54 protein-coding genes (1 of these 54 running past the window's edge) are annotated in these 56,606 nt (G+C 71.7%); 27 read left to right on the top strand and 27 right to left on the bottom strand.

Annotated features, from left to right (window positions below; genetic code table 11):
- Positions 1–874 carry the 3' portion of a 30S ribosomal protein S1 gene (gene rpsA, locus ACFVYA_RS17175; protein WP_387045978.1) on the top strand. The gene continues 626 nt to the left of window position 1, outside the view, so the window shows 874 of its 1,500 coding nt (coding positions 627–1,500); the start codon falls outside the window, past its left edge; the stop codon is at positions 872–874.
- 71 nt (positions 875–945) lie between these two features.
- Here the strand turns inward: rpsA and ACFVYA_RS17170 are convergent, their stop codons facing one another.
- A complete protein-coding gene (locus ACFVYA_RS17170; protein WP_387046037.1) occupies positions 946–1,560 on the bottom strand; it encodes a TetR/AcrR family transcriptional regulator in 615 nt (204 codons plus the stop codon).
- Positions 1,561–1,735: 175 nt separating this feature from the next.
- On the opposite strand from ACFVYA_RS17170, the gene ACFVYA_RS17165 reads away from it, so the two are divergent.
- Positions 1,736–2,182 carry an OsmC family protein gene (locus tag ACFVYA_RS17165; RefSeq protein WP_387045976.1) on the top strand — a complete coding sequence of 149 codons (447 nt, stop codon included), beginning with the start codon at positions 1,736–1,738 and terminating at the stop codon, positions 2,180–2,182.
- A gap of 38 nt (positions 2,183–2,220) precedes the next feature.
- Here the strand turns inward: ACFVYA_RS17165 and ACFVYA_RS17160 are convergent, their stop codons facing one another.
- Both ACFVYA_RS17160 and ACFVYA_RS17155 read right to left on the bottom strand, forming a co-directional pair.
- Complete coding sequence (locus tag ACFVYA_RS17160) at positions 2,221–2,469, bottom strand: hypothetical protein (protein ID WP_387045974.1); 249 nt, start codon at positions 2,467–2,469, stop codon at positions 2,221–2,223.
- Positions 2,470–2,592: 123 nt separating this feature from the next.
- Complete coding sequence (locus ACFVYA_RS17155; RefSeq protein WP_387046035.1) at positions 2,593–2,835, bottom strand: hypothetical protein; 243 nt, start codon at positions 2,833–2,835, stop codon at positions 2,593–2,595.
- A 154-nt stretch (positions 2,836–2,989) separates the two neighbouring features.
- Between ACFVYA_RS17155 and coaE the strand changes: the two genes are divergently transcribed.
- The gene (gene coaE / locus ACFVYA_RS17150) at positions 2,990–4,174 is read left to right on the top strand and encodes a dephospho-CoA kinase (protein ID WP_387045972.1); all 1,185 of its coding nucleotides are present in this window, start codon (positions 2,990–2,992) and stop codon (positions 4,172–4,174) included.
- A 214-nt stretch (positions 4,175–4,388) separates the two neighbouring features.
- Here coaE and ACFVYA_RS17145 read toward each other — a convergent pair whose 3' ends face one another.
- Positions 4,389–4,907, bottom strand: coding sequence for a DUF402 domain-containing protein (locus ACFVYA_RS17145; RefSeq protein ID WP_285993360.1), 519 nt, complete (start codon positions 4,905–4,907; stop codon positions 4,389–4,391).
- 105 nt (positions 4,908–5,012) lie between these two features.
- Here ACFVYA_RS17145 and ACFVYA_RS17140 point away from each other — a divergent pair, with 105 nt between their 5' ends.
- From ACFVYA_RS17140 to ACFVYA_RS17130, 3 genes are all read left to right on the top strand, one after another.
- Positions 5,013–6,620 carry a DUF5685 family protein gene (locus ACFVYA_RS17140; RefSeq protein ID WP_387045969.1) on the top strand — a complete coding sequence of 536 codons (1,608 nt, stop codon included), beginning with the start codon at positions 5,013–5,015 and terminating at the stop codon, positions 6,618–6,620.
- Between the two features lie 105 nt (positions 6,621–6,725).
- Entirely contained in the window at positions 6,726–8,882 is a 2,157-nt protein-coding gene (gene uvrB, locus ACFVYA_RS17135) for an excinuclease ABC subunit UvrB (protein ID WP_285993358.1), read from the top strand.
- Positions 8,883–9,100: 218 nt separating this feature from the next.
- Positions 9,101–9,448, top strand: a complete 348-nt coding sequence (locus ACFVYA_RS17130) for an MmcQ/YjbR family DNA-binding protein (protein WP_387045967.1) — start codon at positions 9,101–9,103, stop codon at positions 9,446–9,448.
- A 1-nt stretch (position 9,449) separates the two neighbouring features.
- On the opposite strand, the gene ACFVYA_RS17125 is transcribed toward ACFVYA_RS17130, so the two are convergent.
- A complete protein-coding gene (locus ACFVYA_RS17125) occupies positions 9,450–9,839 on the bottom strand; it encodes a VOC family protein (RefSeq protein ID WP_387045965.1) in 390 nt (129 codons plus the stop codon).
- A 59-nt stretch (positions 9,840–9,898) separates the two neighbouring features.
- Positions 9,899–11,284, bottom strand: coding sequence for a S28 family serine protease (locus tag ACFVYA_RS17120; RefSeq protein ID WP_387045963.1), 1,386 nt, complete (start codon positions 11,282–11,284; stop codon positions 9,899–9,901).
- A gap of 224 nt (positions 11,285–11,508) precedes the next feature.
- Between ACFVYA_RS17120 and ACFVYA_RS17115 the strand changes: the two genes are divergently transcribed.
- Positions 11,509–12,012: an SRPBCC family protein gene (locus tag ACFVYA_RS17115; RefSeq protein WP_285993354.1), complete on the top strand. Its 504-nt coding sequence runs from the start codon at positions 11,509–11,511 to the stop codon at positions 12,010–12,012.
- Here the strand turns inward: ACFVYA_RS17115 and ACFVYA_RS17110 are convergent.
- Genes ACFVYA_RS17110 through ACFVYA_RS17095 form a run of 4 tightly spaced genes read right to left on the bottom strand, consistent with a single transcriptional unit; the run spans position 12,009 to position 17,070 of the window.
- On the bottom strand, positions 12,009–12,749 hold the full coding sequence (locus tag ACFVYA_RS17110; RefSeq protein WP_387045959.1) for an enoyl-CoA hydratase/isomerase family protein: 741 nt from the start codon (positions 12,747–12,749) through the stop codon (positions 12,009–12,011). The genes ACFVYA_RS17115 and ACFVYA_RS17110 overlap by 4 nt on opposite strands.
- 32 nt (positions 12,750–12,781) lie before the next feature.
- Positions 12,782–13,252 carry a hypothetical protein gene (locus tag ACFVYA_RS17105; RefSeq protein WP_285993352.1) on the bottom strand — a complete coding sequence of 157 codons (471 nt, stop codon included), beginning with the start codon at positions 13,250–13,252 and terminating at the stop codon, positions 12,782–12,784.
- A 27-nt stretch (positions 13,253–13,279) separates the two neighbouring features.
- Entirely contained in the window at positions 13,280–14,203 is a 924-nt protein-coding gene (locus ACFVYA_RS17100; RefSeq protein ID WP_387045957.1) for an ABC transporter permease, read from the bottom strand.
- Positions 14,200–17,070, bottom strand: coding sequence for an alpha/beta fold hydrolase (locus ACFVYA_RS17095; protein WP_387045955.1), 2,871 nt, complete (start codon positions 17,068–17,070; stop codon positions 14,200–14,202). Before ACFVYA_RS17095 ends, ACFVYA_RS17100 begins: the two co-directional genes overlap by 4 nt.
- 305 nt (positions 17,071–17,375) lie before the next feature.
- Between ACFVYA_RS17095 and ACFVYA_RS17090 the strand changes: the two genes are divergently transcribed.
- The 3 genes from ACFVYA_RS17090 to ACFVYA_RS17080 are packed head-to-tail and all read left to right on the top strand — an operon-like array spanning position 17,376 to position 20,968.
- A complete protein-coding gene (locus ACFVYA_RS17090) occupies positions 17,376–18,338 on the top strand; it encodes a TerC family protein (protein WP_387045953.1) in 963 nt (320 codons plus the stop codon).
- 51 nt (positions 18,339–18,389) lie between these two features.
- Positions 18,390–20,336: a S9 family peptidase gene (locus ACFVYA_RS17085; protein ID WP_387045951.1), complete on the top strand. Its 1,947-nt coding sequence runs from the start codon at positions 18,390–18,392 to the stop codon at positions 20,334–20,336.
- On the top strand, positions 20,318–20,968 hold the full coding sequence (locus ACFVYA_RS17080; RefSeq protein WP_387045948.1) for an HAD family hydrolase: 651 nt from the start codon (positions 20,318–20,320) through the stop codon (positions 20,966–20,968). Before ACFVYA_RS17085 ends, ACFVYA_RS17080 begins: the two co-directional genes overlap by 19 nt.
- On the opposite strand, the gene ACFVYA_RS17075 is transcribed toward ACFVYA_RS17080, so the two are convergent.
- From ACFVYA_RS17075 to ACFVYA_RS17060, 4 genes are all read right to left on the bottom strand, one after another.
- A complete protein-coding gene (locus ACFVYA_RS17075) occupies positions 20,950–21,606 on the bottom strand; it encodes an RES family NAD+ phosphorylase (RefSeq protein WP_004558748.1) in 657 nt (218 codons plus the stop codon). The genes ACFVYA_RS17080 and ACFVYA_RS17075 overlap by 19 nt on opposite strands.
- 51 nt (positions 21,607–21,657) lie before the next feature.
- Positions 21,658–22,239, bottom strand: a complete 582-nt coding sequence (locus tag ACFVYA_RS17070; protein WP_285993346.1) for a DNA-binding protein — start codon at positions 22,237–22,239, stop codon at positions 21,658–21,660.
- Between the two features lie 731 nt (positions 22,240–22,970).
- Complete coding sequence (locus ACFVYA_RS17065) at positions 22,971–23,948, bottom strand: LacI family DNA-binding transcriptional regulator (protein ID WP_387045945.1); 978 nt, start codon at positions 23,946–23,948, stop codon at positions 22,971–22,973.
- A gap of 106 nt (positions 23,949–24,054) precedes the next feature.
- A complete protein-coding gene (locus tag ACFVYA_RS17060) occupies positions 24,055–25,131 on the bottom strand; it encodes a helix-turn-helix domain-containing protein (protein WP_387045944.1) in 1,077 nt (358 codons plus the stop codon).
- 176 nt (positions 25,132–25,307) lie between these two features.
- On the opposite strand from ACFVYA_RS17060, the gene ACFVYA_RS17055 reads away from it, so the two are divergent.
- Together ACFVYA_RS17055 and ACFVYA_RS17050 are read left to right on the top strand one after the other, a co-directional pair.
- Positions 25,308–25,781 carry an MmpS family transport accessory protein gene (locus ACFVYA_RS17055; RefSeq protein WP_387045942.1) on the top strand — a complete coding sequence of 158 codons (474 nt, stop codon included), beginning with the start codon at positions 25,308–25,310 and terminating at the stop codon, positions 25,779–25,781.
- Positions 25,782–25,798: 17 nt separating this feature from the next.
- The gene (locus ACFVYA_RS17050; protein ID WP_387045940.1) at positions 25,799–26,542 is read left to right on the top strand and encodes an ABC transporter permease; all 744 of its coding nucleotides are present in this window, start codon (positions 25,799–25,801) and stop codon (positions 26,540–26,542) included.
- Here ACFVYA_RS17050 and ACFVYA_RS17045 read toward each other — a convergent pair.
- The 3 genes from ACFVYA_RS17045 to ACFVYA_RS17035 are packed head-to-tail and all read right to left on the bottom strand — an operon-like array spanning position 26,526 to position 29,547.
- The gene (locus ACFVYA_RS17045) at positions 26,526–27,212 is read right to left on the bottom strand and encodes a histidine phosphatase family protein (protein WP_387045939.1); all 687 of its coding nucleotides are present in this window, start codon (positions 27,210–27,212) and stop codon (positions 26,526–26,528) included. The genes ACFVYA_RS17050 and ACFVYA_RS17045 overlap by 17 nt on opposite strands.
- Before the next feature lie 10 nt (positions 27,213–27,222).
- Entirely contained in the window at positions 27,223–29,106 is a 1,884-nt protein-coding gene (locus tag ACFVYA_RS17040) for a Na+/H+ antiporter (protein ID WP_387045937.1), read from the bottom strand.
- A gap of 33 nt (positions 29,107–29,139) precedes the next feature.
- A complete protein-coding gene (locus ACFVYA_RS17035) occupies positions 29,140–29,547 on the bottom strand; it encodes a nuclear transport factor 2 family protein (RefSeq protein ID WP_387045934.1) in 408 nt (135 codons plus the stop codon).
- Positions 29,548–29,620: 73 nt separating this feature from the next.
- On the opposite strand from ACFVYA_RS17035, the gene ACFVYA_RS17030 reads away from it, so the two are divergent.
- Positions 29,621–31,006 (top strand): carboxylesterase/lipase family protein, encoded by a 1,386-nt coding sequence (locus ACFVYA_RS17030; RefSeq protein WP_387045932.1) that lies wholly within the window; start codon positions 29,621–29,623, stop codon positions 31,004–31,006.
- Positions 31,007–31,051: 45 nt separating this feature from the next.
- On the opposite strand, the gene ACFVYA_RS17025 is transcribed toward ACFVYA_RS17030, so the two are convergent.
- The 4 genes from ACFVYA_RS17025 to rnhA form a co-directional block, all read right to left on the bottom strand.
- Positions 31,052–34,129: a carbohydrate-binding protein gene (locus tag ACFVYA_RS17025; protein WP_387045930.1), complete on the bottom strand. Its 3,078-nt coding sequence runs from the start codon at positions 34,127–34,129 to the stop codon at positions 31,052–31,054.
- A gap of 117 nt (positions 34,130–34,246) precedes the next feature.
- Positions 34,247–35,479: a hypothetical protein gene (locus tag ACFVYA_RS17020; protein ID WP_387045928.1), complete on the bottom strand. Its 1,233-nt coding sequence runs from the start codon at positions 35,477–35,479 to the stop codon at positions 34,247–34,249.
- Positions 35,480–35,522: 43 nt separating this feature from the next.
- Complete coding sequence (locus ACFVYA_RS17015; protein ID WP_387045925.1) at positions 35,523–35,903, bottom strand: YchJ family protein; 381 nt, start codon at positions 35,901–35,903, stop codon at positions 35,523–35,525.
- 32 nt (positions 35,904–35,935) lie between these two features.
- Positions 35,936–36,397: a ribonuclease HI gene (gene rnhA / locus ACFVYA_RS17010; protein ID WP_285993334.1), complete on the bottom strand. Its 462-nt coding sequence runs from the start codon at positions 36,395–36,397 to the stop codon at positions 35,936–35,938.
- Between the two features lie 74 nt (positions 36,398–36,471).
- Here rnhA and ACFVYA_RS17005 point away from each other — a divergent pair, with 74 nt between their 5' ends.
- From ACFVYA_RS17005 to ACFVYA_RS16990, 4 genes are all read left to right on the top strand, one after another.
- Positions 36,472–37,176, top strand: coding sequence for a Crp/Fnr family transcriptional regulator (locus ACFVYA_RS17005; RefSeq protein WP_285993333.1), 705 nt, complete (start codon positions 36,472–36,474; stop codon positions 37,174–37,176).
- 111 nt (positions 37,177–37,287) lie between these two features.
- Positions 37,288–37,455: a hypothetical protein gene (locus ACFVYA_RS17000; RefSeq protein WP_285993332.1), complete on the top strand. Its 168-nt coding sequence runs from the start codon at positions 37,288–37,290 to the stop codon at positions 37,453–37,455.
- Between the two features lie 168 nt (positions 37,456–37,623).
- On the top strand, positions 37,624–38,613 hold the full coding sequence (locus tag ACFVYA_RS16995; protein ID WP_285993331.1) for a hypothetical protein: 990 nt from the start codon (positions 37,624–37,626) through the stop codon (positions 38,611–38,613).
- Between the two features lie 83 nt (positions 38,614–38,696).
- Entirely contained in the window at positions 38,697–39,479 is a 783-nt protein-coding gene (locus tag ACFVYA_RS16990) for a DUF1684 domain-containing protein (protein WP_285993330.1), read from the top strand.
- A 24-nt stretch (positions 39,480–39,503) separates the two neighbouring features.
- On the opposite strand, the gene ACFVYA_RS16985 is transcribed toward ACFVYA_RS16990, so the two are convergent.
- From ACFVYA_RS16985 to ACFVYA_RS16975, 3 genes are all read right to left on the bottom strand, one after another.
- The gene (locus tag ACFVYA_RS16985) at positions 39,504–39,989 is read right to left on the bottom strand and encodes a hypothetical protein (protein WP_387045923.1); all 486 of its coding nucleotides are present in this window, start codon (positions 39,987–39,989) and stop codon (positions 39,504–39,506) included.
- A 133-nt stretch (positions 39,990–40,122) separates the two neighbouring features.
- Entirely contained in the window at positions 40,123–41,055 is a 933-nt protein-coding gene (locus ACFVYA_RS16980; RefSeq protein WP_387045921.1) for a hypothetical protein, read from the bottom strand.
- A gap of 211 nt (positions 41,056–41,266) precedes the next feature.
- Positions 41,267–41,944, bottom strand: a complete 678-nt coding sequence (locus tag ACFVYA_RS16975; protein WP_387045919.1) for an MBL fold metallo-hydrolase — start codon at positions 41,942–41,944, stop codon at positions 41,267–41,269.
- Positions 41,945–42,054: 110 nt separating this feature from the next.
- Here ACFVYA_RS16975 and ACFVYA_RS16970 point away from each other — a divergent pair, with 110 nt between their 5' ends.
- Positions 42,055–43,260 carry an acyltransferase family protein gene (locus ACFVYA_RS16970; protein WP_387045917.1) on the top strand — a complete coding sequence of 402 codons (1,206 nt, stop codon included), beginning with the start codon at positions 42,055–42,057 and terminating at the stop codon, positions 43,258–43,260.
- A 108-nt stretch (positions 43,261–43,368) separates the two neighbouring features.
- On the top strand, positions 43,369–46,230 hold the full coding sequence (gene uvrA, locus ACFVYA_RS16965; RefSeq protein WP_285993325.1) for an excinuclease ABC subunit UvrA: 2,862 nt from the start codon (positions 43,369–43,371) through the stop codon (positions 46,228–46,230).
- 3 nt (positions 46,231–46,233) lie between these two features.
- Here uvrA and ACFVYA_RS16960 read toward each other — a convergent pair whose 3' ends face one another.
- Complete coding sequence (locus ACFVYA_RS16960; protein ID WP_387045915.1) at positions 46,234–46,809, bottom strand: fibronectin type III domain-containing protein; 576 nt, start codon at positions 46,807–46,809, stop codon at positions 46,234–46,236.
- Between the two features lie 226 nt (positions 46,810–47,035).
- Here ACFVYA_RS16960 and ACFVYA_RS16955 point away from each other — a divergent pair, with 226 nt between their 5' ends.
- From ACFVYA_RS16955 to ACFVYA_RS16940, 4 genes are all read left to right on the top strand, one after another.
- Complete coding sequence (locus ACFVYA_RS16955; protein WP_387045913.1) at positions 47,036–47,539, top strand: hypothetical protein; 504 nt, start codon at positions 47,036–47,038, stop codon at positions 47,537–47,539.
- Positions 47,540–47,684: 145 nt separating this feature from the next.
- On the top strand, positions 47,685–48,236 hold the full coding sequence (locus tag ACFVYA_RS16950) for a sigma-70 family RNA polymerase sigma factor (protein WP_026469270.1): 552 nt from the start codon (positions 47,685–47,687) through the stop codon (positions 48,234–48,236).
- Positions 48,233–48,949 (top strand): zf-HC2 domain-containing protein, encoded by a 717-nt coding sequence (locus ACFVYA_RS16945; protein ID WP_285993322.1) that lies wholly within the window; start codon positions 48,233–48,235, stop codon positions 48,947–48,949. Before ACFVYA_RS16950 ends, ACFVYA_RS16945 begins: the two co-directional genes overlap by 4 nt.
- Before the next feature lie 5 nt (positions 48,950–48,954).
- The gene (locus ACFVYA_RS16940) at positions 48,955–49,398 is read left to right on the top strand and encodes an SRPBCC family protein (RefSeq protein ID WP_387045912.1); all 444 of its coding nucleotides are present in this window, start codon (positions 48,955–48,957) and stop codon (positions 49,396–49,398) included.
- A gap of 137 nt (positions 49,399–49,535) precedes the next feature.
- On the opposite strand, the gene ACFVYA_RS16935 is transcribed toward ACFVYA_RS16940, so the two are convergent.
- Complete coding sequence (locus ACFVYA_RS16935; RefSeq protein ID WP_387045910.1) at positions 49,536–50,966, bottom strand: MFS transporter; 1,431 nt, start codon at positions 50,964–50,966, stop codon at positions 49,536–49,538.
- 104 nt (positions 50,967–51,070) lie between these two features.
- On the opposite strand from ACFVYA_RS16935, the gene ACFVYA_RS16930 reads away from it, so the two are divergent.
- Complete coding sequence (locus tag ACFVYA_RS16930; protein WP_387045907.1) at positions 51,071–51,472, top strand: winged helix-turn-helix transcriptional regulator; 402 nt, start codon at positions 51,071–51,073, stop codon at positions 51,470–51,472.
- 99 nt (positions 51,473–51,571) lie between these two features.
- On the opposite strand, the gene ACFVYA_RS16925 is transcribed toward ACFVYA_RS16930, so the two are convergent.
- On the bottom strand, positions 51,572–52,921 hold the full coding sequence (locus ACFVYA_RS16925) for a cation:dicarboxylate symporter family transporter (protein WP_285993318.1): 1,350 nt from the start codon (positions 52,919–52,921) through the stop codon (positions 51,572–51,574).
- A 157-nt stretch (positions 52,922–53,078) separates the two neighbouring features.
- Between ACFVYA_RS16925 and ACFVYA_RS16920 the strand changes: the two genes are divergently transcribed.
- The 3 genes from ACFVYA_RS16920 to ACFVYA_RS16910 all read left to right on the top strand — a co-directional run.
- Positions 53,079–54,653, top strand: coding sequence for an ATP-binding protein (locus tag ACFVYA_RS16920; RefSeq protein WP_387046033.1), 1,575 nt, complete (start codon positions 53,079–53,081; stop codon positions 54,651–54,653).
- Entirely contained in the window at positions 54,650–55,318 is a 669-nt protein-coding gene (locus tag ACFVYA_RS16915; protein WP_387045905.1) for a response regulator, read from the top strand. Before ACFVYA_RS16920 ends, ACFVYA_RS16915 begins: the two co-directional genes overlap by 4 nt.
- Before the next feature lie 94 nt (positions 55,319–55,412).
- Positions 55,413–56,606, top strand: a 1,194-nt coding sequence (locus tag ACFVYA_RS16910; protein WP_387045904.1) for a M64 family metallopeptidase, incomplete at its 3' end; no start/stop codon positions are given.

The following is a 56,606-nucleotide window of genomic DNA, read 5'->3' as shown; positions in this document are numbered from 1 at the left end:
CCTCAACGCGCTCGCCAAGGGCCAGGTCCGCAAGGGCGTCGTGTCGTCCATCGTCAACTTCGGTGCCTTCGTGGACCTGGGTGGCGTCGACGGCCTGGTGCACGTCTCCGAGCTGTCCTGGAAGCACATCGACCACCCGTCCGAGGTCGTCGAGGTCGGCCAGGAGGTCACGGTCGAGGTCCTGGACGTCGACATGGACCGCGAGCGCGTCTCGCTGTCGCTGAAGGCGACCCAGGAAGACCCGTGGCGCCAGTTCGCCCGCACCCACGCGATCGGCCAGATCGTGCCGGGCAAGGTCACCAAGCTGGTTCCGTTCGGTGCGTTCGTGCGCGTCGAAGAGGGCATCGAGGGTCTGGTCCACATCTCGGAGCTGGCCGAGCGCCACGTCGAGATCCCGGAGCAGGTCGTCCAGGTCAACGGCGACGTCATGGTCAAGGTCATCGACATCGACCTGGAGCGCCGCCGCATCTCGCTGTCGCTGAAGCAGGCGAACGAGGGTGTCACGCCGGACACCGAGTTCGACCCGACCCAGTACGGCATGGCCGCCGAGTACGACGCCGAGGGCAACTACATCTACCCCGAAGGCTTCGACCCGGACACCCAGGAGTGGCAGGAAGGCTTCGACAAGCAGCGTGAGGAGTGGGAGCGCCAGTACGCCGAGGCGCACACTCGTTACGAGGCCCACATGAAGCAGGTCGTGAAGGCCGTCGAGCAGGACGCGGAAGCGGCTGCCGACGCGGCGACCGGCATCGAGGGTGGCGCGGAAAGCTACACCTCGGGCTCGGCCCCGGCCGACACGAAGAGCAGCGGTGGCACCCTCGCCTCCGACGAGCAGCTCGCGGCGCTCCGCGAGAAGCTCTCCGGCGGTGCGTGAGCACTAGCTCTCCGAGCTGAACGACAGAGCCCCCGGTCCTTCGCGGACCGGGGGCTCTGTCGTGGTCCGGGTCAGCGGTTGCGCAGGCCGAGGCCGGTCATCATGGCGGTGACGCCGTTGCGGTACATCTGTTCGTTCGCCTCTTCGGTCGGCGGGATGAACCAGTCCGGCAGCGGCCGCCGCGAGGCCATCAGCAGTTCCGCGCCGACCAGGCCGTGGATGGCCGTCCACAGCTGGTAGGCCACCGAGCGGGCGTCCACGCCCGGCGGGCAGACCCGCTGGACCCGGCCGATGAACAGGGTGAACGTCGTCCGCAGCACCGCCGACCGCAGCGCCGGATCCGGGTCGAACCCGGGCACCGGGCGCTCGAACATCAACGCGTAGCGGGTCGGGCTCTCGCGGGCGAAGTTCCGGTACTGCAGCGCCAGGTGCAGCAGGTCCGCGACGCCGTCCTGGCTCGACGGCGGCAGTCCTTCCAGCAGCTCCCGCAGCGAGTCGAAAGTGCGCTCGTACAGGGCGTCGAGCAGGCCGGCGCGGCCGCCGAAGCGGGCGTAGACCGAGAGCGTCGACGCGCCGGCCGCCTCGGCCACGCCGCGGACGGTCAGGCCGGGGACCCCGCGGTCCACGAGCACGGACAGTGCCGCGTCGAGGTAGCGCTCGCGGCCGCCCTGGTCGGCCGGGCGCATCGGCAAGTGCCTGGTAGCCACGGCGCACCCCCTTCGCGGCAGCCGGGCGCAGGCGGCGTCCGGGTGACCCATCCGCTGCAGAAGATACGATATCCGCCGCGTCTTGGGAATGCGCCGGATGTCCGGATCGGCGGCGTCCCGCCCCGTGGGCGCCACCCGAGAGGACTGCAGGCGGATGGACCACCCCGAGCCCGGCACCGTCGTCGTCACCGCCAGTGGCGACGGCACCTACACACAGCAGGTCGCCACGGCCACCCACACGCTGCTCGTCGACGAACCGGTCGCCGTCGGCGGCGCCGACGCGGGCCCGAACCCGTACGAGCTGCTGCTCGCGTCGCTGGGTTCGTGCACGGCGATCACGCTGCGGATGTACGCCGACCGCAAGGGCATCCCGCTGACCCGGGCGACCGTCCGGCTGCGGCACGACCGCATCCACGCCGAAGACTGCGCGCGGTGCGAAACCGAGCGCGGCTTGCTCAGCCGGATCACCCGCGAGATCGAACTCGAAGGCGACCTCGACGACGATCAGCGCGCCAGGCTCATGCTGATCGCCGACAAGTGCCCGGTGCACCGCACGCTGTCGTCGGAGATCGCGGTCGAGACACGCGAAACCGGCCGCTAACCGCTTTTCGGGGGGCGAAGCTCCCGGCTTGTCCCAGCTCAGGCGGCGCGCACGGTCACCGCGACCGAGCGGGCCGGGCTGACGGACGGCACCCAGATGCGCTCGAGCGCCGCGGCGCGGGCCTTGCGGCGGAGGCCGGCGAAGCTGTGCTTGGCCGGGACCAGCAGCGTGCTCAGCCAGGTTCGCCGGTAGTCCGCCAGTGCCTCGGCCACCGGGCGATGAACCACGCAGTGCACCAGCTCCGGCGTGCCGAGCCGGTGCCTCCCGACGTGCTTGCTGTGCGCCATCGTTCCTCCGCGTGGGCGACGCTGTCGCGCGCACCGTACGCACTGGCGCGGTTCGAGGTGGGTAAGCAACACGGCGTGTCCGGATATCGGTTGAGTCACGCGTCACGATCGGCTTGCGGATCGTCAGTTTTTCAGGCATGGCGCCGAGGTGGTGAACGGCACCCACGCGTACTGCACGACGTACAGCCGCTGCCCCGGGGCGGGCTGGTACGCCACTTGCGCCCGGCGGACGCCGGACAGGCACGGCCCCGGCGGCGCGGCCGCGCTCGCCGCCGGTGCGGGCGCCGCTGCCGCGGCCTCCGGCACGGCCACGGCGAGCCAGCCCGCGCAGAGCACGGCCGCGGCCTGCCTGCTGATCTTCGTCATCCTCACGAGTCCCCCTCGATGACGCACCCTCGCCGGTGATGTCGACCGAACCAGCTGAGTGTTACGACATTTTCCCACTTGTCACACAGATGGCGCAGATCCGACCGGACGTGTCCAGGGAGGGTGCGACTGCCGCGTGACTAGGGTGATCGGCATGTTGCGTGTGGGGTTGACGGGTGGGATCGGGGCCGGGAAGTCGACCGTGGCGAACCGGCTCGCCGAACACGGCGCGGTGCTGGTCGACTCCGACCGGATCGCCCGTGAGGTGGTCGAACCCGGTACCGAAGGGCTCGCCCGGCTGGTCGCGGAGTTCGGTCCGGAGATCCTGGCCGCGGACGGCTCGCTCGACCGGCCCGTGCTGGCGGCGAAGGCCTTCGCCGACGACGAGTCGCGTCGCCGGCTGAACGCGATCGTGCATCCCCTGGTCGGCGTCCGGACCGGGGAGCTGATGGCGGCCGCGAAGCCGGACGCGATCGTCGTCCACGACATCCCGCTGCTGGTCGAGAACGGCCTCGCGGCGGCCTACCACCTGGTCGTGGTCGTCGACGCGCCGGTCGAGGTGCGGGTGCGGCGGCTGGTGTCGGCCCGCGGGATGGCCGAGGAGGACGCCCGGGCGCGGATCCGGGCGCAGGCGAGCACCGAGCAGCGCCGGGCCGTCGCGGACGTCTGGCTGGACAACGGCGGCGCCGAAGACGCCGTGCTCGCCGAGGTCGACGCGCTGTGGGCGGACCGGCTGGTGCCGTTCGAGGCCAACGTGCGGCTGCGCCGGCCGCGGCCGCCGATGTCGCCGAAGATCGCCGAATACGACCTCGGCTGGCCGGCTCAGGCCGAGCGGGTCCTGGCCCGCGTCCGCGCCGCGGCGGGGGAGCTGGCCCGCCGCGCGGACCACATCGGGTCGACGGCCGTGCCCGGCCTGCCCGCCAAGGACGTCCTCGACCTGCAGCTGACGGTGTCCACTTTGGATGACGCCGACACGCTGGGCGGGCTGCTGGCCGACGCCGGGTTCCCGCGGCTGGAGGGCGACTGGGGCGACGACGCCCAGGACGGAACCGGGACGTGGCCCAAGCGCCTGCACGTGGGCGCCGACCCGCGGCGCCCGGTGAACCTGCACGTCCGGTCGGTGGAGACGCCCGCGTGGCGGCTCGCGCTGCTCTTCCGCGACTTCCTGCGGGCGAACCCGGAAGAGCGCGACGACTACCGCGACGTGAAACTGCGGCTCGCCGAGGCGCACGCCGCCGACGGCACGGTCGAGGCTTACGCCGACGAGAAGCAGGAGTGGGTCAACGGCGCGTTCGCCCGCGCGGAGAAGTGGGCGGCCGCCACCGGCTGGGCGCCTTAGGTCCGCGTGTCCTTGAGCTGCGGCCAGATCTCGGCCCAGCTCACAGCACGCCGAACATCCCGGCGGTGTAGTAGTACCGCCCGTTCGCGACGAGGAAGGCCAGGCCGTAGAGGACGCCGAGCGCCGGCCTGGCCGGGGGCCGTGGCCACGGCGTCCATCGTGCTTCTGTTTCTCGTCGGCACTGGTCGCCCGCCCGGCTCCGGCGCCCCCGAGGTCAGGGGTGGCGCCGCCAGGTCAGCGCGATGTCGAGGGTGGCCAGCCAGGCGGCGAGGTCGTAGCCGTGCGCGGCCAGCCCCTCGACGGCGGTGTAGGTGGTCTTCAGCGCGAACTCGGCCTCTTCGGCGGTGACCAGGCCCGCTTCGAGGGCCTCGAGGAGCTCGTCGGTGTCGATCACCCGGAGGGAGAGCTTGTCCTTCAGCACGATGTCGACGTAGAGGTCGGTGGCGACCCAGCGCGGGCCGTCCCGGTGGACGCGGACGACGTCCAGGTAGAAGTCCTGATCGCGTTCGTGGCCGGGCGAGAACCAGAAGTCGGTGAAGCGGAGGCCGAGCCCGGGCACCAGCCACGACTCGAGGTAGTGGAACTGGGCGCGGCCCGGGGTCGGCCGGGCGAGGTACAGGCCGAACGGCTCCACGCGGAACTCCTCGACCTCCCGCAGGATGCCCTTCGGGTCGATGTTCGCGCGCGCGGCGGGGTCGAAGACCTCGACCTTCGGGGGGTGCAGTGCGGCCATGTGGGTCATCCTGCCGGGCCGGTCACGAAACGCGAACTGCCACCCCGGGCATCACGCGTTCGGGCTAAAGTGCGCCGAGCGTCCGGGAAAGAGGGGGAACTGGGGATGTTCGGGATCATCAGGCCGTGCCGGCACCGGCTGGCCGAAGGCCTGCACGCGGATTGGCTGGCCCACCTGTGCGGTCTGTGCCTCACGCTGCGCGACGAACACGGCCAGTTCGCCCGCGTGGTCACCAACTACGACGGGCTGATCATCTCGGTGCTGGTCGAGGCGCAGACGCCGCGCGCGGACGGCCGGCGCGAAGCGGGCCCGTGCCCGCTGCGCGGCATGCGGACGGCCTCGGTGGCCCGCGGCGAGGGCGCCCGGCTGGCGGCGGCGGTGTCCCTGGTCCTGGCGGCGGCCAAGGTCGGCGACCACGTCGAGGACGGCGACGGAGCGTTTGGAAGGCGCCCGGTGGCGGCGGCCGCGCGCCGGGTCGCGGCCCGCTGGACCGCGCAGGGGCGCCGTACGGGCGGCCAGGTGGGGTTCGACACGACGGTGCTGACGGAGGCGGTCGAGGGCCAGGGCTCGCTGGAGTCGTCGGTCCGGCTCGGTGACTCGCCGCTGCTGGCGACGGAACCGGCCGAGCGGGCAACGGCGGCGGCGTTCGCCCGAACGGCGGAGCTGGCGGGCAAGCCGGGCAACGCCGCCGCGCTGGCCGAGGCGGGCCGGTTGTTCGGCCGGGTGGCGCACTTGCTGGACGCGGTGGAGGACTACGCGGCCGACGCGGCGGCGGGGGCGTGGAACCCGTTGCTGGCCACGGGAACGGGCCCGGAGGAGGCCAGGCGGCTCTGCGATGACGCGGTGCTGGGGGTGGAGCTGGCATTGCGCGAGGCGGAGTTCGCCGAGCCGGCCCTGGTGCACGCGCTGCTGGTCCACGAGCTGCGCCAAGCTGTGCGGCGGGCCTTCGGCCACGGCTTGTCCCACGCCCACGCCCACGGCTCGGCCCCTGACCACGCCGGCGGCTTTGCCACTGGCCACGGCTGGTCCCACGGCCACGGCTCGGGGGAGGGCGCGCCTTCCGGCCACGGATCGGCCCCTGGTCGCGGCTCGGCTCCCGGCTCCTGGCCGGGCGAACCGGTGGGGCAACAGCCGCCGCCCGGGTGGATCGGGCCGGGGCCGACGCCGCCGCAACACCCGCACCAGGCGCCGCCGGGCTGGATCGGGCCCGGGCCGTCGCCGCAGCAGCATCCGCACCAGGCGCCGCCCGGCTGGGGTGGTTCCCCGCGGCCGCACGGTTTCCCGCCGCCAGGTCCGGTCCCGCCGCCGGGCGCTCCCGGTCCGAACGGCCCCGGCGGCCGCGGCCCGGGTGGTCCCGGCGGCCCCGGTGGACCCGGTGGCCCAGGCGGACCTGGTGGACCGGGCGGCCCAGGTGGTCCCGGCGGCCCCAAGGACCCCGGAAACCCTGGAGACCCCGGAGACTCCGGCAAATCCGAGCCTTACGACGGCAAGGGCGGCGGCCTCTGGTACCCGAAGTTCGCCGTCCCGCCCAAGAAGCGCAACCTCTTCCTCGGCTGCGCCCTCACCCCCTACATGTGCTGCACCTGCCAGTTCTGCTGCCGCGATCCCTATCCCGGCCCGTGGAGCGGGAAACCGGTGAGCACGTGCGACGGGTGCGACTGCGGCTGTGACGGTTGTTGCGAATGTTGCGGCTGTTGCGACTGCAGCTGCTGAGAGACACCCTCCGCACCGGCGGCGATGTCACGTCGGTCACGGTGTTCCGAGTGCGCTGACCAGGCCCGACGGAAATTGTCGGTGGGTCGGCCTACTCTGGTCCCCGTGGCTTTCGCAACCGAACACCCCGTGCTCGCCCAGTCCGACTTCCGGCCCGTCTCGGAGATCCCGCGGACCGGCGGCCGGTTCGAGGTGGTCAGTGACTACCAGCCCGCCGGTGACCAGCCGGCGGCCATCGACGAGCTCGAACGCCGGATCAAGGCGGGCGAGAAGGACGTCGTGCTCCTCGGCGCCACCGGCACCGGCAAGTCGGCGACGACGGCGTGGCTGATCGAGCGCGTCCAGCGGCCGACGCTGGTGATGGCGCCCAACAAGACCCTGGCCGCGCAGCTGGCGAACGAGCTGCGCGAGCTGTTCCCGAACAACGCGGTCGAGTACTTCGTCAGCTACTACGACTACTACCAGCCCGAGGCGTACATCGCGCAGACGGACACCTACATCGAGAAGGACTCGTCGATCAACGACGACGTCGAGCGGCTGCGCCACTCGGCGACGATGAACCTGCTGTCGCGCCGGGACGTCATCGTGGTCGCCAGTGTCTCCTGCATCTACGGCCTGGGCACGCCGCAGTCGTACCTGGACCGGTCCTCGAAGCTCGCGGTCGGCATGCAGCTCGACCGGGACGTCTTCCTGCGGGCGCTGGTCGACGTCCAGTACACGCGCAACGACATCGCCTTCGCGCGCGGCACGTTCCGCGCGCGCGGTGACACCGTCGAGATCATCCCGGCCTACGAGGAGCTCGCGATCCGCGTCGAGTTCTTCGGCGACGAGGTCGAGAAGCTGTACTACCTGCACCCGCTGACCGGCGACATCGTCAAGGAGGTCGACGAGGTCCGCATCTTCCCGGCGACGCACTACGTCGCCGGCCCGGAGCGGATGGAAAAGGCGATCCAGGGAATCGAAAAGGAGCTCGAGGAGCGGCTCGCCGAGCTGGAGCGGCAAGGCAAGCTCCTGGAGGCGCAGCGGCTGCGGATGCGCACGGCCTACGACATCGAGATGATGCGGCAGGTCGGGTTCTGCTCCGGCATCGAGAACTACTCGCGCCACATCGACGGCCGCGGCCCGGGCACGGCGCCGGCGACGCTGATCGACTACTTCCCGGACGACTTCCTGCTGGTGATCGACGAGTCGCACCAGACCGTCCCGCAGATCGGCGGCATGTACGAAGGCGACATGTCCCGGAAGCGGAACCTGGTCGAGTACGGCTTCCGGCTGCCGAGCGCGGTCGACAACCGGCCGCTGACCTGGGAGGAGTTCTCCGACCGGATCGGCCAGACGGTGTACCTGTCGGCGACGCCGGGGCCCTACGAGATGGGCCAGGCGGGCGGCGAGTTCGTCGAGCAGGTGATCCGGCCGACCGGCCTGGTCGACCCGAAGGTCGTCGTGAAGCCGACCGAGGGCCAGATCGACGACCTGGTGCACGAGATCCGGGAGCGGGCGGACAAGGACGAGCGGGTCCTGGTCACCACGCTGACCAAGAAGATGTCCGAGGACCTGACCGACTACCTGCTGGAGCTCGGCATCCGGGTGCGCTACCTGCACTCGGAGGTCGACACGCTGCGGCGCGTCGAGTTGCTGCGGCAGCTGCGGGCGGGCGACTTCGACGTGCTGGTCGGCATCAACCTGCTGCGCGAGGGTCTCGACCTGCCGGAGGTGTCGCTGGTGGCGATCCTCGACGCGGACAAGGAGGGCTTCCTCCGGAGCGGGACGTCGCTGATCCAGACGATCGGCCGCGCGGCGCGGAACGTGTCGGGCGAGGTCCACATGTACGCGGACAAGATCACCGACTCGATGAAGCACGCGATCGACGAGACGGACCGCCGCCGCGAGAAGCAGGTCGCCTACAACAAGGAGCGTGGCGTCGACCCCCAGCCGCTGCGGAAGAAGATCGCGGACATCCTCGACCGGGTGTACAGCGAGGCCGAGGACACCGAGCAGGTCTCGGTGGGCGGCTCGGGCCGCAACTCCTCGCGCGGCAAGAAGCCCGAGCAGGGCGACCGGGTGCGCAGCTCGGGGATGCTGGTCGACAAGAACGTTTCGGCGATGCCGCGCGCCCAGCTGGCGGATCTGATCCAGCAGATGACCGACCAGATGATGCAGGCGGCGCGAGACCTCCAGTTCGAGCTGGCGGCGCGGTTGCGCGACGAGATCTCGGACTTGAAGAAGGAGCTGAGGGGCATGGACGCGGCCGGCATCAAGTAGCGCTGCGAGGCGCTCCGGTTGCGTCGTGACCAGCTCAGGAAGCGAGAGAACGCCGTAGAGCGGCTGAAGCGGATGCGGCGGGTGCTGGAAGAGGAGATCTGGCCGTTGATACCGCAGGAGGAACTCGGGAAACCCGATCCCGAGGGATGAGTGGGAAGACTGCTGTGCACCGGCGAGGACTTCCCGCAGACCGACCTCGAACTGGTGGAGCTCCAGCCGTGAACCTCGAAGCCGTCGTCGCCTACTGCCTCGCCAAGCCCGGCGCCGAAGAGACCTACCCCTTCGGCGACCACGTCCTCGTCGCGAAAGTCGGCGGCAAGGGCTTCGCCTTCATCGGCCAGGACCCGCCCGGCAGCGTCGCCGTCAAGTGCGGGGCCACCCGGGAAGAGGCCGCCGGGCTCCGGGCTCGCTACCCGGGTGCCGTCAGCGTCATGGACTACCTCGGCCGCTACGGCTGGAACCGCGTCGAACTCGGCGCCGGGGTTCCGGACGCCGAGCTCGAAGAACTCGTCGATGCTTCCTACGACCGGGTCGTCCGGCGGTTGCCCAAGGCCGAGCGGCCCTGAGTCACTCCGGCGCGGGCGCACTCTCGTCCGGCTGCAGCATGCCGAAGACGTTGCCCTCGGTGTCCTTGCAGTACGCCAGCCAGCCCACGCCGGGAACCGGGTTCTTGGGCAGGGCCAGCGTTCCGCCCGCCCGGTTGACGTCGCCCAGTGCCTCGTCCAGGTTCGCCACGCCGATCGTGTTGACGAACCCGTGGACCGGGGCCGATGCCTCGGGTGCCGGACCCTGGCGGGGGAGGAGACCGCCGTCGATTCCGTCGCCTTCGCCGGTCGAGATCATCCAGTAGGGGACATCGCCCCAGCGCTCGAACTTCCAGCCGAACACCGCCGTGTAGAACGCCACCGCGCGTTCGGGGTCGCCCGCGTGGATTTCGAAGTGGACGGGACGAGGCATGCGCGCCTCCTCAGGCCGGGCCGTCAGGTGTGGTGAGAGTACGCCCGGCCTGAGAAAAGTTACAGCCGCGCCCGAGGCGTCAGGTCCGCGTCGAAGTCCGGGAAGGCCGCCGGAGCCGAGCGAAGAGCCAACGACGAAACCGGTGGCAGCCCGGCCCAGCGGCGGACCGTCGCCGTGGCCGCCGCCGCGTCGGCCGGGGCCAGCTGGGCGATCTTCGACCCGTGGTTGCCGCCCTGCACGTAGTACCGGTACGAATCGCGGCTGCCGAAGCCCAGCTCGAACGGCTCGGCGCCCCACGGGTCGTTCGAGCCGTACACGAACAGCAGGCGGGTGCCGCGGGACTTCACCCAGAAGTCGATGTCGGGCATCGCCGGGTAGTCGAAGCGCGGCAGGCGGATCGACGCCGGTACGAACGTCTTCGGCTGGTCGGCGCCGGGGTAGCGCAGCAGGTCGCGGAGGTAGCCGTCGTACGCCTCGGGCGAGCCCAGCTGCACCGCCGCCTGGTAGTAGTACGGGATGTAGGGCGCCAGGTCCTGGTCCGAGTAGGTGTTGAGGCTCTCGACCTTCTCGTACCAGGCGTAGACGTCCGCCGCGGGCGCGCCCGGCGGCGGCACCGTCGCGCAGTCCGACTGCTTCTGGTACTGCCAGAACGCGAAGTACGAGTCGATCACCGAGATCTCGAGGGACTTGTCGGCCGATCCGACGATCGAGAACGTCAGCCCGCGCTGCGCCGCGTCGGCCGCGGCGATCGCCCCCAGTTCGTCACGCCGCTTCAGCGCGTCGCGCTGGATCGCCTTCAGGGCGTCGCGGCACGCCGGGTCGTTGCCCACGCGCGAGAGGAACCGGTTGTAGACGTCGATCGGGTCGATGACGTCGTTGGGCGCGACGTACGGGATGGTCGCGTCGACGTCGTCGGGGAAGAACCGCCGGAAGTACGTGGCGGTCATGCCGCCCTTGCTGCCGCCGGTGGCCAGCCACTTGCCCGGGTAGATCGCCTTGAACGCCTGCACCGCGCGGTGCTCGTCCGCCGCCGCCTGCCAGATCGTCAGCTGCTTCGCCCAGTTCTCCGGCTCCGGCCGCGACGGCGTGAAGTAGCGGTACTCCATCGACAGCTGGTTGCCGTCGACGATCTGCGTCGGTTCCGAACGGTTCGGCGAGGCGCTGACGTTGTAGCCGCTCGTGAAGGCGACCGTGGGGGCGGCGAAGTCGCGGTGCAGCAGGGTGAACCGCTGCTGGAACGTGCCCGCGCCGGGGTGCCGGTGGTCGGCGGGCTGGGTGTAGGTCAGCTTGAAGAACCGGAACCCGGCCGGCGCCGCGTCCTCGGAAACGATCGTCAGCCCCGGGATCCGCTGCAGCTGTGCCTTGATGTCGGGCGCCGCCGCGGCCGCCGGCGCCAGGCCGGCCAGCGCGAGCAGGACCGCACCCGTGGTGAAAAGTCTGCGCATCGAGCACCCTCCCGGCTCACCGAACCCTCGGTGGGACCCTCACAGAACCGGCGCCGGTCGGCAATCGGCTGTCCGGGCGCAGAATGGGTCAGGATCCGACTTTCGAGGGGTGGCGCCGCGTCCTCAGGCGTGCGCAGTCGCGGGCATCATGCGAGTTGTCCGCGTGATCCGGGCCACGTTACGGTCCGAATCCGTAGGCACCGCCATCGAGCGAGGGGTCCGCCATGAAGGTTTCCGACTGCCCGACGACCCAGGTCGAGGTCCGCATCGCCGCGCGGCCGGCCGAGGTCTGGTCCTGGCTGCTGGACGTCGACCTGCCGGCCCGGTTCTCCACCGAGTTCCAGGGCGGCGGCTGGGTCGAGGGCGCCGAGCCCGGCCTCGGCGCGCGGTTCCGCGGCCGCAACTCCCACCCGGTCGCCGGGGAGTGGGAGACCGTCTCGACCGTCACCGGCTACGAGCCCGAGCGGCTGTTCGCGTGGGCCGTGATGGACGTGACGAACCCGGCCGCGTCGTGGCGCTTCGAGCTGGTCCCGGACGGCGACGGCACGATCCTGCGCCAGTGGGCGCAGATCGGCCCCGGCCCGTCCAACCTCACGACGATCATCGGCTCCATGCCCGAGCACGAAGAGGAAATCGTCGCGATGCGGCTCGGCGAGCTGCAGGCCAACATGCAGAAGACCGTCGACGGCATCAAGGCACTCGCCGAAAGCGGCGTGCACGCCGTCTAGCGGAGCACCCGGTCCACATAGGACTTGACGGCGGCGAGCGCTTCGGCGGACTGCCACAGCCGCTCCACCCGCGGGTCGTCCGAGTGGCGGTATTCGGCGATCCGCTCGTGGAACGGCTGCCGGATCTGGGCCTTGGTGTGGGCGAACGGTCCGGCGGGCAGGTCGCCGAGGCGGGCCGCGACGGCGACGGCGCGCTCGAGCACCTCCGCCGGCGGCGCCGGCTCGTCGGCCAGCCCGCGGGCCAAGGCCTCCGCACCGCCCCAGGTTCCACCCGAGTAGGTGAGCGACGGCAACTGTGCCGTCCCGTAGGCGCACCGCAGGATCTCCAGCGCGGCCAACGGGAACGGCAGCCCGACGAGCAGTTCGGTCACGCCGATCTTGCCGGCGCCCAGCACGCGGTGGTCGCAGGCCGCGGCGAGCACCGCGCCCCCGGCGACGGCGTGGCCGTTCAGCGCGGCGACCACCGGACGCGGGCAGCCGAACACCGCCAGCAGCGTGTCGGACAGCAGTGGCAGGAACTCCGCCACGTACGGTGCGCCGCCTTCGTCGAGCCGCTTGAGGTCGACGCCCGCGCAGAAGATGCCGCCGGTCCCGGTGAGCACCACGGCGCGGGCCTGTTCGGCCTCTTCGAGCCCCCGCACCAGCGCCCGGCACGAGTCCGTGTCGAGGGTGTTGCCCCCGCCGTGGTCGATCCGGAGCACGGCGACGTCGCGGTGGCTGTCCAGGGTGATCGTCACGGCCCGACCGTACCGCGGCCCGGGCGGGCCGGTCAGGCCCGGACGCTCAACCGGACGACGCCGAAGTGCTCCCGGCGCGCCAGCTCGGCGACCTCGTCGAGGGTCGGCAGCCGGCCGAGGGGGAACTTCAGGCCGATCGTGCGGGCGGCCCGGCGCATCCCCAGCTCGGTGATGCGGTCGGAGTAGATCTTCGCGACCTCGGTGACGTCCTCGACGAGCACGCCGCGCATCGGCGTCGTCCGGCCGGCGAACGTCACGTCGGCGTCCGCGCCGCCGCGGAAGTTGAGCCGCCAGCCCGCCGGTGTCAGCGCGCACAGCCCCTCGGCGTCGCGGTGCGCGGTGACCGGCACGCGGTAGTGCCGCCCGGTGCGGCGGCCGGCGAAGGCGAGCAGCATGAACTCGCCGACGCCGCGGCCGAGCGGACTGGGTAGCACCGCGCGGAGCACCACGTTGAGCGTCTTCACCAGCGGTGCGGGCGGCTGGTGCCATTCCACGGCGGTCATTTCCGCAGCGTACGCCGGTTGAAGACGTCAGCTGGTGATGTCTTTTTGAGCGAACCGGCGCCCCGCGTAGAGGAAGAACACCGTTCCGTAGATCGCCGCCGACAGCATGCCGCTCGCCAGGTTGGTCCAGTCGACGTCGGTCGAGATGAGGTCCATCCAGGAGAACGCGTAGTGCGTCGGCAGGTAGTTGCGGAGGCCCTCCAGCGCGGTGATCTGGTCGAGGATCTGCGACAGGATCGCCACCAGCACCGCGCCGCCGACCGCGCCGAGCGGGGCATCGGTCGACACGCTCAGCGCCAGCGCCAGCCCGGCCACCCAGGCCAGCTGCAGGATGATGTACACGGTGGACAGCCCGATGGCGAGCAGGCTGTCGCCGAAGGACACCGCGTCGCCGGTCGGGCTGATCGCGTCGCCCGCGCCGTACCAGAGCACCCCGACGCCGAGTGACACCAAGGGCAGCAGGACGAGCGCGAACGCCGACAGCAGCCCGGACACGATCGCCTTCTGCCGCAGCACCCGCTGCCGCGGCACCGGCACGGCCAGCAGGTACTTCAGGCTCGACCACGACGCCTCGCTCGCGATGGTGTCGCCGAAGAACAGCGCGACGATCATCGGCAACAGGAACGTCCCCGACACGAACAGCGCCAGCACGACGAAGTTCGGCGCGGACGCCGTGGCCAGGTCGACGAAGCCGCCGCTGCGCCGGTTCGGGCTGGACTGCCCGAGCTGGAACGCGATCACCAGGATGAACGGCAGGATCGCGACGAACCCGAGCAGGAACTGCGTGCGCCGCCGCTTGAGCTGGCGCCGCAGCTCGACGCCGAGCCGCAACGTCCGCCGGGCGCTGTAGCCCTCGACCGCGCCGTCCGGCCCGACACCCGCGTGCTCCTGCGACGCGAGGTCGCTCAGCTCGTCGAGCGCGTGCGGATCGGTGTGCACACCTTCACTCACGACGACTCATCTCCGACCAGTTGCAGGAACGCGTCTTCCAGCCGGCGCCGAGGCCCGGCCTGCTCCACCGCGACGCCGGCGCGCACCAGCGCGGCCACGCCTTCGGCCCGCGGCAGTTCGCCGAGGTTCGCGTGCACGAGCTCGCCCTCGACGTCGACGTCGATGACCCCGCTGAGCGCCTTCAGCGCCGCCGCGGCCGCGGCCGGGTCGTCGACCCGGAACGTCGCCTCGCCGCCGGCCGCGGCCAGCTCGCCGACCTCGCCCGAGGCGACCAGTGAGCCGCGGTGCATGACCACGACGTGCGTGCAGGTCTGCTCGACCTCGGCCAGCAGGTGGCTGGACACCACCACGGTCCGGCCGGTCGCGGCGTACCGCTGCAGCACCTCGCGCATCTGGTGGATCTGGGGCGGGTCGAGCCCGTTGGTCGGTTCGTCGAGCACCATCAGCTCCGGCAGGCCGAGCATCGCCTGGGCGATCGCCAGCCGCTGCCGCATGCCCTGGCTGTAGGTCCGCACGCGGCGCTCGACCGCGTTGCCGAGCCCGGCGATCTCCAGCGCCTCCCCGAAGTGCGCCTTGTCCGCCGGACGTCCGGTCGAAGCCCAGTACAGCTCGAGGTTCGCCCGCCCGGACAGGTGCGGCAGGAAGCCGGACCCTTCGACGAACGAGCCGATCCGCGAGAGCACCGGGGCACCCGCGGTGATCTTGTGCCCGAACACCCGGATGTGGCCCTGCGTCGGCGTGATCAGGCCCATCAGCATCCGCAGGGTCGTCGTCTTGCCCGCGCCGTTCGGCCCGAGCAGGCCGAGCACCTGGCCCGGCTCGACGCGGAAGGACAGGTCCTTCACCGCGACGAACCCGCCCGGGTACTCCTTGCGCAGCCCCTCGATGACCAGCGGCGTGGTGGCGAGCTCCGGATCCGCGTCGGTGGCGCGACGGCGGCGCAAGGCCGCGAAGAGCACCGCGGCGAGGCCGATCGCCAGCGTCACGCCGATGCCCACCAGCTGCCCGACCGGGGCCGGGGAACCGACCGACGTCCCGGGCACGACGGGCACGGCCAGCGCGGCGCCGCCGGCGAGCCCGATCCGGAACACCGCGGGCGCGGCCGGCGCGGCGAACGCCTGGTCGGTGGTGCCGACGACGAGCCGCAGCGAGTGGCCGCCCTCGATCGGCCGGACGATGCCGGGCAACGTCACGGTGACGTCGACCGGCGTGCCGTCGGCGGGCAGCCCGCTCACCCGGAACGGCGCGATGGCGTTGGCCGGCAGGACGCGCGAGCCGTCCGGCCCGACGTCGTAGAGCTTCGCGAACAGCACCGCATCCGGCTGGGGGTGCGCCGGGTCCGCGGCGACCTGCAGCCGCACGGTGGAGGCGCCGCTGATGACGACCTGGCCGTCGAACGCGGCGGTGGTGAACTGCGCGGCCTGGCCGGGCGGGTCGTTGCTGAACAGCGCGCCGAGCCGCGACGTGCTGCTCGCGACGCCGTTGAGCCCGGGGATCCCGCTGACCGCCGACGGGTTCGCCCCGGCCGGGCGCACCACCGGCTGCGCGGGCCCGGCGAGCGCCAGCAGCCGCCGCTCGGTCGCCGGCCCGGTCAGCCCGGGGTAGGCGGCCGCGTTGACCGTGCGGACCGACGGCGTCCCGTTGGCGCGCAACGTGCCCTGGACGTCGTAGCTGAACCCGGTGCCCGGGTCGCCGCCGTCCAGCGCCGTCTTCAGGAAGTCGCCGATCTTGGCGCGCAGCTGCGGGCCGGGCTTGCCGCCGTCGTGGCCGCCGGTGTACCAGATGGTCTTGACCTTGCCGCCCGCCGCGGTGATCTGCCGGGCGGTCGCGTCGGACTGGTCGAGGCCGAACAGCGTGTCGCTCTCGCCCTGCACCAGCAGCGTCGGCACGGTGATCTTGCTCGTCACGGAGGCGGGGGAGACGCGGCGCAGCAGGTCGACGCTCGCCTGGCTCGCCTGCCCGGTGGTGCCGAGTTCGGTGTAGGCGCGGCAGACCGCCGCGGTGAACCGGCCACACGGGTCGGCCGGCGCACTCCGCGGCCCGCCCGCGCCCGGCGGCCCGGCGGGCAGCGCGGCCCCCGCGGCGGCGGTCCCGGCGGCGCCGGTCGATCCGGTGTCGGTCTCCTGGCCGGCTTCCGGTGCTTCGGCCGACGGCGAGCCGCTCGCCGCGGCGCCCGAACCGGCCGAGAAGAAGATGCCGGCCCAGCTCTTCTTGAAGACGCCGTCGGGCGAAAAGGCGCCGGCGGACGGAGTGCCCGCGGCCGTGGACGCGGGGGTCGCCGCGTTCGGGACCAGGCCCTGGGCGAGGTCGTTGTAGGTGATCATGGGCGCGATCGCGTCGACGCGCTTGTCCGTGCCGGCCAGCAGCAGCGACAGCGCGCCGCCGTAGGAGCCCCCGGTGACGGCGATCTTCGGGTCGCCGCCCGCGTCGAGCGTCACCTGGTGCTGCGCCACGAGCCGGTCGATCAGGCGGCTCGCGTCGGCGACCTCGCCGTCCGGGTCGTTGAGCCCGATCTTGCCGGTGCTCTTGCCGAAGCCGCGCGCGGACCACGTCATCACGACGAAGCCCTTCCGGGCGAGCTCGCGGGCGTCGTCGGCGACGCTGTTCTTGTCCCCGCCGAAGCCGTGCGCGAGCAGTACCGCGGGCGCGGGCACGGTCGCGGGGAGGTAGGTGGTCGTGTCGATCTTGACCTGCTCGGCCGAGCCGGGAGCGGCGGGCAGGTCGAGCAGCGCGTCCTGGGTGGGCACGGCGGGCGGGGCCGTGTCGCGCGTCGCCCAGAGGACGGTCGCGGCGGCGAGCACCACCACGACGGCGCCGAGCGCCGTGAGACGGGCTCGGCGGGTGCGCGGGAGCGGGAGTCGGGGCACGACGTGACCGTAGGTGAAGTTTCCTGAGAGTGTGCTCCGCGGCTCACAGTGATCACACGCCCGGGACCACCTGGTGGACCGAAGTGACCGGAATTACACGACCAACACGGTGACGTGGGCGATCTCGGCTGGCGTTCCGGCGGGGGGAACCTGCACACTGGAGCCGCTGTGAGGGGAGTATTCCTTCGCGGCGGTGTCGTCAGCACGGTGGCCTTGCGTCCCCCGGCACCGTCGGCCGGTGGTTCCACCGGCGGGAGAGACCTCCGGTTAGTTGCTGCTGCGCACTATCCGGAGGTTCGAGTTCCATGACTGTCCCCCTGTGGCTGTGGATCGCCACGATCGGTGGCCTGCTCGCGCTGATCGCGCTGGATCTGGTCATCGTCGATCGCAAGCCGCACGAAGTGACCACGGGGGAAGCGGCTCGCTGGGTCATCTTCTACGTCTCGTGCGCGATCGTCTTCGGCATCGGCGTGTGGGTCTTCGCCGGGCACGACCCGGGTGTCGAGTTCTTCACCGGGTACATCACCGAGTACTCGCTGAGCGTCGACAACCTGTTCATCTTCATGATCATCATGGGCTCGTTCAAGGTGCCCGCCATCCACCAGCACCGCGTGCTCCTGGTCGGGATCCTGCTCGCGCTGGCCATGCGGAGCGTCTTCATCGCCATCGGCGCCGCGCTGATCGCGCAGTTCGTCTGGGTGTTCTTCCTCTTCGGCGCGATCCTGATCTGGACCGCGATCAGCATGGTGCGCGGCAAGGGTGAGGACGAGGAGTACCACGAGAACGCCGTCACCCGGCAGGTCCGCCGGTTCGCCCCGGTGACCGACGACTACCACGGCCACAAGTACACGGTGAAGATCGACGGCAAGCGGATGATCACGCCGATGCTGCTGGTGATCGTGGCCATCGGCTCCGCGGACCTGCTGTTCGCCGTCGACTCGATCCCGGCGATCTTCGGCATCACCCAGGAGGCGTTCCTCGTCTTCACCGCCAACGCGTTCGCGCTGATGGGCCTGCGGCAGCTGTACTTCCTGCTCGGCGGCCTGGTGACGAAGCTCGTGTACCTCAGCTACGGCCTCGCGTTCATCCTCGCCTTCATCGGGGCGAAGCTGTTCCTGCACGCCTTGCACGAGTACCACGTCGTGCCGGACTGGCTGGACATCAACAACTGGGTCTCCCTCGGCGTGATCATCGTCGTGCTGTCGGTGACCACGGTGGCCAGCCTGGCCAAGGCCCGGCGCGACGAGCGCAAGCAGGTCGCCGCGTAAGACCTGGCCGAACTCGTTCGCACCGCTAAGGAATTCGGGTACGGTCGGGACGTGCGTCCTGCCGACATCGAAGCCCTCGTCGTCCTCGGCCGTCCCGCCCTGCGCGGGAACCTGCTGCTCACGGCGTTGAAGAGACCGGATCTCCAGGCGAACGCCACGCACAGTGCGGTGCGGCGCGTGTCGCTCGACGGTGGTGAGGCCGCGTGGACCCACGGTCCGCGCGACTCCGCCCCGGCCATCTCGCCGGACGGGCGCTGGGTGGCGTTCCTCCGCGCGGGGGAGGGCCAGGGCGCCGACGGCAGCCCGCAGTTGCACGTGATGCCGTCGGACGGCGGGGAAGCCCGCCGGCTGACGTCGCTGCACCTCGGGGCCGGAGAACCGGTGTGGGCGCCGGACTCGCGGCGGATCGCGTTCACCGCCCGCGTGCCCGAGGCCGGCCGCTACGGCACGCCGGACGCCGACGGCGAGACGCCGGAGCCGGCCGCCGAGGCCCCGCGCCGGATCACGCGGATGGACTACCGGATCGACGACGTCGGGTTCCTGCGCGACCGCATGCAGCGGCTGTTCGTCGTCGACGCCGTCGCGACGCTCGAGCCCGGGGAGCTCGAGCCGCTGACCGGCGACGGGTTCGACGCGGCCCACCCGGCCTGGACGCCGGATGGCACGCGCGTGGTGTTCACGGCGCCGCCGGACTGGGGCGCGGCCGAGAGCGACTCGCGTGACATCTGCGCGATCTCCGCCGAGGGCGGCGAGCCCGAGGTCGTCGTGCGGTGCGAAGGCTACTCGGAGCGGCCGGCGTTCGGCACCGATGGCACGTTGTTCTACTTCGGACAGTCCTTCGAAGAGCACCACGAAGCCGCGCCCACCGGGCTCTACGCGGCGACGCCCGAATTCGGAGCGGGCCCGGTGAAGGCCCGGCGGCTCACCGACGCCGAGACGGTGGACTGCGAAACCGCGGCGGGTCCGCCGGCGCCTCGCGGGGACGACGTGCTGGTGGCCGTCCGCCACCGCGGCGCGGTGGAACTGCGCGCGGTCGGCGTCGACGCGACCGAGGCCCCGCTGGCCGACCTCGCGGTGGTCTACGCGGACCAGGCCGCGGTCCGGTCGTTCACGCTGGACGGCTCGGTGCTGGCGGCGGTGATCGCCACGCCGTCGACCGCCGGGGAGGTCGTGCTGCTCGGCGACGGCGACCCGCGGGTGCTGACCGATTACTCGAAGCCGTTGCGGGACAAGGGCATCCGGCCGATGATCGAGCTGGAGACCACCGCCCCGGACGGCTACCCGGTGCACGGCTGGCTGGTGCTGCCCGAGGGCGAGGGCCCGCACCCGGTGCTGCGCGTGGTGCACGGCGGCCCGTTCACCCAGCAGGAGTGGGCGGTGTTCGACGAGGCGCAGGTGTACGCGTCGGCGGGCTACGCGGTGGTGGTCGGCAACCCGCGCGGGTCGGCGGGGTACGGGCAGACGCACGGCCACGCGATCACGCACGGCTTCGGCACGGTCGACGTCGACGACGTCCTGGCGCTGCTCGACAAGGCGCTCGAACGCCCGGACCTGGACGCCTCCCGCGTGGGCATCATGGGCGGCTCGTACGGTGGGTTCATGACGAGCTGGCTGGCCGCTCACCACGGCGAGCGCTTCAAGGCGGCGTGGAGCGAGCGCGCGGTCAACGCGTGGGACTCGATGGTCGGCAGCTCCGACATCGGCTACTTCTTCGTCGACGCCTACATCGGCTCCTCGCCGGAAGTCCAGCGCGACCGTTCACCGCTTTCGTACGCGGCGCAGATCAAGATCCCGTTCGCCGTGGTGCATTCGGAGCAGGACTGGCGCTGCCCGCTGGAGCAGGCGGAGCGGATGTTCGTGGCCCTGCGCCGGGCCGGCGCGCCCGCCGAGATGCTCGTGTTCCCCGGCGAAGGCCACGAGCTGAGCCGGTCCGGCCGCCCACGGCACCGCGTCCAGCGCTTCGAAGCGATCCTCGAGTGGTGGTCGCGGCACCTGTGATGCGCGGGCTGGTCTGCTTCGACGTCGACGGGACCCTCGTGCCCGGCACGAGCTCGTGCGCGTGGGTGGCCGCCGCGCTGGGCCACGAGGCCGAGCTCGTCGCGGCCGAAGCGGCCTACGTCGCGGGCCGGATGACCAACCAGGAGGCGTCGGTGATCGACGCCCGCGGCTGGGCCGGGCACACCGAAGCCGAGATCGCGACGCGGCTCGAGACGTTGCCGCTGGTCGACGGGATCGCCGAAACGGTGGCGTGGTGCCACGACCACGGCCTGCGCCCGATCCTGACGACGCTCGCGTGGACGCCGGTGGGGCGCATGCTCGCCGGGCGGTTCGGGTTCGCCGCGTACTGCGGGCCGGTGCCGGAGGCCGAGGACGGGCGCTACACCGGCCGGGTCGCCGAGCACCTCGACGAGTACGGCAAGCGCGACTTCGCGCTCTCGCAGGGCTTCGCGCCGCAGCGGTGTGCCGCGGTCGGGGACAGCCGGTCCGATCTGCCGCTCTTCGCGGCCGTCGGGACGAGCATCGGCTTCAACGCGGCTCCGGCCGCCCGCGCCGTCGCGACCCACGTCGTCGACGGCCCGGACCTGCGGGCGATCATCCCGGTGCTGGCGGCTCAGTTCAGCAGCGTGTAGTTCAGCTCTTCGCAGACCCGGCCCAGCGGGACGTCCAGGCCCGGGTGGTCCAGCGGCAGCAGCACGTCCGGCGCGATCGGGAGCGCGGCGCCCGCGGGCGGGTCCCACAGGCAGATCGCGGGGTCGCCGGAGTCCATCGACGAGCGGTACCAGAGGCCGTCGAGATCGCTGAACGCGCCGCGGATCGCGCGGGCCCACGCCTGCGTCAGCTTCTTCGGGCCGCTGGAAATCTCCTGCGATGCGCCGACCCGCGTCGGCCAGAGGCCGGTCAGGTCGAGCAGGCGCAGGGTGCGCGTCGGGCGGACGACGACCAGCCGGGGACCGCGGGTGCGGCGGTCGACCGTCGAGCTGGTCTGGAAGACCTCGGCGACCGACGTGCGCACGGTGAGACCGAAGTAGAGGACGCCGTTGGCGGGATCGGTGACCGGCGCGCCGCCGCGGCCGGGCGACTGCTGGTCGAAGCGGCCGTGCGGGAGCGGGCCGGTGTAGCGGAACGAGTTCCACTGCTGGGGGTGGTTGCCGTGCGCGGTGAAGATCCGTACGAGCCTGGTCGCGGGCTGGACCGTCACCACGTCGTCGGCGCGGTTCAGCTGCCGGACCAGGACGGATCGGGCGGGCGGCAGCGGGAGCCGGGCCATGGGTCGGTGGTGGTCCGTCCTTGTCGGTGATCTTGCTCGGGAGGGTCCAGCCTAGAGCGGCGTGCCGAGCGTGGCGATGAGGCGGGCGACGTGGTCCGGGTCACCACCGGAGAGGAGCCATTGGCGCGGGGTCGCGGGCTGCTCGTTGATCACCAGATCGGCCTGCGGAGTGCTCATGAAGGCGGCGACGACGAGAGCGGGCTGGTCGCCGGGCAGGGCTTTGAGGACGACTTCCAGGCCGGGCAGCACGCCCGAGCCGGCGAATTGCCAGGCGGGGAGCCGCCACCCGCCGTCCTTCCAGCCGGTCAGCCGCCCTTCCTTGAGGCGGTGCCGGATCCGGCTGTCGTCGACCCCGAGGGTCTTGGCCGCCTCGTTGACGCTGAGGGCCCCTTCGGCGAGCACGGCGTGGGCGGCGACGGTGCGTGCCCTGAAGTCGGGTTCGTCCTCCCGCCGCGGCGAGAGATCCAGCCCGACGTCGGTGAGCGCGGCGCGCTGATCGGCCGAGAAGTAGTGCGACGGATCCGGATTCGGTGGGGACAGTCTGCGCGCCGCGTCTTCGACGAGAGTGAGGAACTCATTCGCGTCGACCTTCAGGCCCGCCTTGGCGAGGATGTTCTCCAGCGCTACAGACATGTGGCTCAGATTAACCCGAAACAGCGCGGGTGTGCGGGTTCGTGCGGTTTCGTGCCCTGTCTGTGGGTGAATTCACCAGAGATCGACACTCAGGGCACATCATCCAACACGTTGAGTAGGCAACTTCCGGTCAGTTTCCCCGGATGGGCGGCACTTGTCCAGCCCCCGCCCGGGCTTGACACTGCGTGCCCGCGGACCTACGTTCCGGATGAGTAAACGATTTCCGCTCCGTGCTCACAGACCTCCGGCGCTCCGGCGCCGGTGGTGGGGGACACAGGGGGTGGGGCGTGCCTGGGGGCCCGGCACGAGCCGGCCCCTCAGGCACGTCGCTCTCGGCGCCTCTGCCGGCACGCGGGGCGACTCTCCGGGCTTGCCAGCCGACCTTCTGGGTGCGCGGCCCGCCCCTCCCGCGCGCTGGTGGACTTCCGGTGCGCCAGTCGACCTTCTGGGCATGCGGCCCCCCTCCGGGCGCGCTGGTCGACTTCCGGGCGCGCGGACCGGCACTCTGGGGGCGGGGCGACTTTCTCCGTGCGCCGGCCGGCCCTGCTGGGCGTGCGGGCGAGCTTCTGGGTGTGTGGGCCGACCCTGCTGGGCGTGCGGGCGACCTTCTGGATGCGTGGCCGACCCCTCCGGGCGCGCCGGCCGACTCTCCAGGCACGCGGCCCGCCCCTTTGGGTGGGCCGGCCGACCTGCCCAGGGGCGAACCGGCCCGGCGGCCGCGCCCCGGGGCGTCAGCGGCGGGAGCTCTTCCGGACGATCAGCCGGGCTTCGAGCGTCGTCGTCGTTGTGTCGCGGCTGCTGTCCGTGATGCGGGCCAGCAGGAGCTGGGCCGCCACCCGGCCGACTTCGTACGCCGGCTGGGCGACCACCGTCAGAGGTGGGTCGACGAGCGTTGTCCAGGGTGCGTCGTCGAACGAAACGATGCCCACGTCTCGGCCCGGGCGCAGCCCGCGAGCCGCGAGGGCCTCCAGCACTCCGATCGCCATCGTGCTGTTCGCGACCAGCAGCGCGTCCGGCGGCGATGGCTCGTCGAGCAGTTCCAGCGCCGCCAGCCGGGCGCCCTCCGCGCGGTATTCCCCCCGGCGGAACAGGACGTTCTCCGCACCCACGACGTCGGCGTACCCCGCCAGGCGGTCTTCGGCCGTGCGGACGCCCGGCGGCCCGGTCAGGCAGCCGACGCGCCGGTAGCCGCCGGCGAGCAGGTGCCGGGTGGCTTCGGCGGCCGCGTGACGGGTGTCGACCAGCACTTGGTCGCCCTCCGCGGCCTGCAACGGCCGGTCCACCGCCACCAGCGGTGTGCCCTGGCGGCGGAGGCCCTCGACGTTCGTCGACCGGCCGGTCGGCGACAGCACCACGCCGGCGACGCGCTCCTGCAGCGCGACCTCGATGTAGCGCCGCTCCTTGTCCTCGTTTTCATCCGAATTACACAGCACCACCGAATACCCGGACCGCTGCGCGAGGTCCTCGACGCCCCGCGCGATGGCGGTGAAGAACGGGTTCTCGACGTCGGAGATGATCAGCGCGAGCACCGCGGTCTCCTGCCGGCGGAGGTTCCGGGCCAACCCGTTCGGGTGATACCCGAGCTCGGCGGCCGCTTCCTGGACCCGGGCGGCGAGCGTGGGGTCCACAGTGGACTTTCCGTTGAGCGCGCGCGACACGGTCGCCGTGGAGACGCCGGCTCTCGCCGCGACGTCGCTGATGGTGGCCACACGCCCTCCCTGATCACTCGTCGAGGGGGAGGATAGCGCTCTTGGTAGTCGTTTACCGTCCGCTTACCTTTTTGGGTGAACAGCCACTTCCGGTTGACCGCAAGAGTTACGCCGAACGGAGTCGATCACGCACCGCAGCGTCCACAGTGGAGGGTCCGCGGAAGTAGCGGCGCGGCGTGAGACCGGTCAGCGCCCGGCACTCCCGGCCGAGGTGCGCTTGATCGGCATACCCCGCGGCGGCCGCCAGCGCGGCCAGGCCCGGGACGTGCGGAGCGAGCGCAACGGCCCGCTGGAACCGGCTGACCCGGAGGTAGGTGGCCGGCCCGTACCCGACGGCTTGGACGAACCGCCGCCGCAGCCGCCGCTCGCTCACCGCGGCGGACAGGACGGGATCTTCGACCCGGGCGACGACGACCGCCGCCCGCCCCACGCCGGCTCCGGCGAACCCGGCGGCGCTGGTTGCGGCTGGAGGTGGGGTAAGGAGCGCTGGTGCCGCTTCGCTGCCGCTGCCTGCGAATGGGGCGGCGCTGGTTGCGGCTGGAGGTGGGGTCAGGATGGTTGGTGCCGCTTCGCGGCCGACGGCGAATGGGCTGCCGCTCGCCGTGACGTGGCCGACCATGGCGCCGGGTCGCGCTGCTTCCTCGCCAGCGTTCCCGAGCGGGTTCCCGGCGATGCTCGTGCGGCATTCTTCGCCGGCCCTCGTTGGTGCCGCCTCCTCTCCGGATCGCCTGATCAACCCCGCCGCCGCTTCGCCGACCCGGGCCACTCCCGCGTCCAGCCGGGCGATCAGCTCCGCCACCGCCAGATCCTCCGGCGGCAACTCCCCGAGCCGGCCGGCCACCGCCTCGGCCGGCGATACCTCCCCGGCCGCCAACCTCTCCGCCAGCGACCTTCCCCACAGCTCACCGATCGGCACCCGCCGATCACGCAACTCGTCCGCCGCCACGCCCAGGGCCGCCGCCGCGCGGCCCGGCCGGAACCGGATCCCGCTCAGCACCGCTTGCGGACGCGACTCCGATGACCACGCCGTCGTGTCCGGGCCGGCCACGAACGCCGCACCGTCGCCGACGACCAGGTCCACGCAGCCGTCCGGGACGATCCTCTTCGGGCCCTCCGAAGCCGATCGCCACACGCATTTCGCCACGCCTCGCAGCACCAACGGCGCTGCCGCCTCTTCGTACACACCCCGATCATCCCCCGCGGGTCCGACAAAATCCGGCGAAGTCCGGCGCCTCGGGAGACCCCCGTCCGGGTGAACATCGAACTTCCCGCGAAGAGCTGCTAACGCCCCGTCAGGTCACGGCGAGATATAGGTCGACGCACTCGACGGAAGTGCGCGCGACGAGAGAAGACCTCTCCATGGGCGTTTCCACCGCGACCCGGGCCCAGCGCGACTGCGCCGGGCGGGCTCGGCCGGCCGGCAGCTTCGTCGTCGTCCTCGGGGTGCTCGCCGCGGCCTTCGCGGTGACCGTCTACGTCGTGCCCCGGTCCGCGCGCGGCCCCGGCAGCGAAGAGCCCGCCGCCGCGCCGGTCGCTCCGGCCGCGGTCCGCACCGTCAACCACAGCGTCGTCTACGAACTGCTCGGCGCGCACGGCGCCCGCAACGTCACCTACGCCGCCGCGGGCTCGGTGCTGACCCAGCACGCCGAGGTCGCGACGCCGTGGTCCACGCAGTTCACCCGGGTCGGCCCCGCCGGCCGCACCGAGTTCTACAGCATCGCCGCCCGCAACCCCGGGCCCGGCGCGCTGCGGTGCCGGATCGTCGTCGACGGCGTCGTCGTCGCCGAGAAGACCGAGACCGAGCCGGACCGCCTCTTCAGCTGCGCCGTCTGAGCGGCAGGATCGGCGGCGTGAACGCCGCGATCACCTTCGGCCCCGCCCTGGTGGCGGTCCTCGTCCTGCTCGCCGTCGCGGGTGCGGCCGTCGTCCGGGCCGGCGGCCTCGGTGACGGGCGCGCGGTGCTGATCGCCGCCGCCCGCGCGGTCGTCCAGCTCGCCGCCGTGTCGCTGGTGATCACCGCCGTCCTGCGCTCGGCGCCGCTCACCGGCCTCTTCGTGCTGCTGATGTTCGGGATCGCCGCGGTGACGTCGGCGCGCCGCGCCGGCACCCTGAAGAACCTCCCGTGGACGGCCCTGGCCATCGCCGCCGGCGTCGCGCCCGTGCTCGCGCTGGTCCTCGGCGCCGGCGTCGTCCCGCCGAAGCCGATCGCCGTCGTGCCGATCGCCGGCATCGTGATCGGCGGCGCCATGACCGCGACGTCGCAGGCCGCCCGCCGCGCCCTCGACGAGCTCGAGGCCCGGCACGGCGAGTACGAAGCCGCGCTGGCGCTGGGGTTCCTGCCGCGCCCGGCCGCGCTGGAGATCTGCCGCCCCTCGGCCGGCCACGCGCTCATCCCGGCGCTCGACCAGACCCGCACGGTCGGCCTGGTGACGCTCCCCGGCGCCTACGTCGGCGTCCTGCTCGGCGGCGCAGGCCCGATCCAGGCCGGGCTGACGCAGGTGCTCGTGCTGATCGGGCTGCTGGCCGCAGAAGCCGTGTCGATCCTGGTGACCGTCCAGCTCGTCGCGGCCGGGAAGCTCAGCCGAGCGGCGTAGCCAGGTGGGCGGTGTCGTTGAAGCGCCGCACGATCCAGTTGTCGCCGTGCAGCACCAGGTGCGAAATCGACCCGTTGTCGGCGCCGAGGAACGCGAACCGCTCGACCGAGCGGCTGGCCTGGGCGAACACCTCGCCGATCACGCCGCCGTGGGTGAACACCGCGACGCGCCGGCCGGGGTGCGCGGCCGCGATGCGGGTGAGCGCGCCGCGCAGCCGGGCCCCGAACCGCTCGTCGGACTCCGCGCCCGGGATCACGTCCCAGCGCTGCTCGGCCCACAGCCGTTCGACGATCGGGTGGCCTTCGGTGGTGTACTTCCGGAACAGGCCGTTCTCCCACTCGCCCAGGTGGATCTCGCGCAGGTCCGGTTCGACGACCGGGGTCAGGCCCAGCTTGTCCGCCAGCGGCGCGGCGGTCTGCACCGTGCGGCGCAGCGTCGTCACGTAGATCGCGTCGATCCGCTCGCCGGCGAGCCGGACGCCGACGCGCTGGGCGTGGTCGCGGCCCTCCGGGGCGAGGTCCGGGTCGGCCTGGCCGTCGACGAGCTCGAAGGGGTCGTCGCCGCGGGCCGGAGCGGACTCGCCGTGCCGGACCAGGAAGATCTCCGTCGAGCCCGGGGGCGGGCTGAAACGGTGCTGGCGGTACTCGATCTCCTGCTCCGGGGTGCTCATATCCCCGACCTTAACCGAGCTGCTTGTCCACGAAACACCACCGCCACGTCTCGCCCGGCTCGAAGCTGCGCATCACCGGGTGACGGCTCTCGTGGAAGTGCCGGGTCGCGTGGCGGCGCGGCGAAGAGTCGCAGCAGGCGACGTTGCCGCACTTCAGGCACATCCGCAGGTGCACCCACGTCGTGCCCTCGGCGAGGCAGGCCGCGCAGCTGTCGGCCGAGCTGGGTTCCTTGTCGACCCATTCGTGGGCCAGGTGCTTGCACGACCCCGCCGTCGCGGCCGGGGTGCGCAGTTCGCGGCCCTCCACGTCCGGCTCGGCCTCGTCGCGGTCGAGCATGGACTCCTCGATGTCCAGCCGCTCCAGGACCCGGCGCAGGACGTCGTCGTCGGCGCTGCCGCTGGCGCGGGCCTTGAGGAACTGGTTGCGCTCCACCTCCAGGAGCTCCAGCCGCAGCCGGCGGTAGGCGTCGCTCGGCGTCTCGGCCAGCGCGCTCTGCCGGCCGAGCTGCTCCCACGCCGAGTCGGCGCGGTGCTGCAGCCGGTCACGCAGGCGCTGGATGATCTCCGGCGGGTCGTCGGGCTGCCGGATCTCCTCCAGCTTGGCCAGCGCGGCCCGGGTCATGTCGTGGAGGACGGCCGCCTCCTGCAGCGCGTCCTCCGCGGGGTCCGGCCGCGGCAGGCGCAGCCGCCGGATCAGGGGCGGCAGCGTCATGCCCTGCACGGCCAGGGTGCCGGCCACGACGACGAACGCCGCGAGCACGAGCACGGCCCGCTGCGGGGTGTCCGCGGGCAGGACGAACGCGGCCGCGAGCGTCACCACCCCGCGCATGCCCGCCCACGCGATGACGGCCGAATAGCGCCACGGCCAGATCTTCACCTTGACCTTGCCCGGCAGGAAGCGCCGTTTGACGCGTTTCACCGTGCCGATGCCGATCAGGTACAGCACGCGGGTGAGGATGGTCGCGCCGAGCACGGCGACGCAGATCCAGGTGAGCGTGAGCAGCGAGAGCCCGCTCTCGCCGACCTCGGCGAGGATCCGCCGCAGCTGCAGGCCGATCAGCAGGAAGACCAGGTTCTCCAGGAGGAACTGGATGGTCTGCCAGTTCAGCCGGGACGCCAGCCGGGCGGAGCCGGACAGGATCTGCGGCGCCTTGTGCCCGAGGATGAGCCCGGCGATCACCACCGCGAGCACGCCGGAGCCGTGGATCGCCTCGGCCGGGATGTAGGCGATGAACGGCACGGCGAACGACAGCGCGGTGTCGAGCACCGGCTCGGTCATCCGGGCGCGGATGAACGCGGCGACGAAGCCGACGACCAGGCCGACCACGGCCCCGCCGATGGCCGCGCGGAAGAAGTCCGCGCCGACCTGCCAGAGGCTGACCGAGCCGGCCAGCGCGGCGATGGCCGTGCGGAGGGCGACCAGCGCGGCCGCGTCGTTGAAGAGGCTCTCGCCCTCCAGGAGCCGGATCAGCTTGCGCGGCATGCCGACCCGGCGGGCGACGACGCTGGCGGCGACCGCGTCCGGGGGCGCCACGACCGCGCCGAGGGCGATGCCGCCGGCCAGCGGGAGCCCGGGGATCACCGCCCAGGCGACCAAGCCGACGCCGATCGCGGTGAACACGACGAGCCCGACCGACATCAGCCCGATCGCGCCGCGGTTCTTCCGGAAGTCGACCAGGGACGTCTGGATGGCCGCCGAGTACAGCAGCGGGGGCAGCAGGCCGAGCAGCACGACCTCGGGGTCGAGGTGGACCTCGGGCACGCCGGGGACGTACGAGCCGGCGACGCCGACGACGATCAGGCACAGCGGGGCGGACCAGTCCAGCCGCCGCGCCACCGCGCTGACGACGAGGACGGTCACGACCAGCGCCACTATCTCTGCCGCTATGTGCACGGGGTAATCATCACCCGGAAGCCGTCGTGGGCGTCACCGGGCCAGCTCCGGGAGCACCTCCGCGACCAGCTGGGTGTCCATGTACTCGGTGATCTCGCGGATCCGGCCGTCCTCGACGCGGAAGACGAAGCAGTACTCGTTGTCGTAGCGCGCCCCGGCTTTGGTCGCGACGCTGCCCCGCGTCTCGACCACGACGACGTCGTCTTCGGCGACGAACCGGCTCGCCGTGCTGGTGTAGGTGCCGTCGAACTGGGCGCCCAGCGGGCCGAGCAGGTCGCGGCGGACCGAGTCCTTGCCGCTGAAGCGGCCGGACCAGCTGTTGTGCCCGCTGACCGTCCAGGTGACGTCGTCGGCCATCGCGGCGATGAGCGGCCGGATGTCGCCGGTCGCCCAGGCGTCGAACGCCGTCTTCAGGAGCTGCTTGTTTTCGGACGCGCCCATGGTTCCCTCCCGGTATGTGTGCCCCAGTCAACACGCTGGAGCGCACTCCAGCGCAAGCTCATAGGCTGGGTTCGTGACGACGGTGGAGATCGCGGCCGGCGCCCTGCGCGGGTCCGGGCGGGACGGAGTGCGGACGTTCCTCGGGGTGCCGTACGCCGAGCCGCCGGTGGGGCAGCTGCGGTTCCGCGCACCGCGTCCGGTGCCGCCGTGGCCGGGTGTCCGGGACGCCACCCGGTGGGCGCCGCGCGCGCCGCAGCCCGCACTGACCGGGCGCGGCTTCACCGGTGACGAGGACTGCCTCTTCCTGAACGTCTACGCGCCCGCCTCGCCGGGCTCGTACCCGGTGCTGGTGTGGATCCACGGCGGAGGCGGCGTGATGGGTGCGCCGCACCAGTTCGACGCCTCCGCGTACGCGCGGCGAGGTGTCGTCGTCGTGACTGTCGCCTACCGGCTCGGCGTGCTCGGGATGCTGCACCTGCCCGGCGTCGCCGACACCAACCTGTCCCTGCGCGACCAGGTCGCCGCGCTCGAATGGGTGCGGGACAACGTCGCCGCCTTCGGGGGCGACCCGGGCCGGGTGACGCTGGCCGGGCAGTCCAACGGCGGCCGCACGGTCGGGACGCTGCTGGCCGTGCCCGCCACCCGCGGCCTGGTCCACCAGGCGATCGTGCAGAGCGGCACCGGCGTCGGCTCGGTCGTGCACACACCGGACGAAGGCGCGGCGGTCGCTTCGGCGGTCCTCGCGGAGCTGGACGCTTCGCCGGAGGACCTGGCGACGTTGCCGGTGACGCGGATCCTCGAGGCGCAGCAACGGGTTTCGGCGGCGTCGGGCACCAAGGTGACCTACCGCGTGGTCGTCGGCGACGAGCTGCTGGCGCGCCGCCCGCTGGACGGCGTGCGCGAGGTCCCGCTGCTGATCGGGACGACGGCCGACGAGGAGGACCTGTTCAGCTGGCTGCAGTCCGGCGGCGCGAAACTGCTGGGCGTCGGCTCGACCATGCTGGACGCCCCCGCGATCGAGAAGGCCGTCGCGGCGTATAACGACCTATTCAGCTGGCCGGAGGACCAGATCCGCAACCGCGCACTGACGGCGGGAGACTGGTGGATCCCGGCGATCCGGTTCGCCGAAGCGCAGCCGGACGCCTGGATGTACCGCCTGGACTGGCGCGTCGCCCCGCGCGGCCGCGGCTTGGGCGCGGCGCACGGGCTCGATCTGCCGCTGATGTTCGACGACATCCGCAACCGCAACTGGCGCTTCCTCTTCGCCGGCCGCCCGTTCCCGGCGGAGCGCATGCAGGCGGTGGCGACGGAGATGTTCGACGCGTGGGTCCGCTTCGTGACCACCGGCGACCCGGGCTGGCCGCGGTACACGACGGTGGACCGCGTCACGCGCCTCTTCGACGACGTCTCGACGACGGTGTCCGACCCGGACCGCGAGCAGCGCCTGCTCTGGGAATGACCGAGGGCGGCACCTTCCCGGGAAGGTGCCGCCCTCGGACCGGAGCTAGACGGTGATCTTGTCGACGTTCGGACCGCCGCCGGCGGTCGTCGCGGTCGCCTTGATCTTGTTCGTCCCGGCGGTCAGCGTCACCGGGACCGTGACCGTCTGCCAGGTGTCCCAGTTCCCCGTCCCGCCGAAGGCCACCCCGGACGCCACTTTCGCGCCGTTGACCGTGATGTCCATCGGGCGGTTCGCCGTGGTGCCGTTGGCGAACCGCAGGACGACGTTCGCCGGGCCCGCCGCGGCCGCGTTGACGGCGAACTCCACCGCGCTGCCGGTCGCGTTGTCGTAGTTGACGAACCCGGTTCCGGTGTAGCCCGCGTGGTTGGACTCGGCGACGCCGTTCGTGATCGTCGCGTCCTCGGCCTGGTAGTCCACCGGGTTGCCCGGGCCCGGATCGACCGAGCCGTCCGCCGGGATCGTCTTCGTCCCGGTGTTCCAGCCCGCGACCCGCACGGACGGCTTGGCGCCCTTGAGGTCCGCGGTCCGGTACGTCGCCGTCAGCGTCGCCGACTCACCGGGCCAGAGGCTGACCTGGTTGTCGGTCCAGCGCACCGGCAGCACCGGCGCGCCCGCCGCGCCGACCACGTGCGCGTCGACGAAGAACGCCGGCACCTTGCCGCCCGCGTCGTTCTTCAGCGTCACCTTGGTCGTCGTGGTGCCGTCGGCGTTGGCCGTCGACGTGGCCGCCGACCCGAGGGAGACCTGCGCCAGACCGTTCAGCCCGGACAGGTCCGCGTACGACGTCGTCGGCGTGTAGTACCAGTCGCTGTTGCCCCAGTCGAGGGTGTCGGCCTTGGTGGACAGCCAGTACACGTTGCGGCTGACCTCCTTGCCCGACGAATCGGTCAGGACCAGCTTTGCCAGGTATGTCGTCGACAGCCCGCTCACCGAACCGATGGTCAGCGCCGTCGTCTTGGCGCCGTCACCGCCGACCGAAACGCTCTTCGTCTGGTCGAACTTCGGCGTGCCGTCCAGGTTGAACAACTGCACGCGGGCGGTCAGGCCGGACGCCGCGTCGTGGTTGTGGTTCACGACCACGACCGACTTGGTGTCGTACGAGTACTGGATGTGCAGCGGTTCGTTCGCCTTCTTGGCCCCGAAGTACGAGCCGTTCTGGTCGAGGTAGGCGTCGAACAGCTGCCAGTGCAGCGACGTCCAGCCGCTGTTGAGCATCCAGTAGATGATCCCGGTGGCCGGGTTCGAGCCGTCGCTGAAGTTGCGCGAGTGCGACTCGAACTCGGCGCGGACGTTCTCGTACTGCGCCAGCTGCGCCTTCCGGACGAAGTCGTCGAGACTCGCCGGCTTGCCGTAGCGGCCGGTCAGCGCGTCGCCGAAGAGCTTCAGGTTCGCGAACGTCGAAGACGACGACCGGTGGTACTGCGCGGTCGACGGGCTCTTCCACATCGTGTCCAGCTCGCTCGACGACATCATCCGCTTGAGCGTGTCCATCGTCGGGATGTCCGGCCCGGCGCTGGTCTCGGAGTTGAAGCTCCACGCGCCGCCGAGGTCGCTGTGCGCCTTGTCGTACCAGTAGTTCGGCGGCACGTAGTCGTACGGCCCGTTCATCTTCATGCCGGACGACCCGAGCTGCGGCGACGACTTCGCCGACGCGGCCGGGACCACCGGCGTGGCCCAGTCCGCGGCGCTCAGCGCGTCGAGGTAGTTCTTCTCGATCGTCGCGTCGGGGGCGAAGTCGCTGCCGATGAGGAACGAGATGACGCTCGGGTGGTCGCGCAGCCGCTCGGCCTCCGCGGTCATCGACGCCTTCGCGACCGGGTAGTCGGCGGCGGTCCAGGGGTCACCCTTCTCGTCGCCGTTGACCTGGCCCTCCCACTTGTCGCAGCACTCCCAGCCGGGCAGGGTCAGCACGCCCAACCGGTCGGCGAGGTCGAAGAACTCGTCCGGCTCGATGTGCCCCTCCAGGCGCACGGTGTTGAGCCCGAGGTCCTTGACGTAGGCCAGCTTGTCCGCCGCGTACTGCGCGTTCCAGCGCAGGAACAGGTCCGGCGAGTAGCCGCCGCCCTTGATCAGCAGCGGGCGCCCGTTGATCGTGTACGCCCGGCCGCCGCTCGCGTTCTTGTTCGCCGTCACCGTGCGCACGCCGAAGCTCGAGTGCGAGGTGTCCGACGCGGTGCCGCCGACGTTCGCCGTCAGATCGAGGTCGTAGAGCGGCTGCCCGCCCATCCCGGCCGGCCACCAGACCTGCGGGTTGTCGATCCCGACGACCCCGAAGGTGACGGTCTTCTTCTCCTTCGCCGCCAGACTCACCGTCTGGCTGATCGCTCGCCCGGCGACCGTGCCGGAGACCGTCGTGCTCACCGCGCTCGCCGAGTCGTTGCGGACGTCGGCCTTCACCGTCAGATCGGCGTGGCTCAGCCCGGTCAGCTTCGTGACGACGTGGCCGCCGCGCAGCGCCACCGGGCCGCTGCGGCGCACGAGGACGTCCCGCACGATGCCCATGTTCTGGTCCGGCGGGGTCTGCGCCCAGTCGATCCAGCCCATCGAGAGGTCCTTGTTCGGGTCGTTCGGGTAGACCTTGAACGCGACGCTGTTCGTGCCGGCCTTCACCTGCGCGGTGATGTCGAGGTCGTGGCGGGTGTAGGCGCCGTTGACCTGCGTCTTGTCGGCGACGCGCGTCCCGTTGACCCAGACGTCGGCCTTCGACAGCACGCCGCTGAAGTCCAGGTACGTGCGCTGGGTGGGGTCGGCGACCGTCAGGTCGGTGCGGTACCACCACGGGACCCGGAAGTCCGCGGTCGGCACGTTCTTCATGTTGGTCGAGTAGAACGGGTCGGCGTACTTGCCGTTGGCCAGCAGCCCGGCGTAGACGGTCGAGCGCGGGCCGACCGGGTACCAGCCGGAGGTGTTGTAGCCGGGCTTGGAGACCGCGGAGTCGTCGCCTACCTGCGCCGACGTCTGGATCAGGAAACCGGGGACCGCGGTCGCCGGGGCCGCGGCCGCGACCACCGCTCGCACCGGTTCCTGCCCGGTTGCGGCCGGGACGGTCGCCCCGGTCACCGCGACGGCCAGCACGGCCGCCGCGAGGAGAGTCCGGGTTCTTCTCTGCCGATAGCTCACTTGCGCGCCTCCTAGGCACCCACGGCGGCGGGGGACAGCGGACCATCGTTAGGGAACTTTCCTAACAATTGCGGACGATCGTAGCGGCCCGGTCACGCCGAGAACAGGGGCGTTTCGTCAGACGCGGGCGGCCTGCCACGCCGCGGCGGCGCGCAGGGCCAGCAGGAGCGGCAGGGATCCGTCCTCCCCAAGCCGCGGGGGGAGTGCCTCGCTGAGCGGGACACCGGCGGCGAGCGCGGCGCCGATCGCGGGGAGGTCGACGTCGAAGAGCGTCAGGCCCGCGCTGTAGAGCCGCTCGCCGCTGACCGGACGGCGCCGGGCGACCTCGGCGCTGTCGACCGACAGCCGGGTCAGCCCGAAGAACTCGGGTTTGGCGCCGCGCTCCATCCAGCGCGCGAAGCCGGCCAGCTTCGTCTCGCGGACGTCTTCGGGGGTGAGGCCGCTCTCCTCGCACAGCTCGCGCTCCATCCCGGCGCGGATCGCGGTGTGGAGGAACCGGCGCGGGCCGCCGTCGGGGGTGCGCAGGTCGCGGGGCTCGAGCGAGCCGCTGCCCGAGGGGGCGAGCAGCAGCCCGCTGACGGAGTTGAGCGGCGACTGCCGGACGGTGACCAGCTTGCCGTCGGTGGTGAACGCGACCGTCGAGACACCGACGAGGTCGGCGAGCGCGCTGCTGCTCAGCTCCCGGAGGGCGCCCGCGGTGTCGGTGAGCTCGGCCTTGCGCAGGTCGTACTCTTCGCCGGTGTCGGTGCGGGTGATCCGGAGCGCGGCGAGTTCGTTCGAGCAGACGGCGTCGAAGAACCGCGCCCGGTGCAGCCGGATCGGCGCGGGTCGCGCCCCGGCGGCCGGCAGCGGATCACCGCGCATGCCGACGATCGGGCCGTTGAACAGCAGCCGCCCGCGCGCCCGCAGCGGCAGCACGTGCGGTGCGGTGGCCTTGAGGGACGGCGGCAGCCGGTAGGGCTCCTCGGCGATGTCGATCGTGTGCCGCTCCGCCCACAGCTCGCGGTCGATCGCGGCGCTGACCAGCGCCGTCCCGCGGGCGGGCACGGCGAGGTAGGCCGCGTCCGGGTAGGCGGGCGGCGGGGGTAGCTCCGCGGTCGGGAAGGGGGCGGCGATGGTGGTGAACTCGAACCCGGCCCAGCGGCGGCGCAGCAGCCGGACGTCCCGGGTGAAGGTGGCGACGCCCAGCGCGAGCGCGACGACGGAGAGCACGACGCCGACGGCGCTGGGGAGGATGGTGACCACGCCGAGCGCAACGCCCACCCCGGACGCGGCGAGCGGCCACTCCCGGGCACCGATGAAGCCGAGGTAGTCCGCCTTGGCCCGGGCGCGGCGCGTCAGTTTTCCCATCGCCGCCTTGTTTAGCACGACCGTCGTGGTGCGCGGGGCGGGTTTACGCCGCCGCGTCGAGGTAGACCCAGTGGCCCTCCTCACGGCGGAAGCGGCTGTTCTCCTCGAGGAAGCCGTCCCGGCCCCGGTGGCGGTAGTGCGCCCGGAACTCGACGGTGCCCTCGGCGTGCAGCAGTCCGCCCCCGCTGCGGCCGAGGATCTCCAGCCGCGTCCACTCCTGGCCCGGATCGAGCCGGAGCTGCCGCGGCCGGGTGTCCGGGTGCCAGGTGCGCAGCAGGTACGCGGTGTCCCCGACGGCGAAGGCGCTGAACCGCGAGCGCATCAGCAACTCGGCGGTGGGAGCGGTGAGGCTGCCGTCGTGGAACCGGCCACAGCAGTCGGCGTAGGACTCGGCGAGGCCGCACGGGCACGCAGCGGGAGGCATCGGGGAATTCTTCCACGACCGTCCACTCCGGACTAGTCCGCGTTGACCGGCTTCCCGCGCTCCCGCGCCTCCTGGGCGCCGCGCACCGCGAGCCGGTCCGCTCGCTCGTTCTCCGGGTGTCCCGCGTGGCCCTTGACCCACAGCCACTCGACCGTGTGGCCGCCGATCGCCGCGTCGAGGCGTTGCCAGAGGTCCGCGTTCTTCACCGGGGCGCGCGCCGCCGTCTGCCAGCCGTTGCTCTTCCAGCGGGGGAGCCACTGCGTGATTCCGTTGCGCACGTACGTGCTGTCCGTGTACACCCGCACCTGCGACGGCCGGGTCAGGCTCTCCAGCGCGCGGATCGGTGCCGTCAGCTCCATGCGGTTGTTCGTCGTCGGCGTGGCTTCGCCGCCGTACAGCTCGCGCTCGTGCCTGCCGTAACGCAGGACCGCGCCCCAGCCGCCCGGGCCGGGGTTCCCGCTGCACGCTCCGTCGGTGTAGATCTCCACGTCCACGCGGAGACCCTACCGGTCGTGGTGGTCGCCGAAGGCCGCCACGCCGGGTTACGGTGGTGATCCGGAGGGGAGCCATGAGCGGGCAAGACGACACGGCGGACGGGGCGCTCCTGGCCCACCTCGCCGACACCGATCGCGAATACCTGCTTGCCCGGGGCACCCGCCGCCGGTTCCGCGCGAACGACGTCGTGCTCATGGAGGGCGACCCGTCCGACCACGTCCACGTGCTCGTTTCCGGCTGGGTGCGCGTCTCCACGATCGTCGAGGACGGCCGCGAGGTGCTCTTCGGGCTACGCGGCCCCGGCGAGGTGCTGGGCGACCTCGCCGCGGTCACGGGGCGGCCGCGGTCGGCGTCGGTGCGCGCGATCGAACCGTGCACCGTCTTCCAGCTCACCGGTGCCGAGTTCATCGACGTCCTGCTCTCCCGGCCCGCGATCGCCATCGCGACCATCAAGACGGTCGCGGCCCGGCTCCGCAACGCCGAATCCGCGCGGATCGACGCCGCCGCCTTCGACGTCAGCCGGCGCGTGGCGGCGGTCCTGGTCCGGCTGGCCGAGGAGCGCGGCCGGACCGTGCCGGAGGGCGTCGTCGTCGACGCGCTGTCGCAGGAGGACATCGCCGCGCAGATCGGCGCGGCCCGGCGTACCGTCGCGCGGGCGCTGCGCGTGCTGCGGGAGCGCGGGATCGTCGAGACCGGCCGTCGCCGGTTCCTCATCCGCGAGCCCCGCGTCCTGCGTGCCTTCGCCCACTCTGAGCCAAACGGCACACAACACCCGTGACAGCGGACATCTGAGTCTCGCCGCGGCCCGGCGATGCTGGAACCCGGCCGGAAAAGAATGCGATGCCAACCGGCCGGATTTCATTTCGAGCGAGGTCGGGGAGCCCGTGTCGTGAACGTCTACTGCAGGATTTTGACCCTGGTGAAATCGGTCTTCGCCGCGTTCGTGGTCGGTGCCGTCGCGGGTTTCGCGGTGGCTGCCGGAAACGCGGAGGAGCCGGCCGCGCCGACGTTCCACGGCTCCGCGCCGCTTTCCGCCTCGGCCTGGGTACAGCGATGAGGAGGTGTGTCTGATGGAGAGTCACTCGATCTGGGCCCTGATCTTCGGGGTGAACTGACCCGCGGGTGAGACCCGGCCGGCCGGCTCGTGGGGGGTCGGCCGGCCGGGTATTCCCGGAATGCCGATGTCCGTCATTTGTCCTGCTTTCGTGGAACGGAAACTGGTAACGTGGGCAAATCTTCCGCGGGCGGACGAGGGGGTGGGACGACGGAAGAGCACACCTCCCCGTTCGTGCGCGAGCTGAGCGAACTGCGCCGCGGCCGCGGTCTCGACGCGGCCGACCTGCACCAGCGGATCGGCCCCTGCCTGCGGGCGGCGTGCGCGATCACCGAAACCGACCAGCCCGCCGCCGCGCGCCAGAAGCTCGTGCTGCGCCTGACCGAGCTGTGCGGACGGCTGCCACCGGACCTGAAGCTGGCCGCGCTGACGGCGCTCGGCCTGCACGAGGAGGCCGCGGGGGAGTTCCTCGACCGGCGGATCTCGTGGCTGGCCAGCGTCCTCGACCGCGACCCGCGCACCGCCCGCCGCCGCATCGACCTGGCGTTCCGCCGGCTCGACGAGCTGCTGGGCGCGCCCGCGCCCCGCAGTGACCTGCACCCGCTGGCCGGCTGGTACGTCGAGTCGATGAAGGCGATGCTCCGGCTCGACCGCGACCCGCCGGAACTGGCGGAGGAGCGCCGGATCGTCGCGGAGGTCGACGAGCTCGACGAGCTGGTCCTGCCGTTCAGCGTGCCGGCCGAGCCGGGCAGCGACCCGGTGCCGGACATCACCGCGGACGCGCTGTTCGGCGGCGAAATCGTCGAAGCGCGCCAGGTGTCGGCGAGCCACGCGCAGTTCATCATGCGGCTGCCGAGCCCGCTGCGGCTCGGCCAGCGCCACGAGTACGGCATCCGGTTCACGCCGCGGCGCACGCGGCTGCGGCCGTACTACGCCATGACGCCGTTGCGCCGCTGCGAGCAGTTCTCGGTGCGGGTCCGGTTCGACCGGGCGGCCCCGCCGACGCGGGTGTGGCGCCTCAACGGCGTACCGGGCCGGGTGGTCGACGACGGCATCGACTCCGGCGACGCGCTGACCGTCAACCGGGTCGGCGAGGTCGGCCTCGAGTTCCACGACCTGCACCAGGGCCTGAGCTACGGCCTGCAGTGGTCCTTCGACTGAGCTGGTGTCCGGATGCTGGGACGCGGAATAGCGGCGCGCGCACCGGGTTGGCATGGTCGTAAGTCGACCGGAAGGGGCCCGCGATGAGCACGTTCACCCAGGAGTGGCAGGACTGGAAGGCCCAGCGCGAGACCGACCTGGCCGAGCCGCACGGCTGGCTGGCACTGGTTTCGCTGGACTGGCTGACGGACTCTCCCCGGGAGTACCCCGGCATCCCGGGCCGCTGGTGGCAGGACGCCGACGCGGCCTACGTCGACCCGGCCGGCGCCTCGCTGGCCCACGAAGGGGAACCGATCACCGGCGTCCGGCGGTTCGAGCTGGTCAACAGCGGCGCGGGCACCCGCGTGCTGGCGGGTGACGTCGAGATCGAGGTGGCCCGCCGTTCGGGGTACCTGATCCGCGTCCACGACCCCAAGGCCGAGGTGCTGCGCGAGTTCCGCGGCGTCCCGGCGTACGAGCCGTCGCCGTCCTGGGTGCTGCCCGGGCGGTTCGAAGCGTTCGCCGAGCCGCGTCCGACCACGGTGGGCGCGGTCGTGGAGGGCCTGAGCCACGTGTACACGGCGCCGGGTGTCGTCCGCTTCTCCCGCGATGGGGTGTCGCACACGCTGACCGCGTTCAACGGCAAGGACGGCGGCCTGAGCATCCTGTTCACCGACGGGACGAGTGGCGTGACGACCTACGCGGCCAACCGGTCGCTGCCGGTCGGGGCACCGGCAGCGGACGGGTCGGTCGAGCTGGACTTCAACCGCGCGGTGAACCTGCCCTGCGCGTTCACGGACTTCGCGACGTGCCCGCTGCCGCCGGCGGGCAACCACCTGCCGTTCGCGGTCGAGGCGGGGGAGAAGATCCCGTACGAGCGCGGGTGACCGCCGGGCCACCCGCGGCTCTTTTCAGTGGGCGATGTCGATGACGATGCGGTTGGGCGAGGTGAGCGTGAAGACGTTCACCGCGGTCCGCGACCGCACCCCGATTCCGATCGAGGTCTGTGCCTCGAAGTCCCCGGTGATGGCGACGGCCATGACGTTGGCGAGGTTCCGGGTCCGGAACTTCGGCGGCACGGTGAAGGTGGGGTTCCCGTTCGCGTCGTGCGCGACGAGGGGAAAGGCGGAGACTTCGATGAAGTACTCCCCGGTGAGCCACACGATCTCACCGCTCGGGTCGGAGGTGAGTTCGTCGGTGAGCCGGTAGTTGATCACGGTGGGCAGGGTCCCGGCCGACAGGTCGAGCACGATCCGGTCGAACGCGGGGTTGAGCCCGGTCCGGATGTTGTTCAGGGCGGGCGTGGTGGAATCGGCCTGAGCCGGTCCCGCGGCGGCGAGCGTCCCGGCGAGCAGCAGAATGACGGCGACGAGCGCACGTCTGAGGGTCTTGGACATGGTGGGGCCTCCTGACGGAAAGAACCGGTGGAAGCCCCAGCGCTGGGGTCTGTGGGGGACGCCCGGTTCGTCCGGCGAGTTGCCCTGAGCCCGCCTTTGACGGCCCAAGCGTTACCCGGCTGCTCCGTCCGTGTCAGCGGCCTCGTTCGAGAGTGAGCGAGAATATCGATCCGCCGGCCGTCGCGGAGTAGACCGTCTGTGATTCGGGTGCCCAGCCTTGGACCTCGGACTCGCCGAGGCGGCCGGCGAACGTTCGCTGCGCCTCCAGGACCGCCTCGGCGGATTCTCCCGCGAGCCGGTCGTCGACCGATGCGTCGACGCCGTACCTGACGGTGAGCCGCTCCCGGTCGAAACCGAAGGTGATGCTCGTGCCATTTGCCGTGCCGAGTGGCGTGTCGAAGGTTGTGCGCACACGCGGACGACGGTTCGTCCGGCCGAGCATGGTTTCGGGTGCCCAGTTCCGGAGCGCTTCGAGGTTGCTGCCGAAATCGGCGAGCATCGCCCAGGATGCCCGTACCGAGGCGCCGGCGATCTCGGCTGCCAACACCTCGGGCCGCTCGGCCTCGAGCCGGAAGTCCCGGGGCTGCTCGATCATCTCGGGGGTGACCTCGTAGGACGGTTCCGTGCCCTCGATGGTGTCCACGGCGCGATAACAGGTTTCGGCTTCGGAAGTGATGATCGAGGTCGCCAGGCCGTGGGGAACCCACTTGCCGATCGCGACCCCGTCGAGTTGCTCCACCGCGCTGGCGAGCTGGGGCTCGGCGTAGCCGGGGCTCTTCGTGCCTTTGCACTCGAGGACCCGGAACCGGTATCTGTTCCGGGATCCGGGCGCGGGGGCGACCAGGACGTAGTCGGGACGCCGGCCGGCAACGCGCCGCACCGGTGCGCCCGCACCGAAGATGCGGCCGTCATCGAGTGCGACATCGACGTCGACCGCGACGGACGGTGCACCGGCGCCGGTGTGCATGAACCAGCGGCGGGCCAAAGCAACTCCGAAGGCGATACCCATTTCCTCGGACGCGACCCGGCGCAGGTTCCCCGTGACCCGGCGACCGGCTTCGCTCACTCTGAGTCGGGGCATGTGGGGCTCCGAGTGATCCAGGGTGAAGAAGCCCAGGTAGCGCAGCAGCCCCCAGTACAGGACGCGTCGAGCAGGTCATCTTGGTACCGCGGTCTGTGTCGAAGTCCACGATCGCTTGCCGGAAATCCATGCCCCCACCCTCGGACGAAGTTCCGAACGGGTGTGGGCTGCACCAGGCGGGCAGCCCACACCTTGATCACCAGCCGCGTTCGCGCCACTCCTTCAGCTTCGGCCGCTCCGTGCCCAGCGTCGAATCATCCCCGTGGCCCGGGTAGAACCACGTCTCGTCCGGCAGCTCCCCGAAGAGCCGCGTCTCCACGTCGTCGAGCAAGGACGTGAAGTCCTCCGGGGACGCCGTCTTCCCCACCCCGCCCGGGAACAGCGAGTCCCCGGTGAACAGGTGCGGGTGGCCCGCCGGGTCGCGGTACAGCAGCGCGATCGACCCCGGGGTGTGGCCGCGCAGGTGGATCACCGACAGGGTGACCTGCCCCACCGTCAGCGTGTCCCCGTGCTCGACCAGGAAGTCCGGCGGGACCGGCAACGGCTCCGCGTCCAGCGGGTGGGCCGCCGTGTTGGCCCCGTTCGCTCCGGCCACCGCGCCCAGGGCCTGCCAGTGGTCCTGGTGCTGGTGGGTGGTGACGACCGTCCGCAACGCGGGCCGGTCCGGGCCGTGGCCGATCAGGTCGGAGATGCGCTCGGGGTCGCTCGCCGCGTCGATCAGCAGCGCCTCGTTCGACTCCCGGCACACCAGCAGGTACGCGTTGTTGTCCATCGGGCCGACGGACAGCTTGGTGATGGTGAGCGCGTCCAGGGTGCGCCGGGTGGCGTCGCCGCCCGGGTCGACGTGCCCGGTGTAGGTGTCCACGATGTTCACCGTGCACACGGTAGTCGTTTCGTTCCAAGCGGTTCCACCCGCACAAGCGCGCGGCCACCCCGCCACGTAGGCTCACCGCGAACCCCGCCAGCCCCGACCTCAGGACGACCGTGCCCACCTCCCCGACGCCGCGCCGGATCAGCTGGGACCTCCTCCGGGTCGTCGCCGTCCTGGCGGTCGTCCTCGGGCACGTCACCCACCAGGGCGCCCTCCTGCACCCCGAACTCACGGGGTACCCCGTGCGGGTGACAGCGCAGTTCGGCGCCGCGATCCTGCTGGTGATCTCCGCCTTCTTCGTTTGCGCCAGCCTCCGCAAGGGCAATCCCGGCCGGTGGCTGTGGAACCGCGTCGCGCGCCTGGTGCCCGCGTACCTGGTCGCCGTCCTGGTGACGTACGTCGTGACGCGGTGGGCCGCCATCTCCTTCAGCGGCCTGCCCTACCCGCCGGGCGTCACCGGGTTCCTGTTCGGCCTGCCGCAGGGGCCGCCGGCGAACCCGTCGCCGTGGTACATCCCGACCGGGCTGGACCTGGTCACCAACCTCGGCATGGTGCAGGAGTGGGGCATCCGCTCGGGCGCTTTCTACTACCTCGACGGCTCCTACTGGACGCTGCCGGTGCAGCTGATGGCCTTCACCGGCGCGGCCGTGCTGTGGCCGCGGCCGTGGCGCACCCACCGGCTGACCGTCGGCCTGCTGTGGGCGCTGATCCTCGTCCCGCTCGCCCTCCGGTTCCTGGTCTTCCCGCCGGGTACGGCGAGCTCGGTCGTCGAGACGTTCTACTACGGCCTGGGGCTGCACCGCCTGCACGTCTTCGCCGTCGGCGTCGCGATCTGGCTGTGGGCGCGACGACGGCTCAAGACCTGGCACGCCGCGCTCTTCGTGGCCGCCGCCGTCGCGGCGCAGGACCTGCAGGTGTTCCCGTTCCACGTCGCGCTGCCGCAGGACGCGCTGCGCTGGCCGTCCACGATCGGGTTCGCCGTCCTGCTCCTGCTGGTCTGCCTGGCCGCCCGCGGCCCCGACTGGCGGTTCCCCGGACTGGCGCGGATCGCCCCGGCCGTCACCTGGCTCGCGGGCATCTCGTATGGTCTTTATCTGGTGCACCAGGAACTGGGTTACATCCTGGCCCGTGCTCTGCTCGACGCCGGCCTCCCCGGCTGGCTGCGGCTCCCCGTGATCCTCGGCGCCGCCGTGCTGGCCGGCTGGGTGGTCACCGCGGGGGTCGAACGCCCGGCCCACCGGTGGCTCACCACCCGCCGGAAGCCCGAAGAACCGCAGGTCAGAGGCGCGGAATCAGTTTCTGTCGGTGGTGGCTCGTAGCATGGATGCGGCCGCCCGTGCAGCCAGCTGGAGACAGCGCTTGAGACAGCACAGACCGGGCCGGCGACCGCAGCAGAATGACTGAGAATGACCTGAGAGGACCCTGGCGTGGCTGATCGCCTCGTTGTTCGCGGTGCCCGCGAGCACAATCTCCGCGGCGTGGATCTCGACCTGCCCCGCGACAGCCTGATCGTGTTCACCGGCCTGTCCGGGTCGGGGAAGTCGAGCCTCGCCTTCGACACCATCTTCGCCGAAGGGCAGCGGCGCTACGTCGAGTCGCTCTCGGCGTACGCCCGCCAGTTCCTCGGGCAGATGGACAAGCCCGACGTCGACTTCATCGAGGGCCTCTCGCCCGCGGTGTCGATCGACCAGAAGTCGACCTCGCGCAACCCGCGCTCCACCGTGGGCACGATCACCGAGGTCTACGACTACCTGCGGCTGCTCTACGCCCGCGCCGGCAAGGCGCACTGCCCCACGTGCGGCGAGGCGATCAGCAAGCAGACCCCGCAGCAGATCGTCGACCAGGTGCTGGAGATGGACGAAGGCGTCCGCTTCCAGGTGCTCGCGCCGGTGGTGCGCGGGCGCAAGGGCGAGTACGTCGACCTGTTCGAGAACCTGCAGCAGCAGGGCTACGCGCGCGTGGTCGTGGACGGCACGGTCCACGCGCTCACCGACCCGCCGAAGCTGAAGAAGCAGGAAAAGCACCAGATCGCCGTGGTGATCGACCGGCTGAGCGTCAAGTCGAGCTCGCGCCAGCGGCTGACCGACTCGGTCGAGACGGCGCTGCGCCTGGCCGACGGGCTGATCGAGCTCGACTTCGTCGACCTGCCGGACAACGACCCGCACCGGATCCGCGGGTTCTCCGAGAACCTCGCCTGCCCCAACGGCCACCCCCTGGCCATCGAGGACCTCGAGCCCCGCTCGTTCTCCTTCAACTCGCCCTACGGCGCCTGCCCCGAGTGCACCGGCATCGGCATCCGCAAGGAGGTCGACCCGGAGCTGGTGGTCCCGGACGACGAGCTGTCCCTGGCCCAGGGCGCGATCGCGCCGTGGTCGGGCGGCCAGAGCGCGGATTACTTCATCCGGCTGCTCGAGTCGCTTTCGGAGACCATCGGCTTCCGGATGGACACGCCGTGGCGGCGGCTGCCCGCGCGCGCCCAGAAGGCGGTGCTGCACGGCGTCGACGAGCAGGTCCACGTCCGCTACAAGAACCGCTACGGCCGCCAGCGCTCGTACTACGCGGCCTTCGAAGGCGTCATCCCGTTCCTCGAGCGGCGCCAGGAGCAGACCGAGTCCGAGTACATGCGCGAGCGGTACGAGGGCTACATGCGCGAGGTGCCGTGCCCGGCCTGCCAGGGCACCCGGCTCAAGCCGGAGATCCTCGCGGTGACGCTGGCGCACAAGACCCGCGGCGACATGTCGATCGCCGAGGTCTGCGCGCTGTCCATCGCGGAGGCCTCGCAGTTCCTCGACGAGCTGGAGCTGGGCCAGCGCGAGGCGATGATCGCCGGCGCGGTGCTCAAGGAGATCCAGGCTCGGCTGCGCTTCCTGCTCGACGTCGGCCTGACCTACCTCTCGCTCGACCGCGCGTCGGCCACGCTGTCGGGCGGCGAGGCGCAGCGCATCCGGCTGGCGACGCAGATCGGTTCGGGCCTGGTGGGCGTGCTGTACGTGCTGGACGAGCCGTCGATCGGCCTGCACCAGCGCGACAACCACCGCCTGATCGAGACGCTGACCCGGCTGCGGAACCTCGGCAACACGCTGATCGTCGTCGAGCACGACGAGGACACCATCCGCTCCAGCGACTGGGTGGTCGACATCGGCCCGGGCGCCGGCGAGCACGGCGGCCACATCGTCCACAGTGGACCGTACAAGAAGCTGCTCAAGAGCAAGGAATCCCTGACCGGGCAGTACCTGTCCGGCCGGCGGAAGATCGAGGTGCCGGCGATCCGGCGGCCGATCGACAAGAAGCGGCAGCTGACCGTGGTCGGCGCGCGCGAGCACAACCTGCGCGGCCTCGACGTGTCGTTCCCGCTCGGCTGCCTGGTCTCGGTCACCGGCGTCTCCGGCTCGGGCAAGTCGACGCTGGTCAACGACATCCTGGCGACGGTGCTGGCGAACAAGCTCAACGGCGCCCGCCAGGTGCCGGGCCGCCACACCCGCGTGAACGGCCTGGGCAACGTCGACAAGCTGGTGCGCGTCGACCAGTCGCCGATCGGGCGGACCCCGCGGTCCAACCCGGCCACCTACACCGGTGTCTGGGACCACGTCCGCAAGCTGTTCGCGGCGACGACCGAGGCGAAGGTCCGCGGCTACCAGCAGGGCCGGTTCTCGTTCAACGTCAAGGGCGGCCGCTGCGAGGCGTGCGCCGGCGACGGCACGATCAAGATCGAGATGAACTTCCTGCCGGACGTCTACGTCCCGTGCGAGGTCTGCAAGGGCGCCCGGTACAACCGGGAGACCCTCGAGGTGCACTACAAGGGCAAGACCGTCTCGGACGTGCTCGACATGCCCATCGAGGAGGCCGCGGAGTTCTTCGAGCCGATCAAGGCCATCCACCGCCACCTGCAGACGCTGGTGGACGTCGGCCTCGGCTACGTCCGGCTCGGCCAGCCCGCGCCGACGCTCTCCGGCGGTGAGGCGCAGCGCGTCAAGCTGGCCAGCGAGCTGCAGAAGCGCTCGACCGGCAAGACGGTGTACATCCTCGACGAGCCGACCACCGGCCTGCACTTCGAGGACATCAACAAGCTGATCGGCGTGATCAACGGGCTGGTCGACAAGGGCAACTCGGTGATCGTGATCGAGCACAACCTCGACGTGATCAAGACCTCCGACTGGATCATCGACATGGGCCCCGAGGGCGGCTCCGGCGGCGGCCAGATCGTCGCCGAGGGCACCCCGGAACACGTCGCCGAGGTCGAGGGCAGCTACACGGGGGAGTTCCTGCGGACGGTGCTCACCTCCGAGTAGCGGCTACCGCTCGTTCCCGGTGGTCTGGTGGACCACCGGGGAGAGCGGGCCGTAGTGCAGCGCCCGGAGCCGGTAGGCCGACTCCTCCTCGCCGGGCAGGAGCGACAGGGCGCACGTCGTCGTGCCCGGATCGGTGACTTCGACCGGCGCGAAGCCCGGCGCGCCCGGGCGGCGGATCTCCAGCAGGAACCCGGCCTCGTCGGGGGAGCGGTCGGCCCAGGTGAACGTCAGCGTGTCGCCGGAAGCGACCGCGTGCAGCCGGGTCGCGTCCGGTGCCGCCGGCGCGCCCGGGGCCGTCTCCGCCGACACCGGACCGGTGAACGGCTGCTCGCGGTAGTAGAACGGTGTCTCCGGGATCAGGTCCGGGTGGTGGTAGCTCGTCGTGTGCGGCGGCAGGAACCCGAGCGTCGTCCAGGGGCCGGCCGGGTCGTTGGCGTAGTCGATGCGATGCCCGGCCCCGTCGTCCGGCCAGCTGAGCACCACGTCCGTGGGCGACGTCAGGGTCGCCGTGAAAGAAGGCGCGGGAGCGGAACAGCCCGCGGCCAGCAGCGCCACCAGGATGAAGGGTTTGACGGGCACGGCGGCCTCCCGGAACGGCGGGGGCGGCGGTGCGGACGTGATCGAGCTTAGGAACCCGGCCCGCACGGCGACAAGATCGTGCCGATCACCGGGACGGACCAATCCGTCGGCGAACCGGCACCGAATGGCGCGAAAACCGGGCTGAACCGTTTCGCGGCCGCGGCCGTGTTCTGAGGTGTCGAGGTCCGCCGGACGGCGGTGCCGCCCTCACCGAGGAGAGAACGTCATGAACCGTATCCGGCCGGTGGTCGCCAGCGCGGTGGCGCTCGTCGCCATCGCCTCGTTGTCCGCCTGTGGTGACATGGCCGACGGCGCCCAAGGGCCGCAACACGGTGAGCCGGGGCACAAGATGCTGCAGGTCGGCACGGTCAACGGTGTCGGTGCGGTGGTCACCGACGCCGACGGCAAGACGCTCTACCGGTTCGACAAGGACATCTCCCAGCCGCCGACGTCCAACTGCGACGGCGAATGCGCCACGCAGTGGCCGCCGATGCTCGCCGGGGTGGCCACGCCGATGCTCAAGGGCATCCAGGACACCCAGGTGGGCACCGCGACCCGCAAGGACGGCAGCAAGCAGATCACCCTCAACGGCTGGCCGCTGTACGAGTTCGCGGGCGACAAGGCGGCGGGCGACATGAACGGCCAGGGCGCCAACGGCACGTGGTTCGCCGTCGCGCCGGACGGCAGCAAGATCACCGCGGGCGGCAAAGCCGGCGGCGCCGGGTCCTGACAGACGACGGTTTCCGGGCAGAACGAGGAAGGACGGGCAGCCGATGAACACCATGGTCGCGCTGCGCTCGACGCACGCACCGCCGGTGGAGCTGAGGGTTGCACTACTGTCCTCGACGACTCAGAACACCGTCGGGAGGACGAGGGTGGCCATAGGAGGCAGGCGGCCTAAGAAGGCCAAAGGCGAAGACCTGATTCGGCAGCTGTACGCCGAACACGGCCGGAGCCTGCTGGCTTACGCGACAAGGCTGACCGGTGATCGCGCGGCAGCCGAGGACGTGGTCCAGGAGACGCTGGTCCGGGCGTGGAAACACGCCGACGACCTGCAGAACGACGGGAAAGGCTCGGTGCGCGGCTGGTTGCTGACCGTCGCGCGCAACCTGGTCACCGACCGGGCACGGGCCCGGGCGGCCCGGCCACAAGAGGTGGCCGAACCGGCCGAAGGCGTGCCGACCCCGGCCGTCGAGCGCGACCACGCCCAGGGGGTGGTCGACTCGATGACCGTGCTCGGTGCGATGGACGGGCTGTCCAACGAGCATCGAGAGGTCCTGGTGGAGATCTACTACCGGGGACGGACGGTGGCCGAAGCGGCGAGAACACTGGGCGTCGCACCGGGTACCGTGAAATCAAGGTCTTACTACGCACTAAGAGCACTCAGAGCAGCGATGATTTCGAGCGGAACGGAGGTGGCGCGATGAACTCGGTGGACGAGAGTCACACGCAGCTCGGCGCGTACGCCCTCGGCGCGCTCGATCCCGGGGAGGCGGCCGACTTCGAGCGGCGGCACCTGCAGACCTGCGCACAGTGCCGGTTCGACCTGAACGAGCTCGTCGCCCTGCGCGACTCGCTCGACGAGGTACCGCCCGAGGCGTTCCTCGACGGGCCGCCCGAGGGCGGGGACCTGCTGTTGCAGAAGACCCTGCGCCGGGTGCGCGACGAGGAAGAGCGCGTCGCTCCGGCCCGCACCGCGTCACGCCGGGGCCTGGCCCTGGTCGCGGCGGCGGTGCTGGTGGTCGCGGCGCTCGGCGGCGGCGTGCTGGTGGGCCGTCAGACGGCCGATCCGGGCCTGGCCGCGCCGGCTCCGGCGCCGGACTCGCCGCCCGGCACGAAGACCGTCGAAGGCCGGGATCCGACGACCGGCGTCCAGCTGGCCGCGTCGGTGGCCCCGTTCCAGGGCTGGGTCAAGGTGGACCTCAACGTGAAGGGCGTCCGGGCCGGGGAGAAGTGCCTGCTCCAGGTGGTCACCAAGGAAGGCAACGCGGTGACGGCAGGCAGCTGGCAGGTGTCCGAGAAGTGGGAGAGCCAGGGCGGCTTCCGGCTCGACGGGTCGGCGCTGGTCGCCCCCGACGACGTGAAGTCGATCGACATCGTCACGGTCGATGGCCGGAAGCTGGTCTCGGCCCAGGTTTGATGAGCATGACGGGTGGGCGCTACCGGTTCCGCAGCACATGGCTGCTGCCGGGAACCGTGCCCGAGCGGGTGTTCGGCGTGGTCACCGACCTCGCCGGCTACCCGAGGTGGTGGTCGGACGTCCGCGCGGTGCGCCGCGTGGACGACGACACCGCCGAGCTGGTTTGCCGGTCCCGGCTGCCGTTCCGGATCGTCGTCCGGATGCACCGGGACCTCCAGGACGAGCGCAGGGGCCTGATGCGGGTCAGGCTCAGCGGTGACCTCGACGGGACCCTGGCGGGAGCGGTCCGCGCGGCGGGCGCGGGCACGCTGCTGGAGATCACCCAGGACGTCCAGGCCCGGAAGGAGTTGCTGCGGCGCTTCGACACGGTGGCCCGGCCGCTCTTCCGCGCGAACCACGCGCTGATGATGCGGCGGGGCCACCGTGGGCTTTCGGCCTACCTCACGTGATCGGAACGCCGACACACGTGATCGAGAGGTCAACTCGCGTGATTGAGGCCGGAACCCGCGTGATTGGAGCCGGAACTCGCGAGTTACGGCCCCAATCACGCGAGTTGCGGCTCTGATCACGCGAGTTGCGGGCCGGGTCACGCGAGATCGGCGGTGCAGACCTCCGGCTCCGAAGCCGCCGGGGCCACGGCAGCGGCCCGCCGGGTGCGGCGGGTCAGGACCAGGCCGCCCAGGGCCACCGCCGCGATCAGGAAGCCCGCGCTGACGCCGTACGCCAGCCGGAACCCGGCCGCCAGTGCCTCGCGGTGATCCAGTGCACTCAGGCTCTCCGTGCGGGAGGCGGCCACCGCGGCCAGCACCGCCGTGCCGACGGCCGCACCGACCTGCTGGGTCGTGTTGATCAGGCCCGACGCCACGCCCGCGTCCACGGCCGGGACGTCCGCCATCGCCAGGCCCATCAGCGCCGGGATGGCCGCGCCGGCGCCCAGGCCCATCAGCAGCAGCGCGGGCAGGACGTCGGCGAAGTAGGAGCCTGATACCCGGGTGAGCAGCAGCAGGCCCACGATCACCAAGCCCAAGCCGCCCAGCAGCACCGCCCGCGGGCCGAACCGCGCCGCGAGCCGGTCCGCGAACCCCAGCGACGCCACCGCGATCACCAGCGGCACCGGCAGGAACGCGACGCCGGTCCCCAGCGCGTCGAGCCCGAGCACCTGCTGCAGGTACAACGCCGTGACGAACTGGAAGCCGAGCATCCCGGCGACCATCAGCACCATCACCACGTTCGCGCCGGCCACCGCGCGGATCTTGAACAGCCGCAACGGCAACAGCGGCGTCCGCGCCTTCGCCTGCCGCACCGCGAACGCCGCGAGCAGGACGACGGCACCGGCCAGCGCGCTCCAGGACGACGACGAAATGCCGTACACGCCGAGCATCACCGCGGCGGTCACCAGGACCGCACCGAGCACGTCCAGGCCCGCTCGCAGACCCGTCCCGCGGTCGGGCGAGACCACCCGGACGGCCAGCAGCAGCGCGGCCACGCCGATCGGCAGGTTGACGTAGAACGTCCAGTGCCAGCTCAGTGCCTGCGTCAGCGCGCCGCCCGCGATGAGCCCGATGGACGCCCCCGCCGCCTGCGTGAAGCTGTACACGCCGATCGCTTTCGCCCGGGCCCGGGGCTCGGGGTACATCGTGACGATCATCCCGAGCACCACGGCCGACGCCAGCGCACCGCCGACGCCCTGGGCGAACCGCGCCGCGACCAGGACGCCCGCGTCCGTGGCCAGGCCCGCGATCAGGGACGCGACGGTGAACAGGCCGAGCCCGCCGAGGAAGACGCGGCGGCGGCCGAGCAGGTCGCCGAGCCGCCCGGAGAGCAGCAGCAGGCCGCCGAACGCGACCAGGTAGGCGGTGAAGACCCAGGAGAGCCCGGCGGGCGTGAAACCGAGGTCGGCCTGGATCGCGGGCAGCGCCACCGCGACGATGCTGCTGTCGAGCACGACCATCAGCGAGGCGGCGCACAGCACCGCCAGCGCGAGGCCGCGGGATCGGGTGGGGTGGTTCTCGGCCATGTGAGGCCCCTCCAGTCGAGAGTTCCCCTGGTCATCGCCAGGGCACTTCTTGTAACAGTGCCCATCATGTGTGACCATGGGTGCGCCGTGAAGGAGGCACTTCCATGTCCCAGGGGAACATCGGTGTACCTGTCCAGGTCACCGAGATCGATCCGGAGAAACTCGACGTCTGCACCGTGCTGGAGGTCATCAACCGGATCAGCGGCAAGTGGGCGATCGGCATCCTCCTGGAGGCCATGCGGGGCCCGGTGCGGTTCACCGAGCTGGAGCGCTCGGTCGAAGGGATCAGCCGCCGGATGCTGACGCTGACCCTGCGCAACCTCGAGCGCGACGGCCTGCTGGCCCGCACGATCTACCCGACCGTCCCGCCGCGCGTGGAGTACGAGGCCACCGCGATGGCGAAGGAGCTGTACCAGTCGCTGAACGGCCTGCTCGGCTGGGCGGAGCGGCACCGCGAGGACATCGCGGCCGCGCGCGTCGTCTACGACGGCCACGCCGCCGGCTGAAGACGTGGAACGGGCCGCGGTGCGAGGTCGGGGGAGACTCGCACCGCGGCCCGCGGTGGTTCGTGCTCAGCGGGGGCAGTGAGCACGAACGTTCAGGGGTCAGGCCGGGACCTTTTCGCCCGCCGGTTCGGCCGGCGCCGGCTCGTGCTCGTCGAGCATGGTGGCTTCGTCGAACGGTTCCTCGCCGGCGAACACCCGGTGCGCCTGCTCGCGGTCGAACTCCTTCGTCCAGTTTCCGATGAGGACGGTCGCGACGGCGTTGCCGGCGAAGTTCGTCAGCGCGCGGGCCTCGGACATGAACCGGTCGATGCCGAGGATGAACCCGACGCCGCCGACCAGGTCGGGCCGGTGCGACTGCAGGCCGCTGGCGAGCACCGCGATGCCGGAGCCGCTGACGCCGGCCGCACCCTTCGAGGCGATGATCATGAACAGCAGCAGGACGATCTGCTCGCCGACCGAGAGCGGCGCGTCCTGGGCGGAGGCGATGAACAGCGTCGCCATGGTCAGGTAGATCGCGGTGCCGTCCAGGTTGAACGAGTACCCGGTCGGCACGGTGATGCCGACGACCGACTTGCCGACCCCGAGGTGCTCCATCTTCGCGATCAGCCGCGGCAGCGCCGACTCGGACGACGACGTCGACAGGATCAGCAGGAACTCGCGGCGCAGGTAGTTGAGCAGCTTCAGGATGCTCACCCGCGCACCGACCCACAGCACCGTGCCGAGGATGCCGAAGACGAACACCAGGCAGGTCAGGTAGAAGCCGATCATGATCACCGCGAGGCTCTTCAACGCGTTGACCCCGGTCGCGCCGACCACCGCGGCGATGGCGCCGAACGCGCCGATCGGGGCGGCCCACATGATCATCGCCAGGATCCGGAAGACCAGCCGCTGGATGTGCTCGATGCCGCGCAGGATCGGCGCGCCCTTCGGGCCGAGCTTCTGCAGCGCGAAGCCCACGAGCAGCGCGACCAGCAGCGTCTGCAGCACCTGGCCTTCGGTGAACGCCGAGACGAGCGTCTTCGGGATGATGCCGAGCGCGAATTCCACCGGGCCGGCGGAGCCGGTGGCCGAGTCGTGGGCCTTCTTCACGTCGCCCGGATTGAGGTGCAGCCCGGTGCCGGGGTGCAGCAGGTTGCCCACGATCAGGCCGATCGCCAGTGCGAAGGTCGACATCGCGATGAAGTAGACCAGCGCCATCAGGCCGATCTTGCCGACCTTCGCCGCCTTCGCGACCGACCCGACGCCGATCACGATGGTGCAGAAGATGATCGGCGAGATCATCATCTTGATCAGGTTCACGAAGCCGTCGCCCAGTGGCTTCAGGCCCTTGGCGAAGCCGGGGAAGAGAAAGCCGACCGCGATTCCCAGCGCGACCGCGACGATCACGGCCAGGTAGAGGTAGCGGGTCTTGTCGCGGCGCGGCGGCGCGTCGGGGGTCGGTGTAGGCACCGTTGCCTCCAGCTCGGGGATGTCCAGGTTGCGGCACACTGTAGGCCGAGTTCGGTGATCCGGCTCACTTGTGTTCATTGAGTTCGTGTGATGATCGCACCGTCCCGTTCGGACACCCGCCCGCGCGGTGTGCTGGTATGAGGAGGTGCCCCCGACGTTGCGGTCCCATTGGAGCCTGGCGCGCCAGCTGCTCGTGCTGCAGCTGGTGGTGCTCTGCGTGCTGGCCGGCGCGGGGATCACCTTCGCCTGGATCGACGCGGGGCGCGCGGTCCAGCAGAACGCCGAGGACCAGGTGCGCGCGGTCGCGCTCACGGTCGCCGACGCGCCCAGCGTCGTGGCGGCGGTGGGGACGCCGAACCCGAGCGCGACGCTGCAGCCGTTCGCGCTGCAGGTCCAGGACCACACCCAGGTCGACTTCATCACGATCATGAGCCCGGCCGGGATCCGCTACACGCACCCGACCCCGGCGCTGATCGGCCAGCACTACATCGGCACCATCGACAAGGCGCAGCGGGGCGAGGACCTCACCGAGACCTACACCGGCTCGCTCGGGCCGTCGGTGCGCACGGTCGTGCCGGTGTTCGACGCCGGCCACCGGGTGGTCGCGCTCGTCGCGGTCGGGATCAAGGTCGCGGCGATCTCGGCCGAGCTGCGCGAACGGCTGTGGCCGCTGTTCGGCGTGGCCGGTGCGGTGCTGGTGGTCGGCGCGCTGGGCGGCTGGCTGATCAGCGTCCGGCTGCGGCGCCAGACCCGGGGCGTCGCGCCGGACGAGCTGAGCAACCTCTTCGAGTACCACGAGGCCGTGCTGCACTCGGTCCGCGAAGGCGTGCTGCTCGTCGGCCGGGACGGGCGGATCGGCCTCTGCAACGACGGCGCCCGCACGCTGCTCGGCCTCGGCACCGACCCGGTGGGCCGCGACCTGGCGACGCTGGGCCTGCCGGACGGGCTGGCCGAGGCGTTCACGTCCGAGGAGAACCGGGCCGAGGAACTGCACCTGACCGACTCGCGCGTGCTGCTGGTCAGCACGACCGCGGTCCGCTCGGGCGGCCGTTCGCAGGGCACGGTCGTCGTCCTGCGCGACCACACCGAACTGCAGTCGCTGACCGGGGAGCTGACCACCGCCCGCGGCCTCGCCGAGGCGCTGCGGTCGCAGGCGCACGAGGCGGCGAACCGGCTCCACACGGTGGTCTCCCTCGTGGAGATCGGCAAACCCGAGCAGGCCGTCGAGTTCGCCACCGCCGAGCTCGCCTTCGCCCAGGAACTGACCGACCGGGTCGTCGGCGCCGTCGCCGAGCCGGTGCTCGCCGCGCTGCTGCTCGGCAAGGCGGCCGAAGCGAGCGAGCGCGGGGTCGAGCTGACGGTCACGCCGGACACCGTGATCGACGACGTCTCGCTCGGCATCGAGGCCCGCGACCTGGTGACCATCCTCGGCAACCTGATCGACAACGGTCTCGACGCGGCCGTGCGCGGCACCGGTCACCCGAAGGTCGTGGTCACCGCCCGCTCCGACGAGGACGGGCTGCTGCTGCGCGTCGCCGACTCCGGGCCCGGCGTGCCCGAAGACGCCGACGTGTTCAGACGGGGGTGGTCGACGAAGGCGGAGGACGGCCACGGGCTCGGGCTCGCCCTCGTCGGGCAGGCGGTGCGCCGCTACGGCGGCACGGTCGAGGTCGGCCGGGACGGGGGCGCGGTGTTCACCGTGCGGCTGCCGCGGCAGGAGGCGGGCCGGTGATCCGCGTGCTGGTGGTGGAGGACGAGCCGGTGGCCGCGGAGGCGCACCGCGTCTACGTCGAGCGGCTCCCCGGGTTCGCGGTGGCCGGCGTGGTGCACTCCGGCGGCGAGGCGCTGCGGTTCTGCGAACGCGAGCCGGTCGACCTGGTGCTGCTGGACTTCTACCTGCCGGACACGCACGGACTGGCGGTCTGCCGCTCGCTGCGCGCGGCGGGGCTGCCGATCGACGTCATCGCCGTGACGTCGGCGCGCGACCTCGGCCTGGTCAAGGCGGCGGTGTCGGTCGGCGTGGTGCAGTACCTGCTCAAGCCGTTCACCTTCGCCACCCTGCGCGAAAAGCTCGAGCGGTACGCGGAATTCCGCGACGCGTCCGGCGAGGTCACCGGCCAGGCGGAGATCGACCGGGCCCTCGGCGCGTTGCGCACGACCGAGCAACCCCCGCTCCCGAAGGGCATGAGCGTCCAGACCCTGGAGGCGATCACCGACGCGCTTTCCGGCGCGGCGGAAGGACTTTCGGCGGGCGCGGCGGCGAGCGCGATCGGCGCGTCCCGCGTGACGGCGCGGAGGTACCTGGAGTACCTGGCGGACAACGGCATGGCCCACCGCGAGCCGCACTACGGCCAGGTCGGCCGGCCCGAGGTCTGGTACCGGCTCAGTCGAGGATAAACGACCCATCCGGCGCACCTGGCGACTTCTGGCGGTTCCGGCATCGCATTCCGTGCGGTAGACCGGGAAGATCACCGACCAGGGGAGTGCCGCCATGCGGAAGTGGGCCGGGTTCGTCGCAGCGCTCGTGGTTTCGCTCGGGGTCGCCGCTCCGGCGCACGCCGCCGAGCCGGCCGCGAGCGTCACCGAGGTCCAGGTGACCGGGCCGGTCGCGCAGCGGTTCAACCTCGTCGTTCTCGGGGACGGCTACACCGCCGCCGAGCAGCCGAAGTTCTTCGCCGACGTCGAGCGGCACGTCAGCACCCTGTGGTCGCTCGAGCCGTTCAAGTCCTACCGCAGCTACTTCAACGTCTACGCCGTGTCCATCGCCTCGCCGGAGTCCGGTGTGGACTGTGACCCCGCGCTCGACGCGCCCCGCCGGGACACCCCGCTGGACATGGGGTTCTGGGGTGGCTGCAACCCGCAGAGCGTGCAGCGGCTGCTGACCGTCGACGACGCCGCCGCCCAGTGGTACGCCGACCTGGTGCCCGGCACGACCGGCGCGAACCGGCAGATCCTGGCGCTGGGCAACAGCGCCACCTACGGCGGCGCGGGCGGCACCTACGCGACGGCGTCCGGCGGGAACGCCCTGTCGGCACTCATCTCGCCGCACGAACTCGGCCACTCGCTCGGTGGCCTCGACGACGAGTACGACTACTACGCCCGCAATGTCCCGGGCGGCGCCTACGAGGGCGGCGAACCCGACTCGGTCCACCACACGCTGCTCACCGAGCCGCAGATGCGCGCTCAGCACGCGAAGTGGTGGCGCTGGCTCGGCGAACCCAGCGAGGCCGGCGGCACGATCGGCCGCTTCGAAGGCGGGCTCTACACCCAGACAGGGGTGTGGCGGCCGAGCAGGCACTCGATGATGAAGACACTCGGCTACGCGTTCGACCAGGTCGGCCGCGAGCGGATGACGCAGCGGATCGCGGCGAAGGTCCCGCTCATCGCCGGCGGCACCCCGGCCGGGACGATCGGCGCCGACCGGGTCGTGCGGGTGCGCCCGCTGCACCCGGTGAGCCACCGCCTCGACGTCACGTGGACGCTCGACGGCACGAGGCTGCCCGGCCGCGACGCGGTCGACCTGCGCCGCGCGCACGTCAAGCCGGGCAAGCACACGCTGACGGTGACGGTCACCGACCCGACGCCGTTCGTCCGCGACCCGGCCGTCCGCCCGTCGGCGACCCGCACCTGGACGGTCGACACGGCGGTGGTCACGCCGCCGGCCGGCGGCCCGGCGGTCGTGGCG

Source organism: Amycolatopsis sp. NPDC058278, assembly GCF_042881395.1.
Lineage (GTDB): Bacteria > Actinomycetota > Actinomycetes > Mycobacteriales > Pseudonocardiaceae > Amycolatopsis.
This window is presented reverse-complemented; position numbering and strand designations above follow the sequence as displayed.

Excerpts from the sequence above, each read along its gene's own strand:
- ACFVYA_RS16935 (WP_387045910.1), bottom strand. The coding sequence starts at position 50,966 with ATGGCCGAGAACCACCCCACCCGATCCCGCGGCCTCGCGCTGGCGGTG.
- ACFVYA_RS16985 (WP_387045923.1), bottom strand. The coding sequence starts at position 39,989 with ATGTCCAAGACCCTCAGACGTGCGCTCGTCGCCGTCATTCTGCTGCTC.
- ACFVYA_RS17035 (WP_387045934.1), bottom strand. The coding sequence starts at position 29,547 with ATGGGCGCGTCCGAAAACAAGCAGCTCCTGAAGACGGCGTTCGACGCC.
- ACFVYA_RS17090 (WP_387045953.1), top strand. The coding sequence starts at position 17,376 with ATGACTGTCCCCCTGTGGCTGTGGATCGCCACGATCGGTGGCCTGCTC.
- ACFVYA_RS17145 (WP_285993360.1), bottom strand. The coding sequence starts at position 4,907 with ATGGCCGCACTGCACCCCCCGAAGGTCGAGGTCTTCGACCCCGCCGCG.
- ACFVYA_RS17045 (WP_387045939.1), bottom strand. The coding sequence starts at position 27,212 with ATGAGCACCCCGGAGCAGGAGATCGAGTACCGCCAGCACCGTTTCAGC.
- ACFVYA_RS17115 (WP_285993354.1), top strand. The coding sequence starts at position 11,509 with ATGAAGGTTTCCGACTGCCCGACGACCCAGGTCGAGGTCCGCATCGCC.
- ACFVYA_RS17070 (WP_285993346.1), bottom strand. The coding sequence starts at position 22,239 with ATGTCTGTAGCGCTGGAGAACATCCTCGCCAAGGCGGGCCTGAAGGTC.
- ACFVYA_RS17140 (WP_387045969.1), top strand. The coding sequence starts at position 5,013 with ATGTTCGGGATCATCAGGCCGTGCCGGCACCGGCTGGCCGAAGGCCTG.
- ACFVYA_RS16990 (WP_285993330.1), top strand. The coding sequence starts at position 38,697 with ATGAGCACGTTCACCCAGGAGTGGCAGGACTGGAAGGCCCAGCGCGAG.
- ACFVYA_RS17015 (WP_387045925.1), bottom strand. The coding sequence starts at position 35,903 with ATGCCTCCCGCTGCGTGCCCGTGCGGCCTCGCCGAGTCCTACGCCGAC.
- ACFVYA_RS17125 (WP_387045965.1), bottom strand. The coding sequence starts at position 9,839 with ATGCCTCGTCCCGTCCACTTCGAAATCCACGCGGGCGACCCCGAACGC.
- ACFVYA_RS16930 (WP_387045907.1), top strand. The coding sequence starts at position 51,071 with ATGTCCCAGGGGAACATCGGTGTACCTGTCCAGGTCACCGAGATCGAT.
- ACFVYA_RS17075 (WP_004558748.1), bottom strand. The coding sequence starts at position 21,606 with ATGGCCCGGCTCCCGCTGCCGCCCGCCCGATCCGTCCTGGTCCGGCAG.
- ACFVYA_RS16955 (WP_387045913.1), top strand. The coding sequence starts at position 47,036 with ATGAACCGTATCCGGCCGGTGGTCGCCAGCGCGGTGGCGCTCGTCGCC.
- ACFVYA_RS17170 (WP_387046037.1), bottom strand. The coding sequence starts at position 1,560 with ATGCGCCCGGCCGACCAGGGCGGCCGCGAGCGCTACCTCGACGCGGCA.
- ACFVYA_RS16945 (WP_285993322.1), top strand. The coding sequence starts at position 48,233 with ATGAACTCGGTGGACGAGAGTCACACGCAGCTCGGCGCGTACGCCCTC.
- ACFVYA_RS17005 (WP_285993333.1), top strand. The coding sequence starts at position 36,472 with ATGAGCGGGCAAGACGACACGGCGGACGGGGCGCTCCTGGCCCACCTC.
- ACFVYA_RS16940 (WP_387045912.1), top strand. The coding sequence starts at position 48,955 with ATGACGGGTGGGCGCTACCGGTTCCGCAGCACATGGCTGCTGCCGGGA.
- ACFVYA_RS17120 (WP_387045963.1), bottom strand. The coding sequence starts at position 11,284 with ATGCGCAGACTTTTCACCACGGGTGCGGTCCTGCTCGCGCTGGCCGGC.
- coaE (WP_387045972.1), top strand. The coding sequence starts at position 2,990 with ATGTTGCGTGTGGGGTTGACGGGTGGGATCGGGGCCGGGAAGTCGACC.
- ACFVYA_RS17055 (WP_387045942.1), top strand. The coding sequence starts at position 25,308 with ATGGGCGTTTCCACCGCGACCCGGGCCCAGCGCGACTGCGCCGGGCGG.
- ACFVYA_RS17165 (WP_387045976.1), top strand. The coding sequence starts at position 1,736 with ATGGACCACCCCGAGCCCGGCACCGTCGTCGTCACCGCCAGTGGCGAC.
- ACFVYA_RS17105 (WP_285993352.1), bottom strand. The coding sequence starts at position 13,252 with ATGACCGCCGTGGAATGGCACCAGCCGCCCGCACCGCTGGTGAAGACG.
- ACFVYA_RS17155 (WP_387046035.1), bottom strand. The coding sequence starts at position 2,835 with ATGACGAAGATCAGCAGGCAGGCCGCGGCCGTGCTCTGCGCGGGCTGG.
- ACFVYA_RS17160 (WP_387045974.1), bottom strand. The coding sequence starts at position 2,469 with ATGGCGCACAGCAAGCACGTCGGGAGGCACCGGCTCGGCACGCCGGAG.
- ACFVYA_RS17020 (WP_387045928.1), bottom strand. The coding sequence starts at position 35,479 with ATGGGAAAACTGACGCGCCGCGCCCGGGCCAAGGCGGACTACCTCGGC.